A 56,751-nucleotide genomic window follows, 5' to 3' on the forward strand; every position below is an offset into this window, starting at 1 on the left:
ATTTAATAATATAAACACCAAGTAGGGAATAAGGTGGATTCAACCAACTATTTCCGTTATCTAACAGATTTATAAATCTATATATTAAGCCACTCTAAAGATGAGCATCAAAGAACTCTTCTTTATTAATGTTCATTATTTAAAAAGGGGGCTAACACATGAGAAAATCAGTAGCATCATTTTTAGGAGCATCTATATTGATTGTTGGTCTTACAGGATGTGGAACTAACGGGTCTAACTTTGAAATTCAAAATGATAGGAATGTAAAAATACTGGATCAAAAAAAACAGGATAATCGTAATAACAATCAAAGAAATACATTTGAAAGGAGAGATGGCGCTACTAATAATCGTACCAACATAATGAATAACGGGAACATGATAAATAATCGTGGCCCAAATTGTGATGACATCAATAGAGGTCGAACAGGACCTGGCATAAATGGTCTAGGAACTGCAAACGGCACAAATGGAACGGACGCTTGTGGAAATGGTGCCGATGCAGGTACCAATGGAACAGGAATTGGATCCGGCAATCGGTAAAGCTGCTAAAAAAATCGAGACTACAAACAATCATTTCTTTATTAATGTTTGCAGTCTCAATAAAATTGTTGCAATTTATTACTTGTTTTTCTTACTACGATTTTGGTTGCGATTTCCATCGTCTTGACCTGTAATCGCATCTGCGACATTTTCAAGTGTCTGACTCACATTATTCAAAAAGCCTTCATTGTAATCGTGCTGTAGACTATTTTTGCTTTTATTTTGATTTTCCACAATTATCACCTCCATTAATATGATGTGTGAAATGGAGGGTGATAATTCTCAGAGACTGTTTCTTATGTAGCTATAAATGGATACTGAAAAACGGCCTCCTTTAGTGTTTATATTATTAAGAACCGACCAATCCCGTTAAAGGACTACTTGCTACTGCGTACTCTTTTTCTTCAATCCGCCCAGCCTCATAGCCTAGTCGTCCTGCTTCTAACGCAAGTTTTACAGCACGTGCCATTTTCACGGGATCCTTTGCACCTGATACAGCTGTATTTAATAAAACGCCATCCGCGCCAAGCTCCATCGCATAGGCGACATCTTTTGGAGAACCAATTCCTGCATCAATAATGACAGGTACTTGAGATTGTTCAATAATAAATGTCAAGTTTAACGGATTTATGATTCCTTTTCCTGAACCAATTGGACTTGCTCCAGGCATAATCGCATGAACACCGAGATCTTCCAATCGTTTTGCTAAGACCACATCATCTGACGTATACGGTAACACAATGAACCCTTCGTTTAGCAGCATTTCTGACGCCTTCAACGTTTCAATCGGGTCTGGTAAAAGTGAACGATCATCCCCAATGACTTCAACCTTAATCATGTCGCATAAACCTGATGCTTTCGCTAGTTTTGCAATTCGAACGGCTTCTTCAGCCGTTTTCGCTCCTGCTGTATTTGGTAGAAGCGTATATTTATTTAAGTCTAATTGCTCCAAGAAATTAGGCTGATTTTCTTCAAAGATATTCATTCTTCTTACAGCAAACGTTAAAATTTCAGCTTCAGATACCTCTACAGCCTGCTTTTGAATTTCAAAAGACGGGTATTTTCCTGTTCCTAATAAAAGTCTAGATTTGAATGTATGATTTGCTATTGTTAACATGATTATCCTCCTCCTACAAATTGAACGATTTCAATGACATCACCATTTGCAAGTTTGATTGTTTTATAGTCTTCTTTTTTAATAATCTCTTCATTGATTTCTACAATCGCAATCCGGTTTTCTAACTTAAAATGAGCTAAAAGCTTTTCCACTGAATTTACTTCTTCAGGGATGTCTACCTGCTCTCCATTAAGTCTAATTCTCATATCTCTCACCTCCTATATTGCGGCCATTTGCCTTCGATCAATACGAAATGCATCGACCCATTCTTGATTCACCTCATTATTAAGGATTAAATCACGAATCATCTTTCCAGTTGCTGGTGCAAGTAGTATCCCATTTCGGAAATGACCACAAGCAATCAGGATTCGTTCTTCCTCAGGATGTCTGCCAATAAATGGATGGCCATCAAAGGTGGTTGGTCGTAACCCTGATGTAAAGCCTACAATCTTCCAGTTAGCAGACGAGGGGAGCATCGCTTTCGCTTTTTTAATTAAGCCTTCAACACTTTGAAGACAAATGGATTCACTCCAGTCATCCTGAATCATAGTTGCACCGATAACAAGTTTGCCGTTATTTCTTGGAACGATGTATGATTTATCATGAAACAGCGTATACCGCAACATCGGGCCATCATGCTGAACAATGAGGCTTTCACCTTTAACAGGTGAAAGTTGTTCAGAGATTCCTAGATTTTGAAACAGGTGATTACTATAAACGCCTGTTGCCACAACGATATGCTTTGCCTCGACATTGCCTTTTTCTGTGTTCACAATGTAGTTTCTACCCTTACCGATGCTATAGACAGTACAGTTTTCAAATAGAGATGCTCCAAGGACTTGTGCGCTTTTTGCAAAAGCTTCACAAGTGGAGGAGGGAATCACGTTCACATCATCTGCAATATAGGCAGCACCTAAAACATCATCGCTAATCCCATGTTCCAACATGTTCACTTCATTGAAATTCAACCATTGAACAGTTGGTTGTGTCAGAAGTGAATGGAGGTTTTGCTTTTCTTCTTCATTGAAAGCAAGCTTCAGTATGCCTCCCGCTCTATACCCAATATCAAGACCACTTACCTCATAAAGTTCATCTTTTAAGCGTGTGTATTCTCGTTGACTTGATCTAGCAAAAGGGAAGAAGAGGGAGTAATCCCCATCACTTTCTGAATGTGCTCCAAGCATTCCGGCAGCGGCCTGTGTTGTCTTCGCTCCAATTTTTCCTCCGTCAAATAGGGCAACGTCCATCTGAGCTTTTGCTAAATAGTAAGCAATGGAACAACCAATAATTCCACCACCTATTACGATTACTTCGTATTTACTTCTCATCATAAATCGCCTCACTGAACTTTTTTGTTGTGGAATATGGGTCATCTGAAGCAAAAATACTGGACATGAGCGCAACACCATCTGCCTTAACAGCTTGAATAGATTGTAATGTATCAAATGTAATCCCACCAATTGCATAAATAGGGATACTAAGTTCCTTTTTCATATGGACGATTGGTTCAATACCATTTGGAGGCAATCCCGGTTTACTTTTTGTTTTAAAGCAATGCCCGTAAATGACATAATCTGCTCCGTTCCGTTCTGCTTCCTTTGCTTTTTCAAACGAATGAACACTGCATCCGACTCTCATGTGTGGGTATCGTTGTTTTACCATTCTTAAAGGCAGTCCATGTTCAGGTAAGTGGACAGTGGGGATGTCCAAACACAACGCAACATCTAAACGGTCATTTATTATGATTTTTTCTTTTTTTACACCATTGTTTACGATGTATTCAATTAGTGTCACAATTTCTTGAACGGATTTTGACTTTTCGCGAATCTGAACAAAATCAATGACATCTTTAATGGCGATTATTTTTTCAGCAACTGCTACTACTGAGTGACAACCATCCGTTACCGCGATTAATTTCATCTGAGTTCTCCTTTTTGTCTACCGAGTTTTAGCGTCAAAAGGGAATTGATTGGTTAAAGCACAACAAAAAACCACTCTCCAATGCAGGAAAGTGGTTGGGTAGAACATAAATTAACATAACAAATGCATTAACCACATCCCTACGCAGGTACAAGCCTGTTCAGGTAATGAGGGTTTCAAAGTAAACTACTTTTTTCTCAGCTCTTATCAAGAGTTCCCCTAGTGAAAACAGAAATATTTAATTTACCTATAAAATTACCATAATTTCGATAACTTGAAAAGGGATATGTTTCCAAAAGAGGTGAAAATAAAGAATTATACTGAAATCTCATCAGTAAAAGGCCCTTGATTGTACTCTATATTTCATCTAAAATTAATAATCTAAAGATGGCCTGAGTCTACCTAACAAGATTCAGGCTTTCATTATTGTATAGAAGAAAGGAACACCACGAATGAACTCAACAACGTATTTTTATAAATTTCTAGAACCCATTTCCAAAGAATTAGCTATCTTAGCAGGGGAACTAGAAAATACAATTTTTTCAAGTCCACGTACCATGCTCACTCATTCTCGAGTTCTAGTAGAAAATATTCTTCAACAAGTCATGGAACTTGAAAAAATGAAAGAAGAGCCTCGTATCACATTAAAGGAACGACTCACGATATTAGAAAATGAAGGAATTCTTACAACGGAAATAAGAGATGCTCTTCATTTAGTTCGTCAACTAGGCAATCAGGCATCACACGACAAACGAAAGTTTCGTTTTTCTGAGGCACTTTTATCGTGGGAAGCGATTTACAAGATTGTCAGATGGTTCGTTGAAGTGTACACTTCATTATCAGTCGAGGTCCCGGAGTATCAAGATCCAACCACTCCGAAGGAAGAACGTTATGACAGTACCGAATTGGAACTCCGCTTAAAATCTTTAGAGAAGTTATTACTTGCATCGATGAAAAAGGAGAAAACAAATAAAACATCACAAGAAGAGGGGACTTCCAATATACCTTCTCCACATGTGAAAATGGCTGAGCCCGGTTACACAACCATTCGAGCTCTTGAGTATAATGGTGACACACTTGAGGTTCCTTATTTTCTACGTGATGCCTTTTTATTACCACAACGATTTGAGAAATCAGAGACCTTTTTAATTAGACTAGGTGCAGAACAACAAGCACGCATTATGAGTGAATTACCTAATAATCTCGAAAACTTGCATCATCATGTAAAACGATTTAATGAAAATAATGACAAACAGTTATTTGAAGAACTAAAAATCTTTATTGAAGAAGAAAAGATTCGCCGAAAAGTAACCCTTGAACGACCAGGAGAACTCTTTTTATTTTATAAAGATGATTACATTATCCTTACTGATGCATTAAAAGATATTCCACTTACAAAAGAGCAATTTACCGGGATACCAAGTCTCATCAAACAACTTAACGAGGACGGTATCCATTCTGTGGGTCAACTACCAAAAGAACTTGTGATTCTCGGAAAATACAAAAATGTCGGGGTTGTGAACGTTGGTAGATTGTTTGAGCAGTTGAAGGGGAGGTAGACTGAAATTCGTTTTCGCACACCAGGAGAAGTCCTTAAACAGTAAACTGTATGTAACTGTATTTTTTGCTAGAATCCTTACTCCTTTGTTAGAATTGCTATATCTATTTAGTATTGCACTTGCTTTACTAACAGGATCTGTCGCTACCTACACAGTAGGTACGTACGGGTTACTTGTTACAATAACTTCCATGCATGAATACCGAGCAAAGCCCATACCGTATTACCTTATTAAATACGCCGTTTGCAATAGGTATGGGCATTATTGGAACTCTTGTATCCTATTTTTTATAGTAATTTGGGATGAAAGGCAAAGGTTCCTCTTGCCGGTTTTATTTGAAATGGGACAAGGAATCCCTTGTCCTTTAGGGAGTAGAATGAAATAGGGCTTTGCATAGATTACTTCTTTTTCTTTTTATCATGATGTTTATCTGAATGCTTATCGCTATGCTTTTTTTGGTGTTTATCCGAATGCTTATCATGATTCTTATCACGATGTTTATCAGAATGTTTATCACGATGTTTATCGGAATGTTTATCATCGTGTTTGTTACGTTTTTTATCAGAGTGTTTATCGCGTTGTTTATCTTGATCTTTATCAGAATGTTTGTCATCATTTTTGTCACGTTGTTTTTCGGAATGTGAGTTTCCTTTGTTTTCTTCGGATTTACAAATTTTATTTTGCAAATGTCCTACTTTTTCATTAATTTCATTCAATAGTGAAAGCATCTCTTTATTTTGAGATTTACTAGTAGACGTCGAATTTGAAAATTGACTGAATACATTACTAAAACCTGATAATAGGGATAGAGGATTTGCATTTAAACCACCTAAACCACTTAATCCACCTAATCCACCTAAACCATTTAAACCAGATAAACCATTTAGACCGTTTAAACTTTTTAATAAATCTGAACTCCCGGAAGTATTGGAAGTTTGCTCTAAAGTTGATGATAGTTTTTTTAATGAATCTTCAGTGAACAATTTATTAGCAGCATTTAATATATCGTTAATGCCATTTGTATCACCTGTTGATCTTTTGTTATTCTCACTCATTTTTTCACCCCACTTTACTCATTTTAAAAGAGGTCCCCCTAGAAAGAGGCCTATTCTAAGGAAACCTTCTATTTGTAGGAATACTTTATTAACCAATTGTTTCTAGAATTTCTTCAATACAATCGATAACGATGTTACGCTGTTCAGGAGTTCCTAGTAATAGAGCAATAAGCAATGCGATAAAGAAAAACACCGCAATAAGCAATGCAGCTAGATTCATATATGTTCAACCTCCTTTCGTAACTACGTTGTAGGAGACGTCTCAATCATAATGTATGTAAAACAATACGAGATGCATGGTACAAAAGCTTGTTTTCTATTAAATTGGGGTATAATCTAGTGAATTTCCGCAGAAAACCTAGTAATTTGGCTAAAGCACAAGAATTAAGTGGGAATTTGGTATCAAGACTGAATCTATAGAGGTAGGTTCAGTCCTTTTTTCCTGTTTTTTTGTTGATATCGATTGATTTGATATGAATTATTGGATGAAAACCGAACCTTTTGGCCCTGTCTTTCGACGAACTTCACTATAATACGCTGTTTTTTGTAAACGATTTTCCTACTATTTTCCTGTGAAAACTTAACGGTACCCTAACAAGGGCTTAATATTCAGTAGTTATTCTGGTAAGAGATTCTTGTTATAATGAAAATATACTTCAAGAATTTTCTGTATATTTTAAAATTTGATTTTATAGGAAGGGAGAATTGCAAATGAATGTGAAATGGTGGACAAATGTATTACTTGCTTCAGCAATTGCAGTACCACTAGCACCAACTGTACATGCTCAAGGTGAACCATCAGATGTCGCTCAGGCCCGATCAACCTCTTCAGACAGAACAGAACCTGTAATCTTTGTCGGTCCAGCTGGAAAGACGCTAGTTTCGCATGAAACAACGACACCAATTGGTCCAGGTATTGAACTTACTAGTTTTGAAAGGTTTGATGCTCGAGGTTGGTTAAACGGAGAAGTGATGACTATACAGCTTGGAAATAACAGTATTTCAACAGACTTGCTTTTTCCTGGTAGTGTTTCATCTGCTAAACCATTATCTGATATGGCAAAAAATGCAGGAGCAATCGCGGGAGTAAATGGAGATTTCTTTGATATTAATAATACGAAAGCTCCTCTTGGTACGGTTGTAAGTGAAGGTGAAATCGTAAAAGGACCTCAAGGCAGCCATACACTGACTGCAAGTGTTGATAAAAATGGTCTCGGTCATATTTCAACGATTCTATTGGATGGAAAAGTAAAACTACCTAATGAAGAAATCAAACTCGATGCCCTCAATCAATACGGAATTTCTAAGGATGGCATTGGTGTTTACACATCTGTCTGGGGAAGTGCTGAGAGATCTCAAGCCGGAAGTCCAGTGTATGAGGTAATGATAGTGGATGGAAAGGTTGCTTCTGTAACAGAAGGAGCCGGGAGTGGAGAAATTCCTGAGAATGCCTATCTATTAGTAGGACGAGAAAAAGGTGCAGAAGCGTTAAAGACTTTATCAGTAGGGGATGAAGTGAGTGTTGAATATGCACCTAAGTCTGACATCGATGTTTCCTTTGCAGTTGGTGGGAATATCAAGCTTGTTGAAAACGGGGAAGTCATTTCAGGTCTCGACGATACGACTTCAGCCCCTCGAACAGCTGTAGGATTTTCAGTAGACCGAAAAACAATGATTCTAGCAGCAGTTGATGGAAGACAAGCAGACAGTCGTGGAATGACGATTAAAGAGGTAGCGGAATTGATGAAGGAACATGGTGCACATTATGCGCTAAACCTTGACGGTGGTGGCTCAACTACAATGGTTGCCCGTAAACCTGGTACGGAAGACGTGAAAGTTGTGAATGAGCCGTCTGATGGAGCAGAACGTTCTGTTCCAAATGGAATTGGAATTTTTTCGAAAGCTGGAAGTGGAGAATTGAAGAGCTTTGCAGTTGAAACGGTTTTTGATTCAGACAAAAGTAAACGTGTATTTCCTGGATTATCCAGAACGTTTGTTGGTCTAGGTCATGATGAAAATTATTCTCCAGTTTCGGTTGGTGAAGTAAAATGGAAGGCACTTCCGGCAGATGTTGGAGCATTTGATGAAGATGGAGTATTTCATGCGAAAAAGTCAGGTAATGCCATTGCTCAAGCACAAGTAAAATCTGCAAAAGGTTCCATGGAGATTACTGTTCTTGGTGAAGTAGATCGAATTGAAGCTTCGAACGCACGTCTAAGTCTTGAAATAGGAAAACAATCTACTTTTTCTATAATTGGTTATGACAAAGGTGGATATAGCGCACCGATTGAGGCAAGAGATGTGAGCTTAAACTATGATGAAGCTGTTGTTTCAATCATGGAAAATGTCGATGGTAGTTTTACATTAGTTCCAAAAAAGGATGGTGCATCGGCGTTAATTACCATTTCAGTAAATGATGAGATTGCGTATCTACCAGTGACAATCGGTCTTGCTACTAAGAAAGTTGATGATTTTGAAGAGTTAGGCGGTTGGTCTTTTACAAAATATCCTAATGAGGTTGGAGCAAGTATGCGTCATATTGAAGGCAGGGACGGAAAAGGTATCGAGCTTGCCTATGATTTTTCAACAACTACGGCTACACGTGCTGCGTATTTACAAGCTTCACCAACCATTGAGCTACCTGGTGACGTACAAAAAATTGGACTTTGGGTAAAAGGTGATGGAAACGGGGCTTGGCTTCGTACAGTAATAGAGGATGCTGGAAATACAAGATATACATTAACATTAGCAGACAAAGTAGATTGGACCGGATGGAAGTATGTCGAAGCAATTGTACCTGAAGGGGTACGATATCCAGTAAAGCTATGGAGAATCTACCCCGTCGAAACCAACAAGAGCAATCAATATAAAGGTCAATTGGTGTTTGATGATATGACTGTTAAAGTTCCTACGACCATAGACGTTCCTGAACAAACTAGAGACCAAGACCCTCTCATTATCCAAAATGGAGAGATTGACAAAGGTCGATGGACGTTTGCGGTACTTGCTGATAGTCAATTTGTTGCCAAGTCACCAAACAGTTCTCAAGTACAAATGGCTCGAGAATCCCTGAGACAAATCGTGGCAGCAAATCCAGATTTCCTGGTCATAAACGGGGACCTTGTTGATACAGCATGGGAAGAGGACTTTGATCTCGCAGAGCAAATTTTACAGGAGGAAGTAGGAGACAAACTACCAATCTATTACATTCCTGGAAACCATGAAATAATGGGACCAGGTACATTGGATAATTTCCTAGAAGTTTATGAAAATAATCGTTACACATTTGACCATAAAGGGACAAGGTTTATTTTACTAGATTCCTCTACAGGTAGTTTCCGTACGAGCGACTTCCAACAGTTACTTGACCTTAAAAAGACATTAACTGAGGCTGCCAAAGATCAAAATGTGAAAAACGTAGTTGTGATGGCACATCATCCAACTCGCGATCCGTTACCAACTAAAAACAGTCAACTTAGTGACCGAAAAGAATCCAATCTTCTTGAACAATTTTTAACAGAATTCCGTCAAACGTCCGGCGGAAAGGGTGCCTTCTTTATCGGTGGACATGCCCATACTGTGAGTGTAGAACGTGTCGAAGGGGTTCCGTATATGGTTGTTGGTCCTTCAGGAAAAGCACCGTATGGATCAAGTGATGCAGGTGGTTTTTATGAATGGACAATGTTTGGTGTGGATCCTACTCCAGTACCTGCTCAGGCTAAAGGACCGGAACAAGCAAACGGTCAAAGTGCCGTTTCTGGTACTGACTGGATTCAAGCAGAAGTGAATCCGTTATTGTTGGACATTACCCTTCAAGCACCAGCAAGTATGAAGGCGGGAGAAACCGTAAAAATAGAGGCAACAGGACATCAAAAGATAATCTAAACTTCCCACTGCGCTATCCTGCAACGGTGCAATGGAATGGGAGTGACAATGTCTTTATCGGTAGTGGAGAGGAATTAACACGTGCAGAAACATCAGGAAAATATGCGGCACTCTTCAATGATAAAACTGGAGAGCTCAAGGCACTTAAGACGGGAGGAATAAATCTCGAGGTTGAAGCAAATGGAATGACAAAAGAACAAACGATTGTAATTGAATAAATGGGCAAGGTAGGTCCAGTGGAAAAAGTATCTGTTTGACTCGAAAATTGCCATAGAAAGAGGTTGCGGTTCGCAGCCTCTTTACGTTTTTGTAATTTACTTTCTCATTGGGTTTTTATTTTAGTGATTTAATGGTACAGTTAGAAAGAAAATCTTAAAAGTCTGGTAGGTAAAACAACATGATCGAGATAAAAACATCTACACTAAGTGATGGGGAATTTAATAGAGGGGTATTTGCTACAGTAGATATCAAGAAGGGGCAGCTTATTCATGAGGCACCCGTCATTTCATATCCGAATGAACAGCATGAACATATTGAAAAAACGTTACTTGCTGATTATGCATTTGAATATGGAATCAATCATACCGCGATTCTTCTTGGTTATGGAATGCTCTTTAACCATTCCTATGAACCTAATGCCATTTATGAAATAAATTTTGATAATCATACATTTGATTTTTATGCTTACACAGATATAAAAGCAGGAGACGAAATTCTAATCAATTACAATGGCGATGTTGATAACAAAGATGAGCTTTGGTTTAACAAAGACTAAACTAACCGCGTTACAATCATCGGTATGGAAAAAACAATCGACGAATTAAAAGTCTAGAGGTGTCAAAGAATGAATAAACGGTGGACAATTGATAAAATAAAACAATTTGTTGAGAACAATTCAGATAGCAAATTGCTTTCGACGGAATTTCATGGTTTTTCCCAAAAATTGCTATTTAAATGTGCATGTGGAAGTAATTTTGAAAAAACATTTACAAAATTTAAAAATAATAACCAACGAAAATGTGATGTGTGTCAACCTCCAAAACCATCACGTTAAAGATATACGAACTTAATACACATTTTTATAAAAAGGTTTTCTATTAATGTAGAAAACCTTTTTAGTTAGAAAGAGAAACACATGTGGTTTTTAACCATATATTTACAAATTAGCTACACTAATCTATCACTTTCCTCCTGTAGTGATATAAAGTCCCTTTTATGACAGAGTATGGTAAGAATGGCCTATATGTATGAGGAAAATAGTTAAGTAGAATCAAAATAAGGAAGGTTTAGAAGAATGGTAATTTTTGATAGATTAGTGAATGTCAATCAAATAAATGTAAACGCTTCCTTAGATTGATGGAAGGAGGGTAACGACGTTTCAATTTTACATACTTAATAGGGGGTTTGTTGGTTGAGGAAGAAAAAGTGGAAAAAGTCAATAATACTTACATTTTGTTTTACTTTGTTATTTGGGGTAATCGCTCCTTTTACTAGTACTGGAATGCTAAACGTTTCTGCAGAAACAGAACCAAGCGTGGTAGTAAATGGAGGTTTTGAAGAAGTCATAATTCCTGGGTGGAGCCTTGTAACAAATAATCCTTCAACAAGTATTGCGATTAGTCATGATCGTGCAAACACCGGTACATACAGCTTACATTTTAAAGATTCAAATTCGAATAATCCAGGTGGAAACTTGCAAGTGACAAGTGAGAAGATAGACGTCACTTCTGGAGAGGCATATACAGCAAAGGCATTTGTAAATGTTGTCAACCAATCACATAGCATTGGGTATGAAGTTCACTATTTTAGTGCTGATAACCAAAAGGTAGGAAGCCCGACATTTATTAATTTTCAATCAGCAGCCTTAGGAACCAATCAATGGACTGAAATTAAGGTGCCATTTACTGTTCCAGATAGTGCGACACAAGTTGAACTTCGCTTCAATTCAGGCCATCCATCCAACACAGAAGCTTACTTTGATGATGTGAAAATTGTGAAGGATTCTGATTCTACTGAAACGTTACCGTTAAACGCATCCTTTGAGGAGGAAGTTGTATATCCAGGATGGAGCCAAGTAACCAATAACCCATCCACTAGTTTTGCATTTAGTTCAGAGAAAGCTCGTACAGGAACGAAAAGTTTGTATATTAAAGATGAAAATAGTAATAATCCCGGAAATTTGCAGGTAACAGGTGACAAGATTCGTGTTACGCCAGGTGGGTCTTATATTGCGAAAGCATATGTGAACGTTGTCAGCCAATCGCATAGTATCGGGTATGAGGTTCATTTTTTTAACGAAGAAGGACAAAAGGTTGGTAATGCTACTTTTATTAACTTTGGTGCAGATGTTTTAGGAACAAATAAGTGGACTGAAATTCAAGTTCCGTTTGATGTTCCAGAAGGGGCGACACAAATTGAACTTCGATTCAACTCTGGTCATCCTTCGCTCACGGAGGCTTATTTTGATGATGTAACGCTTGAAAATAGCTCTATGGAAGAGCCTCCAGTTGATGATGTCCATCCGGAATTGGTGAATCCAAGCTTTGAAGAAGCGGTAGTTGATGGAAACATTCCTGGTTGGTCATCAGAATTCGAAGGTCCTGGTATTCTAGTAACTACTGATAGAGCTCGTACAGGAGCTCAAAGCGTCCATTTACATGATACAAGTGATAAAGCAGGTGTGAGTGTTTTGAGTGATAAAATAGCAGTTGAGGCAGGGGCATCTTATTTACTAACTGTTTATTCAAATGTTGTCAGTCAGACCCATAACGTTGTGACAGAAATTCGTTATTTTGATGCAAATAACAATAGCATCACTCAGCATCGGGAACTGAATGGAAACCTACCAAAAAATGAATGGACTGAATTAAAAGTATTTAGTGTGGCTCCAGATAATGCAGCATACGCAAGACTCGCATTCTATTCTGGTGGGATTAGTTTTACCGAGGTTTATTTTGACGATGTGACCTTTGAGAAAGTTACAGATGATTCTCAACTTGACCGTGAATATGCAGCACCTATTAATCTAGGCGAAATGGTTGATGTTCAATTAGGACAAGCAGGTGCAATTCAGGAAAATAGTCTGGGTGAAAATGAAGTATACTATCATTCGAATGGTGCCCCTGGTACGTTTTCGGTCCTAGATGCTGAAACAGGTGAGCTGAAGTTTTCTAAAGTGATCGAGAACACTGAAGCTGTATGGGCAATTACGATTGGCCCAGATAAAAATGTCTATTTCGCTAGCACTTCTGATGGAAAGTTATACCGATATGTACCAGAATTAAAAGAAGTCCAAGATCTGGGAGCAAATCCTTCTGCGTCTTGGGTATGGGATTTAGAAGCGACAGAGGATGGTAAGATTTATGGTGCCACTTATCCAGGTGCAGGTGTATTTGAGTATGACATTTATACAGGTGAGTTTAAAGATTTTGGTAGTGTCTCAGACCAAGATTATGCACGTGGACTAGCTGTGGATGGGGATTATATTTATGTTGGAACTGGCACTATAAAGCATCTGTATAAGATCAATCGACATACAGGTGAAAAAGAGGAGCTCATGCTAGAAGGACATTCAGGAGAGAATGGATTCATCCAGGATGTTTGGGTTGTGAATGGGAAGCTTCTTGTGGCTGTTTCGACCGTTAATATGGTTGTAATAAACCCAGAAACAATGGAAGTGGAAGGTTCATTCGGATTTAGTAATATGATTTCCGAACCAGACCCTGCAGAGCCTAACATGATTTATTATAAGAATGGAACACAATTATACAAATATGACCTTAACACAAATGAAGAAACGTTAATCGAAGACCTTCCAATTCTTCCAGATACTCCACGAGTAAAGGACATGGCTTGGATTACGCTTTCAACTGGTGAAACAGTCGTAGCGATGGTGACTCAGTATGGTGAATATATGTTATATAATCCCCAAATTAATGAACTGAATTTCGTCGCTTTAGACCTTGCTGCAACAGCGGTTGCAATTCAGTCCCTTCAAACAGGTCCAGATGGAAAACTGTATATGGGTGGCTATCAGCGTGGAATGAGTGTGTATAATCCATTTACAGATGAAATCGAAGTAAATATTTCTTCCTTTGCGCAACCAGAAGGGATTGGATTCTTGAATGGGAAAGCGTATTTTGGAACATATGTGGGTGCGATTATGTACAGCTTTGACCCCAATCAGCCTGTTGACTTAAATAGCAATCCACAGCTTGAATATGATATAAAAGATGAACAAGATCGACCATTTGCAATTACGTCAGGTGATAACAAACTATTTGTTGGAACAATTCCTGATTATGGCGTACTAGGTGGGGCCCTAGCCATCTATGATGAGGATAAAGGAGAATGGTTCCAACAACGAAATGTTGTCCAAGACCAAAGTATTATTAGTCTAGCTTATCATGATGGTAAATTATTTGGTGGTACCTCAGTATGGGGTGGATTAGGAATAAACCCGAAAGCATCTGAAGCTAAGATTTTTGTATGGGATGTTGAAAAAGGTGAAAAGATTGCTGAATTCACACCAGAGCTTCCTGGTATTGACGTTACACCTCAAATGATCGGTGACATATCATTTGGTCCCGATGGATACCTATGGGGTGCTGTTGAAGGAACTATTTTTAAAATGGATCCAGAAACCTATGAAGTTGTCGATAGCAAAGAGATTCGACCAAGTTTATATAATAGTAGTAAATGGTTTCCATATCGCCTTGAGTGGGGTCCAGACGGAATGCTCTATACAACTTTATCTCGTAAACTAATTGCGATTGATCCTGAAACATTAAATTATAAAGTTTTAGTTGAAGATTTTATGAACAACATGACAGTTGGCGTTGATGGAAGCATCTATTATTCAATAGGCAGTGAGCTTCATAAAATTGCTGTCCCTGAAACGGATGCTACCTTAACATCAATTACAATTGATGGAGAAGTACTTGAAGGGTTCCAACCAGGAGCCACAACTTATACGGTATATGGAGAACAATCTGAAAATATCGTGGCAGAAGCTACTCAAACGGGTGCGACTGTCGAAATCGTACATTCAACGGACCGAACAGAAATTCAGGTTATTGGTACAGATGGCAAGTCATCCTTAACGTATACGATTATTTGGACGGATGAACCATTAGAACCAGGAAAACCGGATAAGCCAGATAAGCCCGGGAAACCGGATAAGCCAGGAAAGCCAGATAAGCCCGGGAAACCGGATAAGCCAGGAAAGCCGGAAAAACCAGGTAAACCAGATAAACCAGGAAAACCGGGGAGCCAAGGGTAATGTTTAAAGAAAAAGGTCTTCTGCAACTGCAGAGGACCTTTTTATCACTCATTATTTTTTGAACGTTTCCTCAATAGCTTTTGCATTATTTTGTAAGGTAAGTTTGATTTTGCCATCGATGTTGCTGTTGTTTAGATGTTTATGGAAATCGTCTAGATGTTTTAGTGCTTGATCTTTCTTACCTTTTTGGTAATGCTGTTCAGCTTGTGCTAATCGATTTTTAAGTTGTTGGGCTACAGAATGCGGGATGCTCTCCGCTTTTTCAAGCTCACTGATTTGTTTAGCTAATGTGTCGGTTGTGACCTCAATTGTTACAACAATCGTGTTTGTTTTAACTTCACCGCCATTATAGGATACAGTTGCATAAATCTCGGTTGTACCTGCATTTTTTCCGAGTATTTTCCCATTTTCAATGCTCGCAACATCAGGATTTGAATTAATCCACTCGATTTGAGCTCCTGCTAGGTCAATTGTATTTCCATTGACAAGTGTCACAGTTAAATCCATGTTTTGCTCGGTACCTTGTATCATTGATTCCTTTTCGACAGTCACTATCCCATTTTCTAGTAGGACGGGTAGCTGATACAAGTTATGATCGGCGGTATAATAAATATTTCCTTCATTATCTACATCCATTAGTTGAACATTACCTGTAACCAATTGTTTACTGTTCATTGTTTCTGGATTAATAACGGTTAGCGTACGACCTGCTGTTGTATAAAGCAATCCTTGGTTATCCCAACGTATGAAAAATGGTCGCCATTGGCTTCCTCGGTTTACACCTTTATAAAGTTGCTTACTTTTTACAATTTCTCGATTATCTGGGTTCATGGCAAAGATAACAGTGTTGTAAGCACCAGCCTTATCTAATCCCCATGCTACACCCCAGACATTTCCATCTGGACCAACGGACAATTCACCTATCATTTCAGGTTTTTCCAGTCCATCCACTTTAAGGTCGAATACTTCATGTTTACCAGTTGCAACATCATATTCAAACATTTTGGCTATAGGTTCAGTTGGGTCAATACCAAGACCACCAGATATCGTGGAACCACCGAATACTGTTCCGTCGAGATAAGCTAGTCCAATGATACTTTGATTTTTTATGATATTTCGAATGGTATTCCACTGATTCGTTTTAGCATCGAAAATGGTGAGTGCTCCACCTAATTTTCCATAATCAGAAATGGTTCCGACAAAGAGCTTATCATCTCCAGATGTAAATGTGAAAGGTCTGCTTTGATCATCCTCGATGTCTTGAACTAACTCTGGATTCTCACCGCTTTTATCACCTGAGAAGGTAAAGGGTTGAGTTGGATCATATTTATAAATTTTTGCTCCGCCATAGGTCCCTAAATAGACGTCACCATTTAAAAATCCAATTCCTTCGATTTGGTGAGGATCGCGTTCATGAAGGATATACTGGTCAGTTGATGTATCAAATATACCAAAAGAACCTTGATATCCACCCATATAGATTTTTTGATCTTCTCCAATTTCTAAGCTTTGCATTAATAATCCCTGCATGTCCACTTCAGGGTAACTAATCTGTACAGTATTTGTAGTAGGGTCATAAATTGAATATTCAATTTGATGATGTAAAATGGCTAATACGTCTTTACCACTTTCATCTTTTATCCAACGCATCGCTTTAGCAGGGGTAGCAGGTAACTGTACAGTTGGTTCCACCTTTGCTTTTTGATGTGTTGTCATATCATATGTCCATAACTGTTGTGTGTTTTTATTAATGTAATAAAGAATGTTCTCATTGTATGGGGAAGGGGAAGAGATAAGCCCATCAAATGTGTTCTCATCTTGCCAATTCATCGTGCTCATTTCTTCACCTGTTGTCTTATCGATGGTAACCAGTGATGTTCCATAGGCAACAAAAAGATAATTTCCATATTCCCAAATATTTGATATTTGAGTTGATTCACCAGTGATTGGTAATTTTATTTCGGTTCTTTCACCAGTAGCAAGATCCATTTTCATTAAATAGGCAGTTGTTCCCGTTCCAACATATAGACTTTCTTCTGTAATTCCAAGTCCTCTTGCATATTGCTGACCTTCATAAAAAGTACCTAGATCTTTAAATTGAGCAGATTCAATATCGTATTCAAACACTTTTGCATTTGGATAGGTGGCCCCATAAATTTTTCCATCATTGGATGCTTCTAATTGCCAAACCCAATTATCAGATGGGTTTTTCCCGAGTTGCTCTAATCGTTTTTCCTTCACTACATATCGGTATAAAATTCCATCATAGGTGCCTGCAAAATAAACATTTCCATCCGCACCTACAACCATTGCCCAGACGACATCACTTCCAGGTAAGCCTGCGGAAAATATTTTTTCACCTGTTTTTGCATCAGCTGCATAAAACGTTGCTGGTGAACCGTTCGTTGCATAGTAGACTTCACCATCTCCAATCGCTACTCCTTGCGATTTAGCAGCCAACGCAGCAGGACCATGATTAATAGGTTTTCCATAATCAACTGGAAAATCTAGATTGTTAGATTCCATTTCAACAACCCTTTCGCTATCATTGTTTTTTTCGCTGGAGGCATCAACTTTTTTTATTGGTTGTAGGAAGAATGGGAAGGTTGATAGTACTAGACTCAATGTTAATAAAGCAATACTGACTTTTTTTAGATATTTATTCAAATGTTTTTCCTCCTTTTATGTAATGAGTTGGTAGCCTTTTGTTATAAAAATGTGTTATTATTTCTCCAAAAATTCTTTTCAAACGTTTCACATACAAAAACGCCTCCAATCTTCTACTATTAAAATTCCTTACCTCTGAAACTATTAAAAATTTTCTGACTTCATTTAAAGAATAATGAAAGAGTTTAGTCTTTAAAATGTCGTTAATGTTTTTAGGTAAAAAGTAGTAGTAGTCTAACATCTTAAAATCGTACGAAAGGTGGGGGAATACCTTATAAGTAGTTAAGGGGAGGGGAGTTACTATAAAAAAGACTACACTTGAATCAAATCAAATGTAGTCCTGCTAGGTCATTTCTTCCCAAATGTCTCTTTCATCCGTAATACTGGGTCATCCTCAATGGATTCATCCCATTGTAGTACTTGTCCGTAGGAGACCAATTCCATTTTTAATTGATCATAAGAAATGTCCTGTACTGTTGTTTTATTTTTATGGGCTAATGCAGCCGCAGCTCCTGCTGATTGCCCTAAAATCATGAATACGGGTTCCATTCGAATGGAACCGTAGGCAATATGGGAACTAGATAAACAAACAGGAACAAGTAAGTTTGTGCAATCTTGAGCCTTTGGTCGAATCGAACGATATGAGATAGGGTAAGGTGAAATCGGGATTTCTACGTCGCCTTCATTGTATACACGACCATCAATAATCACTCTTCTCACATGATGGGAATCCATTTGATAGGATGCAAGTCCGATTGAGTCAGCTATCGTCTTCTCGCCTAAACAATTGTGATCTGTCATCACATAATCAGCTATCATTCTCCTTGCTTCACGTATATATAACTGATGTGGCCAATGCCCAGTTTCTTCGAATTCATCACGGGCTAAGCCCCAATGGGAGACCTCGTCACGAATACTTTTCGGAACCTGTTCATCATTTGCTAAAAAATAGAGCAAGCCAAGATTATAAGTAACATGGTCTTGAAAGATTCTTTCACGTGTTTCAAAATCTCCATCTGGCCATTGATAATTCATTCCGATATTGTCAGTTGAAAATCCTCCATAGTTATTTAAATCTGTCTTTCCATTTGGCAACATCGTATGAAGATTCATCGCATCCCATACACCTGCATGGAGATAACGCAACAATAAGGAGTAGCGGTCCCGGTTATAGGATGGTGGTTTGGGAAAAGGAACTTGATTATGGGTACGATTTGTTAAGCAAATTCGGAAATTATAGGCCTGTATTCGATGATCACCTTGTCCTTGATACCCAAGAGTGTCGTGACTCGTTTCCGTAATACCTGGTAAAACACCACTAGAAGGGTAGCCTTCGATTACATAAGGATCAATCCATTTCTCAAATTGATGATGGGGGTGTCCAAATTGAATCCCATTATATGTCTCTTTATAAGTGGCATTCGATTCTCTACCTACGATATACGTAACACCTGCTTTGGCCATCACATCGCCCTCATAGCTAGCATCAATGAAAATGTCGCCTATATATGTCGTTCCATCTTCCATGGTGATTTCTGTTATCCCGTTATTCTCTTTGTTTACTTCTATTACATGCTGTTGATAAACCACTTCAATCTCGTAATCCTTAAGCCACTTCTCAAACACATATTTGGCTGCTTTTGGTTCAAATGTCCACTGTTCGTTCGTATTGTAGTAGTTTCCTAATTCCTGAAAGAATTTTCTCGATAAACCACCGATTGCCTCTTTTGCACCAATATCAGAAGCACCTAATCCACTTGCCGTGATACCGCCAATATTTTTCCCGAATTCAGCAATGACGACAGATAGACCCATTCGCTTCGCTTGAATCGCTGCTGTTATACCAGCGGGTGTCGCACCATAGACAATTAAATCTCTTTGGATGATGGCTGGGTCATTTGCTTTCGGAGTAGGAACGTAATAATGTAATTGACTGAAGTCCATTGATATCCTCCTTAAATGGGTATGATGATAACCCTTTCAAACCTATTTAAAAGTTTAAAAGAATACTAGAAATAATCAAGACTTTTAACGGACTTTAAGTCAGAACGTAGTTTCATTCCATTAAAAAGAGTGTCCCAAATAAGGACACTCTTAAAGAGATTGTGTATTTATTACTGTGTAATCAACTTTTTCTTATTAATTTTCAAGAATGCACGGTTACTAGACCACGTAACTGCTAGTGCTAACACACTTCCTGTAAAAAACGGAATCATCCCTGGTATTAAATTTACAACAATTCCAACAAGCATACATGCTGTTAGAATAAGAATCGTCTCTAAAAGAGAACTTGCTGCAATTAAAAAGGCTTGTTTGATATATTGAAAGTATTTCAAGTCAAATTGTAGATATACGGGAAAGAAATACAATAAGGTTACAAAATACGAAATGGCTAGAAATAATAGAATTGGAAAAAGAAATTGCAATTTATCTATATTCTTTTGTAAAAACATAAAATCATAGAGTAAGATATATCCAATTAAAATGAAAAATAGGCCAAATTTATTTAGCGAAATAAATTCGTTCTTGTAGGTTTTCCAAAACGATTGAAAGATCTTTTCAACTGGTTCTTTACGAAGCCATTTTTGGACAATGGCAAACATAGCACCAGTTGAAGGGAATAGGCCGAGCACACCCAGACCTAAAAGTGTAAAACTAATCCACAGTATATTTACATATGCAATCTTCAACATCATAATGGCAAAATGATTAAATTTTTCCCATCCACCCAAATCAACCACCTCAATCAATTTGTTAAAAAATCACTAGAAAAATATTTAAAGACAATAAATAGACTTGTCACTTGTTAAAATTCACATAAAATAGTAAGTAAGTATTGGTAAGTATAGTTTAGTTGTATTATAACATGGATTGTAATGGTAGCGATTCCATTTTTAAAACGCTTATATTAGCCATGGACATTTTGTGATAAAAAATGCAAAAAGAGGTGAACAAATGCTAGAATTCCGATTAGTAGAAGAAGATGAGTTTCAACAAGCCATTGATTTAGCCGATAAGGTTTTTCGTAAAAAAGGGCATGTGTCGATGGGAATTGCCTTTCCACAAGTGTTTTCTGCAGCGTTGAATCAATCTTATGGTGCTTTTGTCGATGATAAACTAGTTTCATTTATTGGATTAGTCCCATCCATTCTTCATCTTGAAGATGCTGAGGTACAGGCTTTTTCAATTGGTGCTGTCTGTACAGACCCTGACTATCGTAAAAAGGGCTTCGCAAACAAACTATTAGAGAAAGTCTTTGATCATGTCAACAATTCTGATGCATCCGTTCTATTTATTTCAGGAGATTTACCACTCTATCTTAAACAAGGTTGTACGTTCTATGGAAAAATGAATCAATATAAGATTCATAGGGGTGATATCACAGCGGATACCTCTTTAAACGTAAGAGAGCTTGGCTCCTATGATTGGTTTCAACTTAGAAAGCTAAGCCATGATCGAAATATACGCTATGAACAAACTATTTTCGAAATAGCGCAGCTCACTAAGGCTGCTGGATATGCAAGTATTTTTAAAATGAAACATAAGGTCCTTGTTGCCGAAAAAAACCATGAAGTAACAGCATTTTTACTATTCGGAGTGCCATATGAAGAACAAGAAGGGGTGGACTCTCACGTCATTGAATGGGGGGGAGACCCACTTGCAATCACCACCTTGCTTTCAGAAGCATTTACATATGGACTCGATTCTTTGACATGGAACGTTCCAAGCTATGAAAAAGAACTTATTCAAGCTCTTGACTTGTTACAGGAAAAGGTAGAAAAGACATATCCAGGAACAATAAAGATCATGAATTTGGATCGTTTGCTAAACCAGCTTAACCCATATTTTAAAGACAAGTTAGACATATCAACTGTAGACGAAAATCAAAAACGCCTTTTAGGTAAAGAAATTTCGGTTTTCATGAGTAATTCTCAAGTAGAAGAATTGATTTTAAAAGGCAGCAAAAACGTAGATTCCTATTTTGGGGATGTATTTCCAATCCCATTTCCATTTCCACAAGGTTTGAATTATGTGTAGGATGAGGGGAGCATGCAGAATAGCCCTTTTTACCCAAAATTAAATTAGTATAGGAACTAAATTAAATTTCATTTTCTATTAAAGACAATTAATAGACTTGTCACAATATCCCAAACAAACTAGAATATAAGTAATCGAGCAAGATATGTAGCAAATTTTTTTATAAATAGTTGTTACCGCTTCCAATTATGCGTATTTTCAGTAAAAAACGGTAACAGATTAAAGGGGGGATGGAGAGACAGCATATCGTTTCCAGGTTATTAGACTTTGAGATTTTTTGTGAACTTAACTAAATAGGGGGAATTTCGTAGATGAATAAGAAACGTTTTTCGTTCATGGCACTTTTGCTTTCAGGTAGCTTACTTTTTTCTGCTTGTAGTAATGATTCGTCAGCAACACCTGATAAAGGAAAAGATTCAGGCAAAGTTGATGGAGAAATAACCGTTTGGGTTCATCCTTATACAGCTGATGCTAAGAAGGAAGAAGAAATGTGGAAAGAAATCACTGCAAACTACAATGAAGAGTTTCCTGACGTAGAAGTAAACATTGAAACAATCCCATGGGCAAATCGAGACCAAAAAGTTCTTACTGCACTAGCAGCTAACAATGGGCCAGATGTGTTCTATGCGATTCCTGACCAAATGCCGCAATATGCAGATGTAGGAATGCTTTTAGAACTAGATCCATATTTAGAGGAATCCGATCTTGAAGGGTTCGTTGATACTTCATTAGTATCTACTACATGGAAAGACAAAAAGTATGGATTACCAATCCTGCAAGAAGCTTATACATTCATTTATAATCTAGACGTCGTGAAGGCGATTGGTGAAGATCCAGCAAATCTTCCAACAACTTGGGAAGAGTTTGAGGCATGGGCAGCTAAAGCGAAAGAAAAAGGTTTCTATGGATTAAACTATCTTGGAGGAGGTTCCATGAATGGAACAATCTATCCTTGGATTTGGCAAGCTGGTGGCGATGTTGTAACAGAAGACAATAAAGTGTTAATCAATAGCCCAGAAAGTGTAAAAGCATTCGAAACGATTAATAATTTCTATCAAAAAGGGTATATTCCAGAAGATTCTATTACTGCAACCACTCAAGATGAATTATGGTTCGCTGGAAAAATAATGGCACAACTTGGATCCGGAATAAGTATTACAATGATGGAAAAAGAAGGTAAATTTGATTTTGCCATTGCTCCTCCATTAACTGGCGAAAAGCAATTAACCTATGGTACGACTGGAATGTTCGTTGTGCCTTCAAACAGTGATAATCCTGATGCAGCAGCAGAATTTGTAAAGTCTGTTACAAATCCTGAAAATCAACGTATTTTTAACACTGTAACTCAATATATCCCGACACAAGAAGAAGCAAAGGATATCTTTGATTCGAATGAATATATGAGCCAATTAGCAACATATACACAATATGCATTACCAGGTGTTATTCATCCAAAAGGTCGTGCAATCATGCCATTTATTCAAGCTGAAATTCAAGCTATGATGGCAGGAGACAAAACTCCTCAAGAAGCAGCAGATGCAGCAGCTGAAGCAATAGAAGCTGAGTTAGCAAAGCCGTAAAATAATAGCTTCTTTACGTAAAGAGAGTTTTATTCCTTTTGAGAATAAAACTCTCTGTTTATGAAAATTTGTTTTGTTTATCAATAAAAGAAATAAGGTGATAGCTTGGAAAAGGTCGTAGAAACTCATAACAATGCACCTCTAGAAAACATTAAAAAGGTCAAGCCTCCTTTAAAGAAAAGGATCAAAGATGAATGGAGAAAAAATGGTCTTGTTTATCTTGTACTTACTCCTGTATTAATCCATTTTCTAATCTTTCAAGTCATTCCATTTGTTTATAGTTTCATATTAACGTTTCTTAATTATCGAATTATCGGTACATCTGAGTTCGTTGGGTTACGAAACTGGAAGCAATTGTTTCAAGATGAGATCGCCTTGAAATCAATTTGGAACACTATATTATTTTCCTTCTATTATATACTTCCTACAATGGCACTTGGTTTGATTTTAGCGCTCATCATAAAATCAGGGATTCGATTTACGAAATTTTTTAAAGGGATCTTTTTCCTGCCGGTTGTTACTTCATTTGTTGTTGTGGCAGGTATCTGGGAATGGCTATTTTCAGGAACTGAATCAGGATTAATTAACTACGTAATAAGCTTTTTTGGAATTGAACCACAGTTGTTTTTATCTGATTCTTCACAAGCCTTACTTGTATTGGCTGGTTTGAGTATATTCAAAGTATCTGGTAGCACAATGATTTATTACTTTGCAGGGCTCCAGTCCATTCCAAAAGATATGTATGAAGCGGCAAAAATCGATGGTGCTTCACCTTTAAAATCCTTTTGGATGATTACTTTCCCATTATTAAAACCGATTCATTTTTATGTGTTAATCATAACTACGATTGGTTCTTTCCAAATCTTTGACTCTGCTTTTCTATTAACGAACGGGGGACCAAACTTCTCGACAAGTACGATTGTATTTTATTTATACCAAATAGGATTTACGAATTTGAACTTTAGCTATGCAGCAGTTTTATCTTATGTATTATTTGCGATTATCTTAATCATTTCGCTTATTCAGAGAAAATACTTTGGAAAAGATCAAGGTATTTATTAAGGCTGAGCGTGATTGTAAGGGAGATGAAATATCTTGATAAAAAAAACACTTAACTATTTAGTCCTGTTCTTCTTCGGGTTTTGTTTTCTCCTTCCATTTTTAATTATGGCATTAAGTTCATTTAAAGAAACAACTTATGCAGCTATGGATCCGTTATTTTGGATTCCAGACAGTGTGTCTTTTAGTAACTTTGCATATCTATTTCGTAATGATAATTTCTTACGATGGATTTTTAACTCTGTTGTGATTACAATTGTTCCTGTTTTTTCACAAATGTTTTTTGCTGGATTATTAGGCTATATTTTTGCAAGGAAGCAATTCTTCGGCAGGGAATTCATATTCTGGACATTTATGGCCGTCATCATGATTCCATCGCAACTCCTTATCATACCGAAATTTATCATGTTTTCAAAATTTGGTTGGATTAATGAATACCAAGCTCTGATTGTTCCAGAACTATGGGCGATTATGGGTGTATTCTTAGTTCGCCAATTCATGCAAGGCATTCCTATGGAATTAGATGAGGCTGCAAGAATGGATGGAGCTAATGATTTTCAGGTATTTCGCAAAATTTATATGCCATTAGCATTTCCGTCAATCGCTACCGTCGGAACGTTTGCGTTTGTAAGTAACTGGAATGATTTATTCCAACCATTAATTTATATGACAAATGAGAAAATGTACCCGATTACAGTTGGGCTAGCTTCTACATTAAGCAAAGAAGGAAACTTTGGTATTGAAATGGCGGGGGCAACACTCTCATTTATCCCGACCTTTTTAATCTTCTTATTCTTCCAGAAGTATTTTACAGAGGGCATACAGTTGTCAGGTCTAAAATAAGTTTCTTCATTTAAAAAGGAGTGAATGTATGAAGGATTTAAAAATAGGGATGATTGGTCTCGATACCTCGCATGCAACTGCTTTTACAAAACTGTTAAATGATTCTTCCCACCCCTTTTATGTAGGGGGTGGGAAAGTAGTCATGGCCTATCCTGTCGGTTCACCTGATTTTGATTTAAGTTATACACGGATTGGTCCTATTACAAAAGAGGTTGAACAGAATGGTGTTCAAATCGTTGATACAATCGAAGAAGTAGCAGACCAGTGTGATGCAGTTTTAGTAGAGTCAGTGGATGGAAGGGTTCATTTTGATCAAGTAAGCAAAATAATTGAGTTTAAAAAACCAATATTTGTAGATAAACCGTTTTGCTTAACTTCTTCCGATGCGAAAGGAATCGTGGAACTATCTGAAAAATATCATACGCCGATTATGAGCACTTCTGCTTTGCGTTTTGCAGAAAGTCTAACAAAAGCACTGGCAATTAAGGATAAAGGGAAGATAATTGGTGCGGACTGTTTTGGACCGATGGAGATAGTAGACACCCAACCAGGCTATTTTTGGTATGGGATTCATTCAGTTGAAATGCTTTATACGATACTAGGTAGTGGCGCAAAGCATGTTCGGTCAGAATCCAACCAGGATTTTGATGTCATTGTTTCAGAGTGGGAGGATGGTCGCATTGGTTCGGTGAGAGGGAATCGAAAGGGGAATGGTGATTTCGGTTCGGTCATTCATTTTGAAAAAGGGAGTGAGTATGTATCAATTAACTCATCCTCAAAACCCTTTTATGCTAGTTTATTAGAGAACGTTTTGGAGTTTTTTAAGGACGGTAAAACAAGAGTGCCTTTACATGAAACGATAGAAATTATTCGTTTTATTGAAGCGGCAAATGAAAGTAGGGAGACGGGGAACCAGGTGTTTTTTTAAAGGATATAGTAGGATAAGACAGCGGGTAATATAGTTCCCGCCGCCTCATCTTTTTTATTCGTGCTCATCTAGGATAAAGCTAAGACGATAAATCCGTCTTGGTCTACCTTTATAGGTAATTTTTTCTTCGCCTACAATATCTACTAAATTGGCGTCCATCCATTTCAATAGGATTCGATGGGCACTTCTTGTTGTAATGTTTAAAGTCGTAGCTAACTCTTGAGCTGTATAATCGTATTTTTTATGACGTGCTACTCGTGCCATTAATTTTGTCATATAGGCTGCTGACATACCGGCCTGTTCGGCTTTGTTAAGTAGTTCTGCATCTGTGATGGATAAATCATACTTTTCGTATTGTGTATCCGTGATAATGTCTACTGGACCGATCACACTTTGGTCTTCACGAACGATATAGCAGACATTACCACCGAGTTCCTTCGATTGACGAAGAGCGATTCTTGCGTGGTTACCTGCTTCAGCTGCAGAAAGCCCGAACCCTACACCGATGCTAATGGAGACACCTAGTTCTGTTTTTGCTGAATTCAACAATGGGATGAATTTATATCCACGTGTTTCTCTTTCGAAAATACCACGTGTTGTAATAAAAGAAAATTCATCTCCGCCAGAATTTATCAAATGACCATCAAGAAGTTTTGTATAATTCAACATCATTTGTTGAAATTTTAACTTGAGTAATTGTACTTCATGTTCCGTTTTGTATTTTTCGGTGGCTTTGTCGAATTTATCAATATCAATGATGCCAAACACGATTTGCGATTCTTTATTTTTCCGGGCCTCCGTCGCAAGCAATGCACGCTCGAGTGAAACGATTAAGTCCTGATAGGTTGGTGTAACCCATTCATTGGGTATTCCCAATTCTGAAAGTTTTAATGAAACTTCCTGGGTACCAGTAATGGCAATTGAACCCAATTTCTGATAATTCTCTTGGTGAAACTCAATAATTGCCTCGAAAGTAGTCGTCTCATTGTAATGTGGAAAGGAGGTACATTCATAATTGGTTTCGTCTAATTCATATAGAATCCTTTGGATGTATTTCTCATCAACCGTGTCGATTGAAAAGTGCCTGATATCATATTGATTCTTAATTAAAAATAAAGACCGATAAAGGCCCGTACCCATTAATGGAACATATTGTGCAGGAATGGCGAAATCAAAAAGTTGTTTGGCCTTTATATATGTTGGAAATTCCATAAAGAGGAGAACTTCGACCTTATTGACCAAGTCTTCAATCTCCTTACGCTCAATCGTTGATGGAGTTGCATGTAGAAAGAAAGGTTGAAAATTTGGAAACGATTCAAGCGCTTTCATAATTTCGTTCACAAGTGCTTCAGGACTTACAATGCCAATGATAATTTCAGTACTATTACTTGATAATTGATTTGTTTTCATCACGTCATCTCCATTTAAAGACATTTCCTTAATATGTCTTTTATTAATCTTACTACTAGATTAAGAGGAACATTTCCAATTGTCAATGAAAAAACCGGATTTATTTAAAGACTTTTAAGTGACTTGTCTTTTAATAAAGTCGATTATACAATGAAGTTAATTAGTTAGTAACCATGTTTTTCCTATTCTAGAACTTCAAAAAACATAACGAGGAGGATTTAAATGAAAACGATTGCGGAATTAGAGGATTTTATGTCAACGCCGAGCGAGGCATTAATAAAAGATATTCAACAACTTGATGGAGATATCATGATCTTAGGTGTAAGTGGGAAAATGGGACCGACTTTAGCCAAACTAACGAAGCGAGCTGTTGATCAGTCAGGTTTACCCAAAAAAGTAATTGGGGTTGCACGATTCACAGATGAGAGTTTAATAGACGAATTAGAGGCAGTCGGAATAGAAACAATCAAAGCAGATCTTTTGAAAGAAGAAGACCTACAAAACCTTCCAAATGTGAAAAACATTATTTTTATGGCTGGAACGAAATTTGGTACAGTTGGTAATGAGCACCGGACATGGGCGATGAATGCGTATCTTCCTGGACGTGTCGCTGAAAAGTTCAAAGACTCACGAATTGTTGCATTTTCAACTGGTAATGTTTATCCGCTGACTTCCGTATTGAGTAATGGATGCACGGAGGACGTGTCTCCAAATCCAGTTGGTGAATATGCACAATCCTGCTTAGGAAGAGAACGAGTGCTCACTTATTTCTCTCATAAACACCAAACACCTGTTGTCCTCTTCAGACTGAATTATGCAATCGACCTTCGATATGGAGTTTTACTGGAAATTGCAAAATCTGTTCACCAAGGTAAACCAATCGATTTAACAATGGGAAATGTAAATGTCATTTGGCAAGGTGATGCGAATGAATATGCGATTCGCTCTTTATTACATACAAATCACCCTCCACAAATTATTAATGTAACTGGACCTGAAACATTATCTGTAAGATGGCTTGCCACTGAATTCAGTAAACGAATGGAGAAGGAACCGTTGTTTGTTAACAGTGAAAGTCCTACAGCGTTGCTTAATAATGCTTCACTTGCCCATAAATTATTCGGCTATCCAAAGGTGACGGTTCAACAGATGATTGATTTGATTGCTCACTGGGTAATGAGTGATGGGCATACCATTAATAAGCCAACCCATTTCCAAGAAAGAGAGGGTGCATTTTAATGCTAAACTCGGCTGTTAAGAAAAAGCTTCATGAGGGCACAGTGATTCCAGCTCACCCACTTGCATTGACAGAAGAAAGACAGCTTGATGAGGCAGGGCAGCGAGCCCTGACCCGTTACTATATCGATGCTGGTGTTGGTGGAATTGCAGTAGGTGTTCATACCACCCAGTTTGAAATTCGTGATCCTGAATTCAATCTTTATCAAAAGGTGTTATCCATTGCCATTGAGGAAACGAAACGTGCAAATGTTTCGGATGATTTTATCAAAGTAGCAGGAATTTGCGGGCCGACAGAACAAGCCATTCGTGAAGCGACCTTTAGCAAAGAGATAGGCTATGACTTAGGATTATTGAGTATGGGTGGTTTACAGCATCTATCTGAAGAAGAATTACTTGAACGGACAGAAAAAGTAGCAGAAATTATTCCGGTATTTGGGTTCTATCTACAACCTGCAGTAGGTGGAAGAACTTTCTCCTATGAATTTTGGGAGCGCTTTGCCAATATTCCAAATGTGTATGCCATCAAAATTGCACCGTTTGATAGATATTGTTCAATTGATGTAGTTCGTGCGGTAAGTCATTCGCCTCGTAATGAAGAAATTGCTTTATATACTGGAAATGACGACAACATTGTTAATGATTTGTTAACGCCATTTGAATTCACTGTTGGAAATACAAAGGTGGAAAAGAACATCGTTGGTGGTCTTCTCGGACATTGGTCGGTTTGGACCAAACGAGTCGTTGAGACATTCGAGGAAATTAAAAAGGTTAGAAACCATGAATCCATTCCAAAGGAATTATTGACTCTAGGACAACAAATCACAGATGCCAATGCAGCCATATTTGATGCGCGAAATCGCTTTAAAGGAAGCATCGCTGGTATTAATGAAATCTTAGCAAGACAAGGATTGCTTCAAGGAAATTGGTGTTTGGTTGATCGTGAAGTACTAAGTCCAGGTCAGGCAGAAGAATTAGACCGTATTTATGCTAGCTACCCTCATTTACATGATGATGAATTTGTAAAAGCAAATCTATCAAAATGGTTGGCTAAATAATCGACGGAAGAAGGATTTCGAATGAAACGAATTGTAGCCCACAACAAAAAAGTTGAAATTATAGAAGATGAAATGCCAAGTATAGAGGGAAAACCTTCCTATATATTAGTTAAAACGTTGTATTCTGTTATTTCCCCAGGCACTGAATTATCGATGCTAGCGATTAGTGAAAATAAGCAGCTTCACCTTGGTTACAGTGCGATGGGTGAAGTAGTGGAATGTGGAAGTAACATCACGGACGTGAAAAAGGGAGATCTCGTCGCTTGTTACGGTGCGCCCTATGTACACCATGATGAATATTTATGTGTACCGAAAACCTTGTATGCAAAGGTTCCTGATACCGTAGATCCAAAGGAAGCTGCATTAGGTGGTCTTGGTGCGATTGCAATTCATGCACTTCGAATTGCTAACCTTCAATTTGGTGAAACCATCGTAATCGTTGGGTTAGGAGTTTTAGGACAATTGATTGCCAAAATTGCTAACGCCGCAGCTTTTAATGTAATCGCGTATGATCTCCACGAAAGTCGAGTAGAAATGCTAGAGAAAGAAAAAATTAAATCATTTTCGTCCGTAGAAGCAATGGAAAAGGCTATAAACATTGAAACAAATTCTCAAGGAGCAGATGCCGTCCTTTTATGTGCAGGAGGAAAGCGCTCTCCACTTACTCATGAATGTCTGAAATGGATCCGTAAAAAAGGCAAGGCTGTTATTGTCGGTGATATCGAGCCAGACTTCCCAAGAGACTTAATGTTTGGCAAAGAGGCGCAGTTACTCATTTCACGTGCTGGTGGTCCTGGAAGATATGACAGTGTATATGAAAGGGAAGCCATTGATTATCCTTATGAATATGTTCGCTGGACAGAAGGTAGGAACTTAGAAGAATATGTGCGTCTTATTAAGGAAAAAAGAATTGATGTTCAGCCATTTATTTCAGAAATTGTTGAACTTACTGATGCGCCACATGAATTTGAAAAACTGTTAAACAAAGAATCTACAACACTTACAAAATTAATTCATTTTACGTAAACGAAGAAGAAGGTTGTAAACGGAAAGGATTTTGAAATCAGATGATGTGTAACCACTTTTACTTACAAGGAAATGTTGTTACTGATAAAAGAATCTATAAAAATAGGCTTCTTGAAATCAAAGATGGAAAAATTATTTTCGTTGGCAAGAAAGATGATAGAAAAAAAGAGGATCTGCCCTTCTACCAAGTAGATGGGTGGATCTGTCCTGGTTATATTGACACACATATACACGGTCTCAATGGTGATGATTTTATGGATCGTACAAAGGAAGGTTTTTATCGTATTCAAGATGGGCTTCCATCCTTTGGAGTGACAAGTTTCTTGTCAACTTCAAGGGCAGCCACATTAGATGATATTAAAACCTTCCTTTTATTAAGTAAACAAGTAGCTGCTGAAAAACGTAATGGTGCTCAGCTACTTGGTATTCATTTGGAAGGCCCTTGGATTAATCAAAAATATAAGGGTGCTCAAAAAGAGGAGTACATAATAGAACCTGAAATAGAGGGAGTTCGTTCCACCCTGCATATCGCTGAAGATTTGATTCGCATTGTAACATTGGCTCCAGAGCTTCCACATGGACTCGAGGTTATTAAATTATTACATGACAAAAAAGTGGCTATATCCGCAGGACATACAGATGCTTCCTATGAGGAAATTGAACAGGCAATTGAGTATGGATTATCGAGAATTACCCATTGTTTCAATGGAATGGCTCCAATCACACATCGGAATTTAACAGTTGCATTTGCAGCTCTCGATAAAGAAGAATTACACTGCGAAATGATAGCTGATGGCATACATCTACATTCGAAAATAATTGAGTTACTTTACAAAATGAAAGGCGTCGACCACATAACATTAATATCCGATTGCACCGGAACGAATCAATTACCTGAAGGATGTCATCAAATTGGTGGGAAAACAGTCTACAAACAAGATGGTAAAGTAACATTGGCGAATGGAAGCCTTGCAGGAAGTGCTTTAACTCTAGACAAAGCAGTTCAATATATTGTTTTTACTTGTTCTGTCCCAATTGAAGAGGCCGTGCAGATGGCCACCTATAATCCAGCTATTGTATCTGGAGTCAGCCATCGAAAAGGCAGAATTGCAGTGGGCTATGATGCCGATCTTGTCATTTTATCAACTGAATTAGAAGTGAAAAGTACGATTATAGACGGCAACTTTGTTTTTTGAGCTTAGTAAGTAATCGTTACGTGAAAAACGAAAAGAGGTATCCACAATGAAAATAAATGTTATGGGTGAAACAAATTCAATTTTAAAAGGATTAGAGTTTTTAACAGATGAATTGAATATTGAATTACACGAAAATGGCTACCCGATTACAGTTACACAAAGGGTAGGTCCTATTCAAGTACTGAATAAGGATGGAAAAGGTGAAATCTTTTATCAAGAAAAAATCCACTTTTATCGCGCAATCGGGGTCTGGTTAGAGAACTATCAAAAAAATGGAGAATTTGAGTTAACTGAACAACCCCATTTTCAAACAAGTGGTATCATGTTGGACGTTTCCCGAAATGCCGTATTGAAAGTAGATGAGGTACAAGGTCTACTTAGGAAATTGGCAGTTATGGGGTTAAATGTCGTTATGCTTTATACAGAAGATACGTATGAAGTTCCAGAATATCCGTATTTTGGATATATGCGTGGTAGATATACGGAAGACGAATTAAAAATATGTGATGAATATGCAGATGCTCTAGGTATAGAAATGATTCCATGTATTCAAACACTTGCCCATTTAACAATGGCATTAAAATGGGGCTATGCTCAAGAAATAAGAGATACTGCTGATATCTTATTAGTTGGTGAATCAAAAACATACCATTTTATTGAAAGTATGATTAAGGCTGCATCAAAACCATTTAGATCAAACCGGATTCATTTAGGGATGGACGAAGCTCATCAGCTCGGGTTAGGTAGATATCTAGATTTACACGGATATGAAAACCGTTTTGACATTATGAACAAACATCTAGACAAAGTTGTATCTATCGCTGAGGCACAAGGTCTAAATCCAATGATTTGGAGTGATATGTATTTCCGCTTAGGCTCAAAACATGGTGGATATTATGATAATGACGTCCATATTCCAAAAGAAGCAATTGAGTCTATACCTGAAAATGTCCAACTTGTTTATTGGGATTATTATCATGCAGATGAAGAGTTTTATACTTCTTATCTTCAAAAACATAAAGAGTTAGGAAGAAATACCCTTTTTGCAGGTGGGGCATGGACATGGAATGGCATTTCCCCAAATTACGGAAGAGCATTTGTAACGACAGAAGCTGCACTAACAGCGTGTAAAAAAGATGGCCTCGAAGAAGTTTTTACGACATTATGGGGTGACAATGGAGCAGAAACTCCGCTTACATCGGCGCTACCTGTCATTCAACTTTATGCGGAACACACCTATCACGAAATAGTTACAAAAGAACATTTAGCACAGCGCTTTCAGTTTTGTACAGGTGGAATTTTAGAGGATTATCTCATCCTAAATCAATTGGATGAAACCCCAGGTGTGATGAAAAACAATTTAAATTCATCTAATGCATCAAAGTTCTTATTGTGGCAGGATCTGCTAATCGGTTTATTTGATGAAAATATTCGCGGACTTCAAATGAATGAACATTATCAAAAGCTAGTCCCTCAATTAAAGGCAGCAAAGGAAAGAAACCCGAATGCCGTTCAACTATTTGAGTTCTATGAACAAGTAGCAAAGGTTTTAAGTGTAAAGGCAGAATTAGGCATTCAGTTGAAGCAAGCATATGACAGAAGTGATAAAGAGAGTATGTCAGACCTTCTTGAATTGGTTAAAGGAATGATTAACGAGGTACGTCTATTACACTCTAAACATAGGGATGTTTGGTTTTCATTATATAAACCATTTGGTTGGGAGATTATTGAATTTCGCTATGGAGGACTTCTTGCCCGTTTGGAAACAACTCAAATACGGATTCAACAATGGCTAGAAGGTAAAATTGATAGAATTGAAGAATTAGAAGAAAAGAGATTACTACATGATGGTCCAAATGGAATTCTGGAAGGCTCTTTAGGGAATCACTTTTACCATCGAATTGCAACGGCAGGTAATTTAAATTGGTAGTTTTGTAAACGTATCCAAATATAAGAGGCAACTTAGGGAATATGAGGAAAGAGGGGGATTGTATGCAACACGTTTTATTAATTGGTGCAGGAACAATGGGAAAGGAACATGCTAATTCCTATTATGCGATGAAAGATGTTCGTGTCGTTGGGATTGTAGACAAACGAACAGAACAAGCACAGGAAGTTATCGGTGATAAAGATACCATCGTTTTTGAAAGCATAGAAGAGGCGGTAAATACACTCGAACATATTGATGTGATTGATGTTTGTGTTCCGACTTTCCTGCATAAAGAGTATGTCATGAAAGCTGCTGATTTTGGAATTGATGTTATTTGTGAAAAACCATTAGCTTATACACTTGAAGATGCAAAGGAAATGATGGACTACTGTGATAAAAAACAGGTGAAATTATTTGTTGGGCATGTTGTTCGTTTCTTCCCGCAGTATGCAAAAGCAAAAGAGCTCGTTGCCAATGGTGCAATTGGGGAGATTGGAGTCGTTCGAACAAGACGAGGTGGAAATTTCCCCGCAGGTTGGACCGATTGGTATTCAAATGCAGCGAAAAGTGGTGGCGTGATACTAGATTTAATTATTCATGATTTTGATTTTTTACGCTGGAACTTTGGAGAAGTGGAGCGAGTATATGCAAAAGGTCTTCCTAACCTTCATTATGCAATTGTGACAGTAGCCTTTCAATCAGGGGTAATCGCACATGTTGAGGGTTCGTGGGTCCATCAAACATTTTCGACTCAATTTGAGTTTGCTGGAACAAATGGGATTGTTGATTATGATAGTTCTAAAGAAGAACCTGTTTTCCTTTCCATAAAGCAATCAAATGGAGATGTAGGTGGTGTTCAAGTACCTCAAAGTCCTTTGAGAAGATCACCTTACTTTACCGAACTCCAGCATTTCTTGAAATGTTTAAAAACAAATGAAACGCCGATTGTAACAGCTGAAGATGCCTATAGAGCGATGGAAATATCAATTGCAGCCCTTCAATCTTTAAAAACAGGTTTACCTGTAACACTTGGTCAAAAGGGGGAAAACTAACATGAAAATTGGCATCATTAGCTTTGCCCATATGCACGCGAATAGTTATGCGTCTGTTATAAATGAAATGGAAGATGTCACATTAGCTGGAATTGCCGATGATAATGAGGATAGAGGTACGAAAAATTCACAGCTTTTTGACACCGTTTATTATAAAAATTATCAAGATTTACTCGACACTGACATTGATGCGGTTATTGTTACCTCCGAAAATAGTTTACACCATCAACATGTAATTGCAGCTGCTAAAGCTGGTAAACATGTACTATGTGAAAAGCCGTTAGCCACTAATGTAAAAGACATTGAAGATATGATTCGAGTCTGTGAACAACATGGAGTACTGCTAGGAACGGCGTTTCCTGTCCGATTCAATACACCTATTCTGGAAGCAAAAAAGGTAATTGAAAAAGGTGTATTAGGTGATATTTTAGCCATTAAAGGGACAAATCGTGGAACCAATCCTGGTGGTTGGTTTATTGACAAGGAGAAATCAGGTGGTGGAGCAGTACTCGACCATACGGTACACGTTGTCGATATTATGAGATGGTTTACAGGGGCTGAAGTGAAGGAAGTATACGCTGAAATTGGCAATGTCTATATTGATCATGAAATTGACGATTGTGGAATTTTAACGATGGAATTTACAAATGGCATGTTTGCCACTCTCGATTGCAGCTGGTCAAGAAATAGTGCCTATCCTACATGGGGCGATGTCACAATGGAAATTATCGGGACAAATGGCAGTTTGAAAATTGATGCTTTCGCTCAAAAAATCGATTTCTACTCCAATCAGGACGGGGTCAATTGGATTAGCTGGGGAGATGATATGGACGCAGGTCTGATTGAGGATTTTGTTGCAAGTATAAAAGAAGGAAAAGCACCACTTGCGACAGGCCATTCAGGCTTGAAAGCGGTGGAGGTAGCACTAGCCGCCTATCAATCTTTCGAGAAAAAAGCACCAGTAAAATTAAGCTAACCATGAAAGAATGTTCAGTTACTAAAAATAGGGGTGAGTAAATGACAGTCTCACAAGAATTACAAGCGGATATTGTGATAATTGGAGGAGGCCTTGGCGGGTGTGCTGCGGCACTTTCTGCCTTACAATCCGGAAAAAACGTCATCTTAACAGAAGAGACAAAATGGATTGGCGGTCAAATTACAAACCAAGGAGTGCCACCGGACGAGCATCCTTGGATTGAAAGCTTTGGAGCGACAAGAAGTTATCGGACTTTCCGTAAAAAAATAAGAGAATATTATGTTGCTAATCTTCCAGTAAAAAATATTGAACGAACGAATGATCAATTTAATCCTGGTACTGCCATTGTAAGTAAAATAAGTCACGAGCCAAGAGTTGCATTAAGGGTACTCTACGATATGCTTGCACCTTATATAAGCAATGGAAAGCTAACATTATTAACAGAATATAAAATCATACATGCTGAAACAAAACAAGATGACGTTCAAGCTGTGACTGTTCAACATACAAGTACTGGCTATTCTTACCTTTTAAAAGGAGCGTATTTTTTGGATGCAACAGAAGTGGGTGATGTTTTACCACTTGCTGGAGTTGAATATGTTACCGGTGCAGAATCACAGGTTGAAACTGGAGAACCCCATGCACCAAAGGATGCAGAGCCATTTAATATGCAGGCTTTTACGTATTGTTTTGCGATTGATCATATTGAAGGAGAAAATCATACAATCGAAAAGCCTGCACAATATGAGTTTTGGAAAAACTATCAAGCTGACTTTTGGCCAGCTAAGCAATTAAGCTGGTGGGGACTTGTCCCTCATACATTGGAGCCGATTGAGTATTCCTTATTCTATGAGCCTAATCGTTTTTCACTTTGGAATTATCGTAGAATAATTGATAAAAATAATTTTGAACCAGGTACATTTCAAAGTGATATGACAATCGTTAATTGGCCTCAAAATGATTATTGGTTAGGTCCTATCATTGATGTATCCGATGAAGAAAAAGAAAAGCATTTATATAATGCCAAACAACTAAGTTTGTCTTTACTTTATTGGATGCAAACGGAGGCACCACGTCCAGATGGTGGAAAAGGTTATCCTGGCATTCGATTACGAAAAGATGTGTTAGGTACTGAAGATGGCTTGGCAATGTACCCTTATATTCGAGAATCAAGAAGAATTAAAGCACAATTTACAGTAAAAGAACAACATATTAGTGGTGAAATTGAAGGGAAAGACAGTGCAACCTATTTTCCTGATAGCGTCGGAATTGGAAGTTATCGCTTAGATCTGCATCCGAGTACAGGAATGAATACGTATATTGATTTTTCATCTCATCCATTTCAAATTCCACTCGGCAGTTTACTTCCTATTCGTGTTAAAAACGTGTTGCCTGCAAGTAAAAATATTGGGACCACACACATTACGAATGGCTGTTATCGACTTCATCCGGTCGAATGGAATATCGGGGAAGCAGCCGGCCACCTAGCAGCCTATTGTATTGACCATGAAATCGTCCCACAAGAAGTCAGGAGTCAGGAAGGAAAATTAAGAGATTTTCAGTCGCATTTAGTGAAAGCGGGAATTGAACTAGAGTGGCCCAAAATTCATAAAATCTGATAAAAAATAGAGTGGAGTGGATAAGGAATGATAGCTCTCGTTGACAAAAGTATGAAAATGAAAAATCAAGTAATCTTTACTCACTATTTTTCAGACATCAATAATCTTTTACAAGAAGACCTCCATTCCTATTCATGTATTTTTATAAATGGTCATGACAATGGAAAACCAATGAAATTGTCATATGAGATGCTTGAAAAGCTATGGAATTTTGTGGAACATGGAGGGATGGTATATGGGGAGCTCATCAATTGTGATGACTTCCCATCTTCCCGTCTTTTTGGATTCAAGCAAGATTTTACCGTAACCCATCGTCGATTAGAAAAACTAGTGATATCACGTGAGAATAGCTATTGTAAAAAAGGGCAGCTGCTCGAATGGCATGGGCCCTTTATAACAGGCTTTACCTTTGACACCGAAAGATTGCTAAATATAGGTAATTTTAAAGAGACACATTCGACGGATGAAGAAGGAAAATACCCTGGTATTGTTGTGAAAAACCATGGGAAAGGAAAAGCCATTTTTTCGACGTTTTCTTTTTTAGGCAATGAACAGTATTGGGCGTTACGGCCTAATTGGTTATGGAATCAGGTTATCAACTGGTTACAAACCGATTACCATTTGCCACTACAGAGCAAACAACCAATCATTCTCCCGACAAAAGAAACGAATAGTAAAAAGACAATTGAAAAAGGGATGAACTGGTTTTTAACCTCTGGTATTTTACCAAAGGAAGATGGTTGTCTCGGAATTTATGAAAATATACATTCGATTCGAAGTGATATTAGTAAAGACTATCGTCCTGATTGTCATGCACATACAGCCCTGTTATTTTATCTTTATGGAGAATATGCAAACGAACAAAAATGGATTGAGCGTTCTAATAATTTATTAAACTACTTATTTGAAGCCGGTTATCAGGATACCGATCCTGATTCAGCAACATATGGTTTTTGGAAATGGTTTCAAAGTCCGAAAAGAAAGCCAGATCAAATTTTTTCAGATGATAATAGTTGGGTAACACTTGTCCTACTATATTTATACCGGAAAACAGGTAAAACGGAATATAAAGAGAGAGGTTTATTAACCGCTTATGCTCTTTTACAAACCCAAAATAAAAACGGACTTAGACCAGAATGTATTCGTGAACAAGAATTACTTGATAATGGTACCGCATATTTCAAAAATTCAACATTGGCCAGTATGAATCCTCATTTTGAAGCAATTGTTCATGCTGCTTTTATCCAAGCTTATTTTGTTTCAAAGGATGATGCTTTTTTACAAACGGCGTATCAGGGTACCTTAACACTGCTTGAAAATAAAAGAGATTTAAAGTTTATGTATAGTAAGACGGCTGGTTATAGTAGATTCTTACTGTCATTAGCACAAATGTATGCCGTTACAAAGGATGAAATCATTCTAAAAGGGCTACAAGAAGTACTGGAGTACTTAACTAACCATCAACATGATTTAGGTGGAATTGAGGAAAGTGATAATCCAGAGCCTGACCGCTATGGTACAGAGGACACAGGAGTGTTCCGAATGAATGGAGAAGGAATTGCGGACCAATTATATACGAATAATTTCTTACTAATGAATTCATGGGAGGCTTGGAAAGCAACTGGCGACCCAAAAGTTAAAGAGTTACATGAAAAGCTTGTTCAATTTTTAGCCTCCATTCAGATTACTTCTTCAAAAAAGGAATTTGATGGTGGATGGATGCGGTCTTTTCATCTCGAGAGTGGAGAGTATTTTGGCAATAATGGTGACACTGGCTGGGGTGCATATGTGATAGAAAGCGGATGGACAAATGCAATTATTCTCTCAAGCCTTATTTTAAAAGAACTAGATCAATCCTTATTGGATTTGTGAGAGGAGGCGCACTATGTCAGTAACATGCAGCATTCTTACTGATGAAAAACCTGTCGTATATGCGAAAGAAGAACTGCTTAAGTATATCCAACAAGTCGGACAGCCCATTCCGTATACTTTTGTGTTAGGGATGGAACAAGATTTTATTGAAAAGGGTTTAGTTGAACAACCTACATTAAAGAAAAACTCGACAATTGACACTTTTCAACTAGTACAAAAGAACAGCGAGATTTATATCATCGGCTCAAATCCTAGGTCGGTACTTTATGGTGTTTATCATACTTGTAAAAAACTATTTGGTTACAAGTGGGTTCATTTTTTATCCAAAGAAAATATAGTATACAAGGATGCAAGTTTTGAATCATCAACCCTTCATACTGGGAAAATGGGTAGAAGAGGGTTGGTTATTGAAAATTATGATGACACCTCATTCCTTTTACAAATCATCGATTGGGCAGCTAAACACTATATAAATGAACTGTTTTTTACGTTTATGTTATGGGACAAGGTAAAATCAGAAATTGAAAAAGAGATCGAAAAACGTGGGTTCACCATTACCATTGGTGGTCATAGCATGCACTACTTATTACGTGATATCTCTGTTTCGGATAAAAGGCAGATTAATTATTCAGATGATAGTTGGAAAGGTTTACTAATTGATAAAATAAAAATTATCTCGAAAAAACACCATCTATCAAAAGGTTATCTTTATGGCCAGCCGATATAGGGATAAACGATGATCAAGATTTTTTATCCAAATACATTGCATTTACTGAACAAGTAAAAGAGCAAATTCCTAGTTTAGAAGTAGAGCATATCGCTTACAATGCGGGATTATCTTGGGATATGTTAGAGTTACCAGATCGTTTCGATAGTTCGAAAACGGTAGATACGTTATACGCATACTGGGGTCGCAATTACCAGCAATCTTTTAATAATGAGGAACGAGCCTATAATGCTTTACAAAAATGGTGTCAATTAACAAAAGACACACATAAAGAAATTACAATATTTGAATACTATAGTGACCATTTTATGTTAGGGAATCTATTCCCACCTTTATTTCATAGGATTTATGAAGATATCAATCTGTATTCAAAGTTGGGAATTAGCCAAATGGTCAATCTGATTGTTCCATACATTCCAAAAGAAAATGTGAATGAACGAGATTTCCAGTTTCCATGGCAATCCATACAGCTAATGAACAGTTACTATTTTGCACGATTAACGTGGGGCGATGACTTTGAAGAAATTGAAAAAGACTTTTACTCCATCTTTAATGAGCATCAAATAGTGGCCAAGAATGTACTTACCAAAATGGAGTCTACCCTCTCAGGAGTATCGAAATGGAATGTCCCACTATTTCCGAGTAGGGTAATAGATCCTGAAAAAGTGAAAGAGTGTGAGGACTTACATCGTATTATCTATGACCTACACAAATGGAAAAATGAACTTGAACCATTTAAAGTTGATTTTAACTCAGAAATGAAAGACCCATACAGTATGATTACTTTTTATCTTCATTATGTGTGTGAAATGCTAGAGATTTACTTACAAGAGTGGAAGGAAAAGGTAGAATAAGAGTCGAATTACATACAGTAAGGCATAGGGGGGAAATGATGAAACAGCGAATTATGTTTATTGGTGACAGTATTACGTGGTGGGGAATGAGCGAGGATGATTCGATAGGAACTGGTTATGTACGTTTGTTACATGACTATTTAAAGATTTCCTATCCTGATAGGAATCTAGAAATTATAAACAAAGGGATTAGTGGAAATCGGGTAATAGATTTAGCAGAACGGTGGGACCGTGATGTGATTTCTTATCTTCCCGATATTGTTTCGATTTCTATCGGAATCAATGATGTATGGAGACAAGTGGATTCTCCTGACATCGAACAAGTGTTACCAAACCGGTTTGAAGAAGTACTAGAGCAACTTCTTATTACTACGAAGCAAAAAACTAATGCAACAATCGTTTTAATGGAACCTACGGTAATATCAGAGGATATTCAGGGAAAAGGAAATATAATGTTAAAACCCTATGTTGATATCATGCATCAACTAGCAGAAAAATACCACGCAGTCGTTGTTCCAACACATCAGGCATTTCTTGCGTTTTTAACATACAAGAAAGAATTTCCTCTTACGATAGACGGTGTCCATATGAACACCACAGGGAATATGCTCATGGCAAAAACATGGATACAAGCAACAAACGAGCTACTTGGTAATAATTAAGTTTATGCGAGGAAATCTCTAGATAGTCCAAATCAAGGAACGTATTTAATTTTAAAAGTTTGTTGATTGGAGCGGAAGGTACGAGACTCCTGCGGGAAAAGCGGGGCCAGGGGAGACCCCACTGGAGCTTGCGACGAGGAGGCTCCCGGACCGCCCGCGGAAAGCGAGTGCCTGCAGTGGAAATCAACTTCACGTTTTAAGCGACAATACTATAAAAAAGAAGGGTTGACCTAAAATGTCATTTTCAATGACTTTCCGGGCAACTCTTTTTTATTTGCTTTCATTTTACCAACTGTAGGTAAAATCAATAAGTTTCATATACGAACCAGAATCTAACACTTTTCGACACTCTCGTAAAGGTATAATTATAAAAACAAAGGAATAGGGAGGTTCGATTCTTGCTAGATTCTACTAACGAATTTTACATAAGCAGTGCAGAAAGACAATTAATAATCAAAGGAATTAGACGCGGATTAGAGCGTTTCTATAAGGACAGAGAAGGGAAACCCGAACTCATCACTGAAAGAAACTTCATCTCCAGACAACGTGCCTCTTATGTTTTCGACTCCATCTACCACATCGCGAATCAACATCCAGAATTAAATGTAACACCCGAAATAAGAACCGCAGGGTTATCCTATGAATATGTTTTGCTATTTTTCGAAACGAGAAAAATCGTAGTGACCTTCAGCCAAGTAAAACGACCGGAAGATCTACCGGAATATAGTGAATACAGAAATGAATACACGGAAGGAAATCGTCTGTACAATCCTCAGCTTTCGTTTTTCCGAGAGGAAGCTGAACATAATCTAAAACTTTATAAACATTTAGTCGTCACCTTTAATGGTTCACATGGACCAGATCCACGTTTCGTATGGATTGGTGCCACAACACCTGAACAGAATGCGTGGATTTATCATGAAGAACTAAAGGAAGGTGTGGTCTTAAGCTAAACAAGTTGTTCCATTTTAGTTAGAGATACTAGTATCCCGGAGGATGTATATACCTACATCCTCCGGGATTTTATTTCATTTCGTTCATTCAGCGCTTTTTTTGAAAGAACACTTTAATACTTCAAATACTATTCTCGGCTTCATTAATATCGTCATCGGCCGTTTTAGGTTCATCACCTTAATAAAAGAATCATAAATTTTCTCGTCTTTCCCTGATAAAAGAAATACGTTTTTGGCATACCATTGGAGGATAGGGAGTCCGAGTGGTTTTTTACCAGTCGTCTCAGGATATCGAAAATCCTCAGTTAGGACCATATTCCAAATTGGAGCTATGATTTTCGCAGCTTCTTGATGAAATTTTTGTGCAATATTTTCTTGAGACTGTGTTTCTAAAATACCTTTTAATGCAAGTGCTTCTACTACTGCAATACTCATTCCTTGACCGAAAAAGGGATCAATTCTACATATCGTATCCCCAATCATTAAAAGACCCTCAGGCAAATTCTTTACCTTGTCAATTTTTCTCCATGTAATATGTGGCACCCGATAAATAGATATATCCGTGACGGGGTTAGCATTTTGTAATTCATGATAAATATCGGATTTTGATAGTTTTTTCGCTAACTCTACTAAACTAGTAATCTTCTCTTTACTAGTAATGCTGTCATGATATCCAATGAATGTTACCAAATATCGATTTCCCTCTACTCTTGAAATGGACCCGGCCATTTTTTCGTGAGGTGGATTTGGATAAAGCAGCTTTATTGTCCAGTCTCGATCATCATTTTCTGGTAACTCTACAATCTGACTGACGTATGTTAAGTCAATTTTAACTTGTTCAGCAGGGATGTGTATGCCTTTTTCGGTTAGCCAACGATGGGAGAAACTACTTGCTCCACTCGCATCTACAACAAGGTCAGCATGAATTACGGAGCCATTTTTTAGTTCAATCCCAGTAATTCGATTTTTTACCTCGTCATAAATAAATTTTTTAACACTTTGATTATATTGAATGATAATATTTTTATCCTGTATTATATATTGGTTAATATGCCATTCCAAGTGAGGTCTTGTTTGGAGTGTTGTTGTGTAACTACCATCATAGCGTAGCTTCCACACTCCATGATGGTGCCATGCAAGATCCTTAGTTGAATTGATTACTACTGCACCTGTTGACTGAAATTTTTCAGTAATTCCAGGAAAGAGCTCTTCAAGCCCGTGTTCTCCAGCGTGCAGCAATGCATGGATATGATTACCTTGTGGTGCACCTTTTCTTGGTGCAGGTGAAGAAACCTCAGAATCTTGCTCTATTATCATTATTTCTTTATAGTAATTTGAAAGAACTCGCGCTGCCAATTTTCCAGCGATTCCTCCGCCAATAATGATTACTTTGTTTTTATCCAACATTTGTGACAACACTCCTACATCGAATTATTCCTTTTTCTATTGTAAATGGCAATCGCCAAAAAAGGTACATAATAATGATGTAAATCTGTTATCTAGTATGGCACACGTATGTTATCTTATAGATATCGCGTTTAGGAAGGGAAAAATATGCAAACATTAAAACCTGCCATTCATTTTAAAAATGTTAATTTTCATGCAGACAACAAACATATTTTAAAAAATATCACAGGTTCTTTTTATGAAGGAACGATTACGTCATTAGTTGGGCCATCTGGAGCGGGGAAATCAACATTGCTTAAGCTTTGTAATGGACTCTTGTCTCCGGACTCCGGTGAAATTTACATAAAGGAAAAGGATATCAATACATTCGAGCCAGTTGAATTACGCCGGAATGTTGGAATTGCGCTGCAAAATGCACCAATGGTAAACGGGACTGTTTTTCATAATATATCTTTACCATTGACGCTCCAAGGGAAAAAACTTGAGAAAAGTACAGCGAAAGATTTAATAGAAGACGTTGGACTTGAAGAAGAATTATTACATCGAGATGTCCGAGACTTATCGGGTGGACAGCGTCAGAAAGTGTCTATTGCGCGTACGCTCGTTAACCAGCCTCAAATCATGTTGTTGGATGAAATAACATCTGCGCTTGATCGCGTTTCTAAAACAGAAATTGAAGAACTAATCGAAAAAATCAACAAAAAGTACAAGGTAACCATTATCTGGATTACCCATAACATCCAACAAGCCATTGAAATAGGCGACTATGTGTGGGTGTTAATGGAAGGGGAAGTCATTGAAACAGGAAAAAGCACATTGTTGAAATCTCCTACTCATCATAAAGTAAAACAATTTGTGAAGGGGGAGATGGAATGAATACACTTGCTTTAGCTATCGCACTCATTTTTGTACTGATTCCCATTTTTTTATCGAAAGCCTTTAACTTGGGCTTGGAAAAAGACACAACTATCGCGGTTGTCCGCTCGATTATTCAATTGTTTGCGGTCGGGTACATTTTAAAATTTGTCTTCGAAACCGAAAGTCTCATTTATATTTTTCTAATGGTCATTGTAATGATTGTTGCGGCAACTCAAAATGCAAGAAAAAAAGGAAAGACGATTAAAGGAATAACTTGGAAAGTAGCGGCGACGTTAGTTTTTATCGAAGTGCTTACACAAGCTATTTTACTTGGTTTTCACATTACACCTGCAACAGCACAGTACATCATTCCTATCAGTGGGATGGTAGTCGGCAATTCGATGGTTCTTGCGATTTTATTTTTAAACCGATTCACTGCTGAGGTTGATACCCACCAAGAACAAACGGAACTTATTCTGTCCTTAGGAGGAAACCCAAAACAAGCGATTCATACACAGCTCATCACATCGATTAAGGCAAGTATGATTCCAACGATTGAAAGTCAAAAAACAATCGGGCTTGTTCAACTTCCAGGCATGATGAGCGGTCAGATCATCGCAGGAGCCAGTCCCGTTCAAGCTGTACAATTTCAATTGCTTGTACTCTTTTTGCTTTTAACAACAGCGGCGGTAACAAGTATCATGCTCGGATTTTTATCCTATCCAACACTATTCAACCAACGAATGCAATTTTTGAAGATAAGATAATAAGAGCTCAAAAACCAAAAATGCCTGAACCTTTGAAAGGATCAGGCATTTATCTATATGATTTAACAGGCGACCACTACCACAGTATCAGGTACACCTAATTTGTTTTCTAAGGTTAATGAAACTAATATTTGAACACATGTCGTCCAATCTTTACGGCAGTCGTTCTTGAATCCAGCCAGCGACTTGTAGCTGTGGTAGGATTATAAAAGAACAATGCTTCCTTTGCGATATGCCTCATTTCAGTCAGTGCAGCGCGCACTGCTTTTTTAGACTCTTCATCAGCTGGTTTATTAATTGCACCATTTCTTACAGGCTGGAACTGGCCACGTTGATAAATTACGTCTCGAATTGTATTAGGGAATTTGGGGCTTTCTACTCGATTTAATACAACAGCCGCAACAGCAACTTTTCCTTCAAAAGGTTCAGCTTGAGCTTCTGCTCGTACAATTCTTGCTAATAAATCTAACTCATCCGTAGAAAAATTATAATTTGTTGAAACACTCTTTACTTCTGTTACAACTTTTTCTTCCTTTACCGTTTCTTGCGTAGCAACGACAACTTCTTCTTTTTTCTCGACATTCATTCCTATAAATAATTTAGGGGAGTTATCATGTCCCTCTGTATGTATGTGCTGCCCGACAATAATCAGGTCTAAATCTTTTACTTGTGGGTTCATCACTGCTAATTCTTCTAAAGTTATGTCATGCTTACGTGCAATTTCTGACATTGTGTCACCTTTTTGTACTGTATAAGCAAATGCTTGATCCGCAAAAAATAGAGATGCTATAAAGATCGCTAGTCCAAATAGTATTTTTTTCATAGTAATAGTCCTCCTAGTCAATTTAGTACTTGGTAACTCTCTATGACTCATTTCTATGAAAAAAATAAGTAGATTAGTATTACAGTTTCTTTACAGGTAGATTACAGCCTTGTCTATCTTCCAAATACTAGAAAAAGGGACGGTTTCTTCTTCATGAAGAGGACCGTCCCTTTTCATCATTTTTGGCTTTTTTGAAAGTAGCCTTCGACACTATTAATGTGTTTTACCATAAGGCTGCTGGCGAGTTCTGGGTTTCGCTGCCTCATCGCGTCTAGAATAGATTTATGGTAATTAAGTGACTCATTCATAACCCCTAGAACAGTCACTCCTTTTTCTTGAGAGTGCTTGATTAAATTATTAATGGATTCATATAGATTGAATAAGACAAGGTTTTTCGATGCTTTCGCAATTCTTTCATGAAAGAGCAGATTTGAAGTGACATACACGGATTGATTGTTATCGTGAATTGAAAGCTCCATCTCATCAATGGTATGTTCGATTTCATCAAAGTCTTCAGAACTAGCCCTTGTTGTTGCTAAATAGGTTAATTCTCTCTCTAGAAATCTTCGCGCCTCAAAAATATCTTGCCAGTCTGCTGAGGAAAAATAGAGCTGAAACATGAGGGAGTCAGAGAAAAACTTATCATGATTACCTGTAATTATTGTACCTTTTTGCGTTTTCTCAATTAATCCTTGTGCTTCCAAAACTTTTAACGCTTCCCTTAAGGATGGCCTTCCTACCTCAAACAAATTCATAAGCTCTCGTTCAGGAGGAAGTTTATCACCTTCATTTAACTTGCCTTGAAGAACAAGGTCCTTAATTTGGTTAACGATACTATCCGTCACATTCAAACGTTTTACTGGTTCGATCATTTTTCTATCACCTTTCATATCTAGTACAATAATGTTAAATTCTACCTATATTGCTATAAAACAACATCCCCCCTAATTATATGTAAAAGGGGGGATGAATTGACCTATTAATCTATTTCGCAATTTCCCCATGTAAGGTTTGAATTTTATTGAGCCGCATTTTTAAAAGATAGGCACCTATGGCCATTACAAGGATTGCTGTTATCAAGCCGATTACAATATTTTGAGTAAATCCAAGAACGATGAAGCCAATAATGGAAGAAATACTTGAAAGTACTGCATAAGGGAGCTGTGTCACCATATGATCAATAGGGTGGACTGAACTTCCAATCGAAGCAAGAATGGTAGTATCAGATAATGGTGACGTATGTTCTCCAAATACAGTTCCTGCTAAAACGGCACCAATTACTGGGATAAGAAACGTGACATCCATTGTCGCGACAATTTCAGCTCCAATTGGAATCATCAGGCCAGCCGTGCCAAGCGTACTTCCAATGGAATAAGAAATAAACGCTGCAAAAACAAAGAAAATAACTGGTAGCCAGGCAAGATGCAGATTTCCATCAATTAATGTTGCTAAATATTCACCAACACCTAGTGAAGAAATCACTCCCGCTGTAACTAATGCAAGGAAGAGAATGGCTACACTCGGTAGTGTCGTTTTGATTCCTGCAAGTGCTGAGATCTTTAAATGTTCGGCGGACGTTTTTTTCATGAGCAGTCTAGTTAATATAACAAGGTCAGCCGCAATTGCACCATATACTAAGGAAAGAATAATATCCGTGTTAATTAGAACGTCAAAAGCAGTAATGGGGCCTTCTGCACTTGAACGTCCAATCCAGATTGCAGAAATCACTGTTACGATAATTAATGTTAAAACAGGGAATACTAAATCAGCCATTTTTCCGTCATTTCTTGTAGGCAGCTTTGTATCTTCAGAACCTGGAACCTTACCTCTTTTTGTATCAAATAAAATGTCTTCTTCAACTGCACGATTTTCATCCTTACGCATTTGCCCAACATTAATACCAAAATATGCCACAATAAACACAAGGACAATCGTGGTAATCGTATAATAGTTCGTTGGAATTGCTAGTAAAAATGCTTCTAAAGCTTGGTAGGAAGTAATCTCATTAGCGGTTAAAACACCTGCAATAATGGACGTAATAAAAGCTGCGAGTCCTGAAATAGGAATGAGAAGAGCGATTGGTGCAGAGGTTGAGTGGATTAAATAAGATAATTTAGAGTGAGAAATTTGGTATTTATCGGTAACAGATCTCATTACGCTACCGCGGAATAGACAGCTAAAGGCATCATCAAACCATGTGAAAAAACCTAGAAACATCGTGGCCATCTGGGCTTGAACTCTTGTTTTTGCAACCTTTACTCCCCATTCAGAAAACGCATATATCCCGCCTGAAAGATAGAGAAGGGAGGAGAGTATACCAATTAACACTACGAACAATAAGACTTTGCCATCACCTATTAATACCGAAGACATGATTTGATAGACATTGACAACACTATCAATGATATTCCATTGATTATAAAGCAGTGCACCTAATGCGATTCCAATACCTAATGATAAAAATAAGCGCTTCGTAAAGATGATAATGGCAATCGTTACAACCGGTGGAATCAGTGAAAAAATTGTACCTTCCATTTATGAACCCCCTTTAATAATAGAACATAATTGTAATCGCTTACATTGTTTTATAAAAAATCATTCGTGACTTGCATAAACAATGGGGGAATTTTAATTCGAAAATTACAAGTCTAGTCACGAATGAGCTCTTCAAAATGTTTGTTATTCCGCAATTCGATTTATTAATTTACCAAGTCCTTCTACTTCACAAACAATTTCATCACCAGGTTTCAACCAATTTTTTTCCTTCATTCCTAAAATAACGCCTTCAGGTGTACCTGTAAATATGACATCACCTGGTTCTAGAGTCATTGTCTGTGACAAGTCACTGATCATTTCAGCAATCGGGAAAATCATTAGTTCTGTATTAGAACTTTGACGTAATTCACCATTTACCCAACATTTCAAATCGAGGTTTTGTGGATTTGGAATCTCATCAGCTGTGACAAGATAAGGTCCAATTGGGGCAAACTGGTCAATTGCTTTTCCATACATCCACTGGATAGTTCTGGTTTGAAGCTCTCTTGCTGATAAATCATTTCCAGTCGCATATCCAAACACATAGTCTAGTGCTTCCTCTTGCGTAATATTTTTCGCTTGTTTTCCCATCACAACAACCATTTCAACCTCGTAATCGACTTGTTTCGTCACAGAAGGTGGTACAATATCTTCGTTATGTGCTGCAAGGCTATTTTGATACTTAGGGAAGTAAATTGGATAATCTGGTACTGTAAAGTTTGCTTCAGCGACATGGGCGCGATAATTTGCTCCTGTACATATGATTTTTTTCGGTTTTTGAACAGCTGGAGCAAATGAGATAGAATCTTCGTCTAAAAATTCTTCGGCTTTGCTTACAATCTGCTGTAGTTGTTCTAGTCCTGATGTGCCGCTTGAAATCACTTCATCGACCGTGGTAGGGGCCGATAAACCAGCTTTTTCTGCAGTGGCCTTTACATCAACAATGCCACTGTCTGTTTTAATACCTAAACGAACACCATCTGTAGCTTGAAACGAAAGTAATTTCATTCCTGTCACCATCCTATTCATTTTTTATGGAAGGCTATTTTCTAAAAGTTTGTTGCAAATGGAAAAAAACTATTGATTGCTGCGAAAGGTGGCGACTCCAGCGGGAAAAGCGTGAGACTTGAGACCTCACAGGATCGATTAGCGACGAGGAGGCTTAAGCCACGCCCGTAGAAAGCGTCCACCTGCAGCGGAAATCAATTATTTCAATAACAACAAAGTTCGCGAAAACAACCTTATGGAAAATCGTGGTGTATGGTCTTACCATAGAATATTGTACATCGTTTCTTTTTAGAACTCGTTTTCCACAAAAAATAGGACGGTTCTCCTAGTGCCAAGAGAACCGTCCCATTTGCTTTTATATACTTAATTTCAATAAATCTTCAGATGTATTAACAATGTTTGTTTCAAACGCTTTTACATCTAAATACTTTTCAGAATTCGTTATGACAATCGGGCTAGTGGTTTCATAACCAGCCGCTTTGATTTGTTGTAAGTCAAACGTGATGAGCAGGTCGCCACGTTTGACTTTGTCACCTTGCTTCACATGTTGTTTGTAATATTTTCCTTTCAACTTTACCGTATCAATACCGATACAAATTAACACGTCAGCTCCATTACTTGAGGTAATACCAATGGCATGTCCAGTTGGAAATTGAGTTGTCACAACACCGTCAACTGGAGATACGACTCTTCCATCCTCGGGTTCAACTGCGATTCCTTTCCCAACAGATTCTGTTGAAAAAAGTGGGTCATTGATTGAAGATAGCGGAACAACCTTACCATGTAATGGACTACTAATTTTTTCTGGTCTTACGATTAGCTGATTATAATTATCTTTCGTTTTTTCTACTTTACCTTCAAAACCAAATAAATACGTTAAAATAAATCCTAATACAAATGCAACAGTAATCCCAATTAAAAATGGCAAAATAGGGGAAAATGCAGGGATTGAAAGAACACTTGGTAAAACAAAAGCGTTCATGCCTATTCCTAGACTACCATTTATCGCACCGCCAACAGCTGCTGCGATTAGAACATATACCATCGTTTTTTTATAGCGTAAAATAATCCCATAATTAATTGCTTCAGTAGTTCCTGCTAGAGCACCTGGAACAATACCACTTGCGGCAAGAGCTTTTAAATCTTTATCTTTCGTTTTTAAAAATACAGCAATTCCAATCCCAATTTGTGCAAATGGCGCTGCGGCAGCCATCCCGATAATTGGGTCTGGTCCAGTTGCAAGGTTCGCAATTGCCAATGGAATGATTGTCCAATGTAGACCTGCGATTGTTAAAAATGTCCAAGCCCCTCCAAGTACGGCTCCCGCTAATAACCCGCTTTTCTCACTAAGGAATGTGATCACCGTAGCTAAACCTTCTCCTAACAAAGTTCCAATTGGTCCAAAGACAATTAAGGTTAAAGGCACCATTATAATAAGAGCAAGTAATGGATTCATAAATAATTGGATATCTTTATAGATGACTTTTTTCAGGAATTTCTCAAGTCCTGCGTAAACAAAAATCGCGATAAAAATAGGGAAGACAGTTGCTGAATAATCAGAAAGTAAAACAGGTAGTCCTAGAAAATCAATCGAGTGAACTCCATTTTCGACAAGATGAACAATTTCAGGACTTAAAATGGAAACACCGATTACTCCGCCAACATAGCCATTTGCACCTAATTTTAGTGCAATCGATATACCTAAAAAGACAGGGAGGAAGTGGAATACAGCATCCCCAGCTGCAGATAAGACGATGTATGAGCCATTCTCTGGTGATATCCAATCAAGCATAACCAAGACGGATAACATCGCTTTCAATAAACCAGCTCCTGCAAGAACCCCAATAATAGGAGCAAAGCTTCCAGAAATAACATCTAAAATCATCGATAATTTTGAAGGCTTTTTATCTGTTGTTGTCTGATTCATAGTAGTACCTCACAATTTCTAAGCGAACGTTTTCAAAATGTTTGCTTTTGTTTTTACTATTTAAGTATAATGAGTTCGTCTTTGTTTTTAATAGGACTATTTTGATAAAATCAGGACAAAAAGAAGGGAAAAATTTTGGAAACATCATTCATCATTTCAACCGCTTTAAAATTACACTACCTGACAGATTTAAATATTTATGTATTGAATCAGGAGGGACAGTTTTCCTACCGTCAGGAACTATTTGAACTCCCAAGTTTTATGCGTGAAACTCATGAAACGATCATTGCAAAACTTTCTCAAGTGGAGGAGGAACAGGTTTATAATTTTAATTATGAGTGGGATTTGCAGTTTTTATGCTACTCCCTAAAAGTTCAAGGACTGAAGCTTTATATTCTTTTAGGACCCTATTATGAAATGGCTCCCGATTTTTATAAACTCACTAGAGAACATCAGTTAAGTCATAATCAAAGTGAAGCTTTGAGAGATGTTGCAAAGAAGATTCCAATTGTTACGGGAGAAAAAACAAACAGCTTTGCGAGTGTTTTACAGCATTTTCGACGTTTGATGGAGAATGACGCAACCACTCAAATCATTGTTTCCAACGCAAAAAATCAGGATTTAAAAAATACTAATAACACAGATGCAGAAGAGGTTGAGCTAGTACAATTACGATATGAAATTGAAAAAAATTTTTTACGCGCAGTAGAAAATGGAGACAAAAAACAAGCATTACAATTAATAAGTTCAAATAATCCTTTGTTTTCATTTGCAGAACGGTTCCCTAATCAACCCATTCGAAGAGTAAAAAATAATTTAATCGTCATGAATACTCTATTACGAACTGCTGCCAGAAATAGTAAAGTACCATCCATTATGGTTCATCGAATTTCTGAAGGTTATGCATTTAAGATTGAACAGGCAAGTAAATTAGGGAAACTTTATCAGATAGAAGACCAAATGATTGGGGAATATTGTGATTTAGTTCAATCCAACACCTTAAAACAGTTTTCCATCATGATTCAAAAGGTAATCGAACACATCACAAATTATTATGATCAGCCACTGCGAATTGAAACCTTGGCAGAGAAAGTTGAAACTCACGCAAGTCATCTTTCACGTAAATTTAAGGAAGAGACCGGATATACAATAACCAGTTATCAACAAATGCTTCGAATTAACCAAGCAAAATATTTACTTAAGTCGGAGAAACTTTCGATTGAAGAGATTTCGTGGCTGGTTGGATATGATGACCCCTCTTATTTTACAAGGGTATTTAAAAAAGAGTCCGGTATGACACCCACCCAATATCGGCAATAAAAAAGGGACGGGTTCTAAAGCTTAGCTCGCCAAGAACACCGTCCATGAATCTTATTTATTAGCAAATTCTGTTTTGATTTGTTCAAGTAATTCAGGATTTGTTAAAATTTTGTATCCTGTGACTGCCATTGTCTTGGCTCCGAGAATCATTGCTTCTTTCCCTTGGTTGCTAAGGGCAGCTTCACGGAATCCATGTGTGTGGCAGGCAAATGGTTCATCACAAATTTTTACATATGGATGAATAGAAGGGACCACATGGCTCACATTCCCCATATCAAGAGATCCACCTTCTGCACGTTCAAGAATTTCCTCTGGATTTACTCCTAATTCAATCAATGTGTTAGTAAAAACATCGGAAAAACTCTCATTCGTAACCATGTCATCATACGAGAATTCATAGAATGACCATTCCATTGTTGCACCTGTTTGAAGTGCTGCACCCTGTGCGCATTTTTTCACTTTTTCAACAAGCTCGTTTACATAGTCACGTGTTGCAGCACGAACATAAAATTGTGCCACAGCATAATCAGGTACAATATTAGCTGCCTGTCCACCTTCAGAAATAATTCCGTGAATACGTGCGTCTGAGGTGATATGTTGTCTTAATGCATTGATGCTGTTGAATGTTTGGATGACTGCGTCAAGGGCATTAATTCCTTCATGTGGAGCTGCAGCTGCATGTGCAGCTTTTCCGAAAAATTCAAATTGAATGGCATCCATTGCTAGGGAAGCGCCACTTTTTTCGTAATGGCTGAGTGGATGGACCATCATAGCAACGTCAAGGTGATCAAAGATACCTTGTTCAGCCATAGTGACTTTTCCACCTTTAGTTTCCTCAGCAGGTGTACCGTATACAACCACTTTTCCACCGGTTTCATGAATAACTTTTGATAAGCCAATTCCAGCTGCAATTCCCATTGTTCCAATTAGATTATGACCGCATGCATGGCCTAATTCAGGTAGTGCATCATATTCGGACATAATTCCAATCGTCGCACCCGGTTTACCACTGTCAAAAGTAGCCTCAAACGCAGTAGGGAGGCCTGCTGTCCCAATTTCTACACTAAAATTATGTTTTTTAAGTTCATCGGTTAAAATTTTACAAGCCTTGTATTCTTCATGCCCAAGCTCTGGGTTTGCCCCAATATAAGCACTAATTTCATAAAAACGATCTTTGTTTTCTTCAATAGCTGCAAGTATTTCTGCCTTCATAATGACCCTGCTTTCTTTTTATAGGTTTCTCTTGGATTATTATAAATCACAATGTATAAAAATTCAATCAGTCTCTTTGTCTAAAATACTATTTTTATATAACAAATAAAAAATCTTGAAAAATAGGCACCTGCACATACAGTACAACCCATAGGCTCATATCATAACATTGTAAGAAATAGAAAGGGAGATGACACTATGTATTACGGATATCATGATCATTGCGGATATGGGTATGGATATGGTGGTTTTGGATATCACCATGGCTTTGTATTAATTGTTGTACTATTCATTCTATTGATAATTGTTGGTGCTTCTTACGTACGTTAAAAATATACAAAGCATTAAAAATAGGTTCCTTTCACAATAAACGTGAATGGAACCTTTTCTTATTTACGATAAAAATAATATGTAAACTAATTTTGCTTTGATTAACCATAAAAATATTATGTTGACTATGAATAGATTGAACTTTAAAACAAAAAATATGAAGTATATGTTTGAACAGAGGTGAAAATATGATGAATCAGTATGATGTCATTATCATTGGCGGGGGAATTGCCGGTTTGCAAGCGGCCATCCAACTTGGACGATATAAGCATAGTATTGCAGTAATTGATTCAAATGATGGACGCTCAAGCATTTGCAGAAGTTACCATAATATTTTAGGCTGGCCAGACGGTGTGAGTGGTGAAACTTTAAGAAGTCTTGGAAAAATGCAGGCTGAACGTTATGGAGTTTCTTTCGTACATAATGAAGTCCTTAAGGCGGAAAAAGGGGATGAGGCATTTCAGTTGTTTTGTCGAGATGGTGAAACCTATACAGCAAAACGATTGCTTTTCGCAACAGGTGTGAAGGACAATATTCCTCCAATTAAAAACATGAACAAATGCCTAGGTTTATCCGTCTATGTTTGTCCCGATTGTGATGGATATGAAGTAGTAGACAAGCACGTGATTGTCATTGGCTCCGGAAAACCTGGAGCAAACATGGCCCTCACGCTAACTTATTTTACAAAAGAAATCACATTTATTAATCATGATTGGCAAAACCTTGATAACGAGACAATGGATGACTTAAAAAAGAAGGAAATTACTTATATCCAAGACGATGTGGAGGAAATTTTAGTTGCAGGGGAATCCTCTCATTTTGTCGGTGTACGCTTAAAAAGCAAAGATATTCTTAACGGGGATCGAGGATTTTTAGGATTTGGTGGAAATATGGTTCGTTCAGAGCTTGCGAAAGATCTAGGAATTGAACGTACAGAAAACAAACATATCATTGTGGACCCACGAACAAAGAAGACAAATGTTGACCATGTGTGGGCGGCGGGGGATATTACTGTCCACTCAGAGCAAACAACAATTGCCATGGGAGACGGAATGCAGGCAGCCATTTGGATTCACAAAAGCCTTATAAATGAAAAATAACCGTTTGAATAACGAAATTATCATTCTTTACTTACATATGATGTAATAATAGGCTTTTTAAATAGTAAAACGCTTTCGAAGGTTGTGATAGTTTTACGTTAATAACATCCTAAAGGGATATAGAAGGTTGTGGTAGTTTTCGTTAATAACATAGTAAGGGGTTATAGAAGGTTGTGGTAGTTTCGTTAATAACATAGTAAGGGGTTATAGAAGGTTGATGAAGGGCATATCGGTGTTGTTTTGGAGTGGTTTTCCTCTTCATTGAATGTATGAAGAGGATTACGAGGGGAGGTTGACGTGGCGTTCCTCTTCATCGGGGGTATGAAGGGGATTGCGTGTGAAGATTGACGTGGCGTTCCTCTTCACCGGTGGTATGAAGGGGATTGTGAGGGAAAATTGATGTGATTTTCCTCTTCATC

The 56,751-nt window shown here is 37.6% G+C and carries 48 protein-coding genes and 1 riboswitch; of the genes, 30 read left to right on the forward strand and 18 right to left on the reverse strand.

The window, feature by feature from the left end; translation table 11 throughout:
• The first annotated feature begins 158 nt into the window (after positions 1-158).
• Positions 159-542, forward strand: a complete 384-nt coding sequence (locus BTHG_RS01685) for a hypothetical protein (RefSeq protein ID WP_010281288.1) — start codon at positions 159-161, stop codon at positions 540-542.
• 78 nt (positions 543-620) lie between these two features.
• Here the strand turns inward: BTHG_RS01685 and BTHG_RS26615 are convergent, their stop codons facing one another.
• The 5 genes from BTHG_RS26615 to BTHG_RS01710 form a co-directional block, all read right to left on the reverse strand.
• A complete protein-coding gene (locus BTHG_RS26615) occupies positions 621-776 on the reverse strand; it encodes a hypothetical protein (protein WP_157256099.1) in 156 nt (51 codons plus the stop codon).
• Between the two features lie 115 nt (positions 777-891).
• Positions 892-1,665, reverse strand: a complete 774-nt coding sequence (locus BTHG_RS01695) for a thiazole synthase (RefSeq protein ID WP_187370757.1) — start codon at positions 1,663-1,665, stop codon at positions 892-894.
• Entirely contained in the window at positions 1,662-1,865 is a 204-nt protein-coding gene (thiS, locus tag BTHG_RS01700; protein WP_010281292.1) for a sulfur carrier protein ThiS, read from the reverse strand. The genes BTHG_RS01695 and thiS overlap by 4 nt, the downstream gene beginning before the upstream one ends.
• Positions 1,866-1,877: 12 nt before the next feature.
• Positions 1,878-2,987 carry a glycine oxidase ThiO gene (thiO, locus tag BTHG_RS01705; protein WP_010281294.1) on the reverse strand — a complete coding sequence of 370 codons (1,110 nt, stop codon included), beginning with the start codon at positions 2,985-2,987 and terminating at the stop codon, positions 1,878-1,880.
• Positions 2,977-3,579, reverse strand: coding sequence for a thiamine phosphate synthase (locus tag BTHG_RS01710; protein WP_010281296.1), 603 nt, complete (start codon positions 3,577-3,579; stop codon positions 2,977-2,979). Before BTHG_RS01710 ends, thiO begins: the two co-directional genes overlap by 11 nt.
• Before the next feature lie 120 nt (positions 3,580-3,699).
• A riboswitch (TPP riboswitch) is annotated at positions 3,700-3,810 on the reverse strand.
• Positions 3,811-4,031: 221 nt separating this feature from the next.
• Between BTHG_RS01710 and BTHG_RS01715 the strand changes: the two genes are divergently transcribed.
• The gene (locus BTHG_RS01715) at positions 4,032-5,138 is read left to right on the forward strand and encodes a DUF4145 domain-containing protein (RefSeq protein WP_010281298.1); all 1,107 of its coding nucleotides are present in this window, start codon (positions 4,032-4,034) and stop codon (positions 5,136-5,138) included.
• 398 nt (positions 5,139-5,536) lie between these two features.
• Here the strand turns inward: BTHG_RS01715 and BTHG_RS25670 are convergent, their stop codons facing one another.
• Both BTHG_RS25670 and BTHG_RS27580 read right to left on the reverse strand, forming a co-directional pair.
• A complete protein-coding gene (locus BTHG_RS25670; RefSeq protein ID WP_010281302.1) occupies positions 5,537-6,193 on the reverse strand; it encodes a hypothetical protein in 657 nt (218 codons plus the stop codon).
• Between the two features lie 88 nt (positions 6,194-6,281).
• A complete protein-coding gene (locus tag BTHG_RS27580; protein ID WP_269719477.1) occupies positions 6,282-6,413 on the reverse strand; it encodes a hypothetical protein in 132 nt (43 codons plus the stop codon).
• Positions 6,414-6,904: 491 nt separating this feature from the next.
• Between BTHG_RS27580 and BTHG_RS24040 the strand changes: the two genes are divergently transcribed.
• The 5 genes from BTHG_RS24040 to BTHG_RS01745 all read left to right on the forward strand — a co-directional run bounded on the left by BTHG_RS24040 (position 6,905) and on the right by BTHG_RS01745 (position 15,359).
• Complete coding sequence (locus BTHG_RS24040) at positions 6,905-10,078, forward strand: phosphodiester glycosidase family protein (RefSeq protein ID WP_010281305.1); 3,174 nt, start codon at positions 6,905-6,907, stop codon at positions 10,076-10,078.
• Between the two features lie 26 nt (positions 10,079-10,104).
• On the forward strand, positions 10,105-10,296 hold the full coding sequence (locus BTHG_RS25675; protein ID WP_010281308.1) for a hypothetical protein: 192 nt from the start codon (positions 10,105-10,107) through the stop codon (positions 10,294-10,296).
• 179 nt (positions 10,297-10,475) lie between these two features.
• Positions 10,476-10,853, forward strand: coding sequence for an SET domain-containing protein (locus BTHG_RS01735; protein ID WP_010281311.1), 378 nt, complete (start codon positions 10,476-10,478; stop codon positions 10,851-10,853).
• A gap of 69 nt (positions 10,854-10,922) precedes the next feature.
• Positions 10,923-11,132 (forward strand): hypothetical protein, encoded by a 210-nt coding sequence (locus BTHG_RS01740; protein WP_010281315.1) that lies wholly within the window; start codon positions 10,923-10,925, stop codon positions 11,130-11,132.
• Between the two features lie 357 nt (positions 11,133-11,489).
• Positions 11,490-15,359, forward strand: coding sequence for a carbohydrate binding domain-containing protein (locus BTHG_RS01745; protein WP_010281318.1), 3,870 nt, complete (start codon positions 11,490-11,492; stop codon positions 15,357-15,359).
• A gap of 51 nt (positions 15,360-15,410) precedes the next feature.
• Here the strand turns inward: BTHG_RS01745 and BTHG_RS24045 are convergent, their stop codons facing one another.
• The 3 genes from BTHG_RS24045 to BTHG_RS01765 form a co-directional block, all read right to left on the reverse strand.
• Positions 15,411-18,026, reverse strand: a complete 2,616-nt coding sequence (locus tag BTHG_RS24045; RefSeq protein WP_010281323.1) for an FIMAH domain-containing protein — start codon at positions 18,024-18,026, stop codon at positions 15,411-15,413.
• 348 nt (positions 18,027-18,374) lie between these two features.
• Positions 18,375-19,970 carry an FAD-dependent oxidoreductase gene (locus tag BTHG_RS01760; RefSeq protein ID WP_010281325.1) on the reverse strand — a complete coding sequence of 532 codons (1,596 nt, stop codon included), beginning with the start codon at positions 19,968-19,970 and terminating at the stop codon, positions 18,375-18,377.
• 170 nt (positions 19,971-20,140) lie between these two features.
• Entirely contained in the window at positions 20,141-20,758 is a 618-nt protein-coding gene (locus BTHG_RS01765) for a YesL family protein (protein ID WP_010281328.1), read from the reverse strand.
• 223 nt (positions 20,759-20,981) lie between these two features.
• Here BTHG_RS01765 and BTHG_RS01770 point away from each other — a divergent pair, with 223 nt between their 5' ends.
• The 5 genes from BTHG_RS01770 to BTHG_RS01790 all read left to right on the forward strand — a co-directional run bounded on the left by BTHG_RS01770 (position 20,982) and on the right by BTHG_RS01790 (position 26,474).
• Positions 20,982-22,064: a GNAT family N-acetyltransferase gene (locus tag BTHG_RS01770; protein ID WP_010281331.1), complete on the forward strand. Its 1,083-nt coding sequence runs from the start codon at positions 20,982-20,984 to the stop codon at positions 22,062-22,064.
• Between the two features lie 311 nt (positions 22,065-22,375).
• The gene (locus BTHG_RS01775) at positions 22,376-23,644 is read left to right on the forward strand and encodes a sugar ABC transporter substrate-binding protein (RefSeq protein ID WP_010281334.1); all 1,269 of its coding nucleotides are present in this window, start codon (positions 22,376-22,378) and stop codon (positions 23,642-23,644) included.
• Between the two features lie 105 nt (positions 23,645-23,749).
• A complete protein-coding gene (locus tag BTHG_RS01780) occupies positions 23,750-24,706 on the forward strand; it encodes a carbohydrate ABC transporter permease (protein WP_010281336.1) in 957 nt (318 codons plus the stop codon).
• 36 nt (positions 24,707-24,742) lie between these two features.
• On the forward strand, positions 24,743-25,546 hold the full coding sequence (locus tag BTHG_RS01785) for a carbohydrate ABC transporter permease (RefSeq protein WP_042341512.1): 804 nt from the start codon (positions 24,743-24,745) through the stop codon (positions 25,544-25,546).
• A 28-nt stretch (positions 25,547-25,574) separates the two neighbouring features.
• Positions 25,575-26,474 (forward strand): Gfo/Idh/MocA family protein, encoded by a 900-nt coding sequence (locus BTHG_RS01790; protein WP_010281344.1) that lies wholly within the window; start codon positions 25,575-25,577, stop codon positions 26,472-26,474.
• Between the two features lie 54 nt (positions 26,475-26,528).
• Here the strand turns inward: BTHG_RS01790 and BTHG_RS01795 are convergent, their stop codons facing one another.
• Complete coding sequence (locus BTHG_RS01795) at positions 26,529-27,884, reverse strand: hypothetical protein (RefSeq protein WP_010281346.1); 1,356 nt, start codon at positions 27,882-27,884, stop codon at positions 26,529-26,531.
• Positions 27,885-28,106: 222 nt separating this feature from the next.
• On the opposite strand from BTHG_RS01795, the gene BTHG_RS01800 reads away from it, so the two are divergent.
• The 13 genes from BTHG_RS01800 (at position 28,107) to BTHG_RS01860 (ending at position 43,045) form a co-directional block, all read left to right on the forward strand.
• Positions 28,107-29,123 carry an NAD-dependent epimerase/dehydratase family protein gene (locus BTHG_RS01800; RefSeq protein ID WP_010281348.1) on the forward strand — a complete coding sequence of 339 codons (1,017 nt, stop codon included), beginning with the start codon at positions 28,107-28,109 and terminating at the stop codon, positions 29,121-29,123.
• Entirely contained in the window at positions 29,123-30,178 is a 1,056-nt protein-coding gene (locus BTHG_RS01805; protein WP_010281352.1) for a dihydrodipicolinate synthase family protein, read from the forward strand. The genes BTHG_RS01800 and BTHG_RS01805 overlap by 1 nt, the downstream gene beginning before the upstream one ends.
• A gap of 21 nt (positions 30,179-30,199) precedes the next feature.
• Positions 30,200-31,204, forward strand: a complete 1,005-nt coding sequence (locus tag BTHG_RS01810; protein ID WP_010281354.1) for a zinc-dependent alcohol dehydrogenase — start codon at positions 30,200-30,202, stop codon at positions 31,202-31,204.
• Between the two features lie 41 nt (positions 31,205-31,245).
• Positions 31,246-32,400, forward strand: a complete 1,155-nt coding sequence (nagA, locus tag BTHG_RS01815) for an N-acetylglucosamine-6-phosphate deacetylase (RefSeq protein WP_010281358.1) — start codon at positions 31,246-31,248, stop codon at positions 32,398-32,400.
• A gap of 46 nt (positions 32,401-32,446) precedes the next feature.
• On the forward strand, positions 32,447-34,330 hold the full coding sequence (locus BTHG_RS01820) for a beta-N-acetylhexosaminidase (RefSeq protein ID WP_010281360.1): 1,884 nt from the start codon (positions 32,447-32,449) through the stop codon (positions 34,328-34,330).
• A gap of 62 nt (positions 34,331-34,392) precedes the next feature.
• Positions 34,393-35,382 (forward strand): Gfo/Idh/MocA family protein, encoded by a 990-nt coding sequence (locus BTHG_RS01825; RefSeq protein ID WP_010281363.1) that lies wholly within the window; start codon positions 34,393-34,395, stop codon positions 35,380-35,382.
• Position 35,383: 1 nt separating this feature from the next.
• Positions 35,384-36,358, forward strand: coding sequence for a Gfo/Idh/MocA family protein (locus BTHG_RS01830; protein ID WP_010281366.1), 975 nt, complete (start codon positions 35,384-35,386; stop codon positions 36,356-36,358).
• A gap of 41 nt (positions 36,359-36,399) precedes the next feature.
• Positions 36,400-37,977 carry an FAD-dependent oxidoreductase gene (locus BTHG_RS01835; RefSeq protein ID WP_010281369.1) on the forward strand — a complete coding sequence of 526 codons (1,578 nt, stop codon included), beginning with the start codon at positions 36,400-36,402 and terminating at the stop codon, positions 37,975-37,977.
• Between the two features lie 27 nt (positions 37,978-38,004).
• Complete coding sequence (locus BTHG_RS01840) at positions 38,005-39,849, forward strand: hypothetical protein (protein WP_010281372.1); 1,845 nt, start codon at positions 38,005-38,007, stop codon at positions 39,847-39,849.
• Positions 39,850-39,862: 13 nt separating this feature from the next.
• Complete coding sequence (locus BTHG_RS01845) at positions 39,863-40,576, forward strand: hypothetical protein (protein WP_010281374.1); 714 nt, start codon at positions 39,863-39,865, stop codon at positions 40,574-40,576.
• Between the two features lie 119 nt (positions 40,577-40,695).
• Complete coding sequence (locus BTHG_RS01850) at positions 40,696-41,430, forward strand: hypothetical protein (protein ID WP_010281377.1); 735 nt, start codon at positions 40,696-40,698, stop codon at positions 41,428-41,430.
• A 38-nt stretch (positions 41,431-41,468) separates the two neighbouring features.
• Positions 41,469-42,092, forward strand: a complete 624-nt coding sequence (locus tag BTHG_RS01855; protein WP_010281380.1) for an SGNH/GDSL hydrolase family protein — start codon at positions 41,469-41,471, stop codon at positions 42,090-42,092.
• 398 nt (positions 42,093-42,490) lie between these two features.
• Positions 42,491-43,045 (forward strand): hypothetical protein, encoded by a 555-nt coding sequence (locus tag BTHG_RS01860; protein ID WP_010281381.1) that lies wholly within the window; start codon positions 42,491-42,493, stop codon positions 43,043-43,045.
• An 84-nt stretch (positions 43,046-43,129) separates the two neighbouring features.
• Here the strand turns inward: BTHG_RS01860 and BTHG_RS01865 are convergent, their stop codons facing one another.
• Positions 43,130-44,452 (reverse strand): FAD-dependent oxidoreductase, encoded by a 1,323-nt coding sequence (locus BTHG_RS01865; RefSeq protein ID WP_010281384.1) that lies wholly within the window; start codon positions 44,450-44,452, stop codon positions 43,130-43,132.
• 147 nt (positions 44,453-44,599) lie between these two features.
• Between BTHG_RS01865 and BTHG_RS01870 the strand changes: the two genes are divergently transcribed.
• Together BTHG_RS01870 and BTHG_RS01875 are read left to right on the forward strand one after the other, a co-directional pair.
• Positions 44,600-45,328, forward strand: a complete 729-nt coding sequence (locus tag BTHG_RS01870) for an ABC transporter ATP-binding protein (protein WP_010281386.1) — start codon at positions 44,600-44,602, stop codon at positions 45,326-45,328.
• Positions 45,325-46,077, forward strand: a complete 753-nt coding sequence (locus BTHG_RS01875) for an ABC transporter permease (protein ID WP_010281388.1) — start codon at positions 45,325-45,327, stop codon at positions 46,075-46,077. The genes BTHG_RS01870 and BTHG_RS01875 overlap by 4 nt, the downstream gene beginning before the upstream one ends.
• Before the next feature lie 124 nt (positions 46,078-46,201).
• Here the strand turns inward: BTHG_RS01875 and BTHG_RS24050 are convergent, their stop codons facing one another.
• The 5 genes from BTHG_RS24050 to BTHG_RS01900 all read right to left on the reverse strand — a co-directional run bounded on the left by BTHG_RS24050 (position 46,202) and on the right by BTHG_RS01900 (position 52,370).
• Positions 46,202-46,900, reverse strand: a complete 699-nt coding sequence (locus tag BTHG_RS24050; protein WP_010281390.1) for a cell wall hydrolase — start codon at positions 46,898-46,900, stop codon at positions 46,202-46,204.
• A gap of 176 nt (positions 46,901-47,076) precedes the next feature.
• Positions 47,077-47,772 (reverse strand): FadR/GntR family transcriptional regulator, encoded by a 696-nt coding sequence (locus BTHG_RS01885; RefSeq protein WP_010281401.1) that lies wholly within the window; start codon positions 47,770-47,772, stop codon positions 47,077-47,079.
• 112 nt (positions 47,773-47,884) lie between these two features.
• A complete protein-coding gene (locus BTHG_RS01890) occupies positions 47,885-49,435 on the reverse strand; it encodes a Na+/H+ antiporter NhaC family protein (RefSeq protein ID WP_010281404.1) in 1,551 nt (516 codons plus the stop codon).
• A gap of 144 nt (positions 49,436-49,579) precedes the next feature.
• Positions 49,580-50,443, reverse strand: coding sequence for a fumarylacetoacetate hydrolase family protein (locus BTHG_RS01895; protein WP_010281406.1), 864 nt, complete (start codon positions 50,441-50,443; stop codon positions 49,580-49,582).
• A gap of 355 nt (positions 50,444-50,798) precedes the next feature.
• Positions 50,799-52,370, reverse strand: a complete 1,572-nt coding sequence (locus BTHG_RS01900) for a glucose PTS transporter subunit IIA (protein WP_010281409.1) — start codon at positions 52,368-52,370, stop codon at positions 50,799-50,801.
• A 135-nt stretch (positions 52,371-52,505) separates the two neighbouring features.
• On the opposite strand from BTHG_RS01900, the gene BTHG_RS01905 reads away from it, so the two are divergent.
• Positions 52,506-53,690, forward strand: coding sequence for a helix-turn-helix domain-containing protein (locus BTHG_RS01905; RefSeq protein WP_010281411.1), 1,185 nt, complete (start codon positions 52,506-52,508; stop codon positions 53,688-53,690).
• Between the two features lie 51 nt (positions 53,691-53,741).
• Here the strand turns inward: BTHG_RS01905 and BTHG_RS01910 are convergent, their stop codons facing one another.
• Positions 53,742-54,902: a M20 family metallopeptidase gene (locus BTHG_RS01910; RefSeq protein ID WP_010281414.1), complete on the reverse strand. Its 1,161-nt coding sequence runs from the start codon at positions 54,900-54,902 to the stop codon at positions 53,742-53,744.
• A gap of 198 nt (positions 54,903-55,100) precedes the next feature.
• On the opposite strand from BTHG_RS01910, the gene BTHG_RS26100 reads away from it, so the two are divergent.
• Complete coding sequence (locus BTHG_RS26100; RefSeq protein WP_010281417.1) at positions 55,101-55,232, forward strand: YjcZ family sporulation protein; 132 nt, start codon at positions 55,101-55,103, stop codon at positions 55,230-55,232.
• A gap of 191 nt (positions 55,233-55,423) precedes the next feature.
• On the forward strand, positions 55,424-56,332 hold the full coding sequence (locus BTHG_RS01920; protein ID WP_010281418.1) for an NAD(P)/FAD-dependent oxidoreductase: 909 nt from the start codon (positions 55,424-55,426) through the stop codon (positions 56,330-56,332).
• Positions 56,333-56,751: the final 419 nt, after the last annotated feature.

The organism is Bacillus timonensis (assembly GCF_000285535.1).
Taxonomy (GTDB): Bacteria; Bacillota; Bacilli; order Bacillales; family Bacillaceae_L; genus Ferdinandcohnia; species Ferdinandcohnia timonensis.

Coding starts and splice junctions, on each gene's coding strand:
- BTHG_RS01810 (WP_010281354.1), top strand. CDS start 30,200: ATGAAACGAATTGTAGCCCACAACAAAAAAGTTGAAATTATAGAAGAT.
- BTHG_RS25670 (WP_010281302.1), bottom strand. CDS start 6,193: ATGAGTGAGAATAACAAAAGATCAACAGGTGATACAAATGGCATTAAC.
- BTHG_RS01920 (WP_010281418.1), top strand. CDS start 55,424: ATGAATCAGTATGATGTCATTATCATTGGCGGGGGAATTGCCGGTTTG.
- BTHG_RS01855 (WP_010281380.1), top strand. CDS start 41,469: ATGAAACAGCGAATTATGTTTATTGGTGACAGTATTACGTGGTGGGGA.
- BTHG_RS27580 (WP_269719477.1), bottom strand. CDS start 6,413: ATGAATCTAGCTGCATTGCTTATTGCGGTGTTTTTCTTTATCGCATTG.
- BTHG_RS01715 (WP_010281298.1), top strand. CDS start 4,032: ATGAACTCAACAACGTATTTTTATAAATTTCTAGAACCCATTTCCAAA.
- BTHG_RS01870 (WP_010281386.1), top strand. CDS start 44,600: ATGCAAACATTAAAACCTGCCATTCATTTTAAAAATGTTAATTTTCAT.
- BTHG_RS26100 (WP_010281417.1), top strand. CDS start 55,101: ATGTATTACGGATATCATGATCATTGCGGATATGGGTATGGATATGGT.
- BTHG_RS01740 (WP_010281315.1), top strand. CDS start 10,923: ATGAATAAACGGTGGACAATTGATAAAATAAAACAATTTGTTGAGAAC.
- BTHG_RS01710 (WP_010281296.1), bottom strand. CDS start 3,579: ATGAAATTAATCGCGGTAACGGATGGTTGTCACTCAGTAGTAGCAGTT.
- BTHG_RS01850 (WP_010281377.1), top strand. CDS start 40,696: ATGTTAGAGTTACCAGATCGTTTCGATAGTTCGAAAACGGTAGATACG.
- BTHG_RS01805 (WP_010281352.1), top strand. CDS start 29,123: ATGCTAAACTCGGCTGTTAAGAAAAAGCTTCATGAGGGCACAGTGATT.
- thiS (WP_010281292.1), bottom strand. CDS start 1,865: ATGAGAATTAGACTTAATGGAGAGCAGGTAGACATCCCTGAAGAAGTA.
- nagA (WP_010281358.1), top strand. CDS start 31,246: ATGATGTGTAACCACTTTTACTTACAAGGAAATGTTGTTACTGATAAA.
- BTHG_RS01840 (WP_010281372.1), top strand. CDS start 38,005: ATGATAGCTCTCGTTGACAAAAGTATGAAAATGAAAAATCAAGTAATC.
- BTHG_RS01900 (WP_010281409.1), bottom strand. CDS start 52,370: ATGAATCAGACAACAACAGATAAAAAGCCTTCAAAATTATCGATGATT.
- BTHG_RS01760 (WP_010281325.1), bottom strand. CDS start 19,970: ATGGACTTCAGTCAATTACATTATTACGTTCCTACTCCGAAAGCAAAT.
- BTHG_RS01800 (WP_010281348.1), top strand. CDS start 28,107: ATGAAAACGATTGCGGAATTAGAGGATTTTATGTCAACGCCGAGCGAG.
- BTHG_RS24040 (WP_010281305.1), top strand. CDS start 6,905: ATGAATGTGAAATGGTGGACAAATGTATTACTTGCTTCAGCAATTGCA.
- BTHG_RS01845 (WP_010281374.1), top strand. CDS start 39,863: ATGTCAGTAACATGCAGCATTCTTACTGATGAAAAACCTGTCGTATAT.
- BTHG_RS01820 (WP_010281360.1), top strand. CDS start 32,447: ATGAAAATAAATGTTATGGGTGAAACAAATTCAATTTTAAAAGGATTA.
- BTHG_RS01795 (WP_010281346.1), bottom strand. CDS start 27,884: ATGAAAACAAATCAATTATCAAGTAATAGTACTGAAATTATCATTGGC.
- BTHG_RS01825 (WP_010281363.1), top strand. CDS start 34,393: ATGCAACACGTTTTATTAATTGGTGCAGGAACAATGGGAAAGGAACAT.
- BTHG_RS24050 (WP_010281390.1), bottom strand. CDS start 46,900: ATGAAAAAAATACTATTTGGACTAGCGATCTTTATAGCATCTCTATTT.
- BTHG_RS01875 (WP_010281388.1), top strand. CDS start 45,325: ATGAATACACTTGCTTTAGCTATCGCACTCATTTTTGTACTGATTCCC.
- BTHG_RS01770 (WP_010281331.1), top strand. CDS start 20,982: ATGCTAGAATTCCGATTAGTAGAAGAAGATGAGTTTCAACAAGCCATT.
- thiO (WP_010281294.1), bottom strand. CDS start 2,987: ATGAGAAGTAAATACGAAGTAATCGTAATAGGTGGTGGAATTATTGGT.
- BTHG_RS01735 (WP_010281311.1), top strand. CDS start 10,476: ATGATCGAGATAAAAACATCTACACTAAGTGATGGGGAATTTAATAGA.
- BTHG_RS01895 (WP_010281406.1), bottom strand. CDS start 50,443: ATGAAATTACTTTCGTTTCAAGCTACAGATGGTGTTCGTTTAGGTATT.
- BTHG_RS01865 (WP_010281384.1), bottom strand. CDS start 44,452: ATGTTGGATAAAAACAAAGTAATCATTATTGGCGGAGGAATCGCTGGA.
- BTHG_RS01790 (WP_010281344.1), top strand. CDS start 25,575: ATGAAGGATTTAAAAATAGGGATGATTGGTCTCGATACCTCGCATGCA.
- BTHG_RS01835 (WP_010281369.1), top strand. CDS start 36,400: ATGACAGTCTCACAAGAATTACAAGCGGATATTGTGATAATTGGAGGA.
- BTHG_RS01885 (WP_010281401.1), bottom strand. CDS start 47,772: ATGATCGAACCAGTAAAACGTTTGAATGTGACGGATAGTATCGTTAAC.
- BTHG_RS01830 (WP_010281366.1), top strand. CDS start 35,384: ATGAAAATTGGCATCATTAGCTTTGCCCATATGCACGCGAATAGTTAT.
- BTHG_RS01685 (WP_010281288.1), top strand. CDS start 159: ATGAGAAAATCAGTAGCATCATTTTTAGGAGCATCTATATTGATTGTT.
- BTHG_RS01910 (WP_010281414.1), bottom strand. CDS start 54,902: ATGAAGGCAGAAATACTTGCAGCTATTGAAGAAAACAAAGATCGTTTT.
- BTHG_RS01775 (WP_010281334.1), top strand. CDS start 22,376: ATGAATAAGAAACGTTTTTCGTTCATGGCACTTTTGCTTTCAGGTAGC.
- BTHG_RS01890 (WP_010281404.1), bottom strand. CDS start 49,435: ATGGAAGGTACAATTTTTTCACTGATTCCACCGGTTGTAACGATTGCC.